Origin of the sequence: Paenarthrobacter sp. TA1.8, from assembly GCF_048595705.1 — a bacterium.
Classification (GTDB): domain Bacteria; phylum Actinomycetota; class Actinomycetes; order Actinomycetales; family Micrococcaceae; genus Arthrobacter; species Arthrobacter nitroguajacolicus.
The window spans coordinates 4563462-4619450 of sequence record NZ_CP184287.1 but is presented as its reverse complement, the minus strand read 5'-3'; the positions used below and the strand labels follow the sequence as shown (position 1 = coordinate 4619450).

Below are 55989 nucleotides of genomic sequence, written 5' to 3'. Positions count from 1 at the left end.
GCTTCCGCCCGCGTTGTGGAGGAGGCGGGTGCGACGGCGATTGCCACCTCAAGCTCGGCTGTCTCCTGGAGCCTGGGGTTCCGGGATGGCGACCACGTGCCGTGGGGCCTGGCAATGGCTGCACTGGGCCGGGTTGCCGGGGCAACCCGGTTGCCGGTTTCGGCAGACATCGAGACGGGCTACGGGCGCACCGACGACGAACTTCGTGCCACTGTCCACGCCGTCCTGGACGAGGGAGCCGTGGGCATCAACATTGAGGATTCCGCCACTGAGCCGCTCACGGACATCAACGAACAGTCGCGCCGGATTGCCTTGATCCGCGCAGTTGCTGACGATCGTGGAATACCCCTGTTCATCAATGCCCGCACCGACACCTACCTGTCGGGCCAGTTCGCGGACACTGCCTATGACGAAACCCTGCGCCGTGCCGAGGCCTACCTCACTGCGGGTGCGGACGGAATCTTCGTGCCCGGCGTCGTGGATCTACACGTTCTCCATGAGCTGTCCAGCAGGATTCCTGCACCGCTCAACGCGTTGGCGGGCGTCGGGGCGCCGTCGCCCCTTGAGCTCCACGATGCAGGGGTCCGTCGCGTCAGCATTGGCGGCAATACGGCCAAAGCAGCGTATGCCAAGGTGGCGCGGGTGGCGAAGGAAATCCTTGGTGACGGCAATTGGGCGGGGCTGGCTGGCACGCGCAGCCACGACGAAATGGACTCCCTGTTCGCGCCAGGGCCCAAATACAGCCTTTGAACGCGGTCCTTGCCAGCGGGCTGAAGGCACGACGCCGGCACCCGGCTTTAATGTCAGACCTCGCCGTTAGCGTGGGTCATGGAAAACGAGGGGAGGATCCATGCCACGGCGCAGTGTACAGTTCTGGCGGATCGAGCAGCTGAACGGGGACGAGCTCAGCCGGCCATTTCCAGCGCGCCGTCTGGCCGAGGTGCTGAGGAAGGCCCAGGACTCAGGGGTGAACCGGCACTTCACAAGTGCGGACGGGACTGTGCTGCTTGCCCAGGCTGTGGCATCGTCGCCCTTTCCCGTGCTGCTTTTGGACCGGGTGCGGGACACTAATCTTCCCAGCGTCGGCGATGCCCTCGGGCGGCGCAAGCCCCTGCCGTTGGCTCCGGGTGACCATTTGCTGGAGACCACCTACTTCGCCTTCCTGAAGAGGAATGTCATAGCGGTGCTGACCAGTGGCAATGGACCCCGGGCATCCAGGATGGGCGAGTACCTCGAAGGAATGCTGGGGCTTGAGCCAAGCCTGGTGCCGGTTGTGCGCGAGGACATCGAGGAAATCCTTACCCGGCTGGAGGTGAGCCGTTTCGAGTTCGCGCTTCCTGCCGAACGTCTGTCCGGGAAGCTTATGGAGGGGGAGTGGGCTGACGTTCTGGACAGCGCCTCGCGGCTCATGAATGAGGGTACGTTCAGGATTTCCCTGAGCGTTGGCAGAGCGGGCAAGGCCGAGGATAAACAGCGGATTCGGGACCGGATCCAGCAACTGATCGATCTCTTCCGCAGGGCCGGGTCCGTGGAGCATTTCGATTATGTGGTGGCTGAGGGCAAGGACTCCCTGACGGGCGACCGTGAGGTGGTGGACCTGCTGAAGGAGCGGTTCATCTCGCATATCGAGGTGGATCCGGATGTCTTCAACGACCCCCAAAAGTCCACCACCGAGGCGATCGCCATCCTCAATAGACAGGCCAGGGACAACGAGGCGTTTTTTGCCAAGACCCTGCCGGACATCAAGGGTTCGGCTGATTCCGCGTTGGTTCCGGACATCGTTGCGGGCGGAATGGCCACTGTTCGGGCAGCTATGGCGGCGGCCGTGGAGAGCGCTGACAAGGCCGGTCAAGCATCCGAGGAGAACCAAGGCGGTGCAGATCATGAGCTTGTACGGGGTTGACGTTGAGCGAACCGGGCGCCGCAGGACTCTGTGGCGTTGGTTTCTGTTGCATCCCAGTGCAGACTTCGGATGGGCTGCGCTTGTCGTCCTGATCTGGCTGGGAATCGGGCTGCTTTCGCGTCACCCGCTGATGCTGGAAAGCGTGGACCCTGGTGCACGGCGAACCCTGTTCCAGACTCTCGCCACGCTGGCCGGCGCCACGGCTGGCCTGACGCTGACCAGTGTGTCCATGCTGATCAACGTGCTGGGAAAGAAGGCTGCGCCGGGTCAACGGGAACTTCCCTTGGAGAGACTTTCCGCCACTCATCGGCGCCAAATCGGCGAAGTCTTCCTTTTTGCCATCCCCGGGCTGGGCCTTTTGGTGGTTGCCGCCTTGGCCACGGTGGTCCTGGAAGGAGATGCCGTCACGGGCCTGTGGATTCCTGAAGCACTGGCCTTCGTGCTGACCTTCGCCTCAGTCCTTGCCCTGTTGCGTGTGGCTTGGGCACTCCGGAGGGTGCTGGCGATCGCAACGGCATGAACAGGCAAAGCCGATACCCCGTGCCTGGTAACGCGCGCAGCAGGCCCCGCAGTCACCGTACGCTCAGGGCCTCCGTAAGTGTCCGGCCGTTCACATAGATTTCGGCTCTCGATGCACCACTGGCGGACACGATTGTCTGCGTCAGTTGCGCCTGGATCCGTGGGATGTCGCACACGCCCCCGGGCCGCAGGGAGCCACTGAGGTTAACCACCACCGTCGCACCGCTCATGTAGCCCGAGAGGTAGCGCAGCGACGAATCAGCCAGGGAGTCGTAGAGGGCTGCATCACTGTCCACTGGCATTCCGGCCTCCAGCAGGCGGCCGAGTGCCACGGACAGCGGGTCGCCGGGCACGGCAACGCCCCTGATAGGTACCAGGCTGTCGTTGCAGCCGAACCGCACGCCGCGGGCGCCGCCGTCGTCGATTGCCACGTAGTAGACCGCGGGTCCGGAGTTTTCCGAATCCACGGGAATGACTGTTGCGGTGGCTGTTGGTTCCGGCGCGCTGGTGCCAGGTTGGGGTGAAGGCTCGACGACGGCAGCCGGTGGGGTGGGCGAGGTCACGGAGGAAGCGGGAGTGCTCTCGGACGGTGCTGGAGCTGGTGTTGCTGCCGCGGGCGACGCGGCGGGGACGGCAACGGACGGAGTACCCGGGCTCGAAGGCGCAGGAGTTGAGGCGGCGGGTATGGGAGCAATGGGCGAAGCTGTTGGCACAGGCGAAGTCATGGAAACTATAGGCAAGGGGCCCGCGGCCCCTGATTCGGAGGGTTCGGCAGGGACAGCAGTGCAGCCAGCCATCCACAGGCCGAAGATGAGGCAGGCAGCCGTGATCGCCGTCGTACTTTGTGGTCCCCGTCCGGCATGCATGACAGCCCAGCGCTCCTGTCCGTCCACCTGTATCTCCAACGTTAGGACGGGACGGCGGAACACAACATGCCGTTACGGTGACGGTTCGGACAAGAGTTGGTCACGCCCCGTCCGCAGCGGCAGGAATGCGAATGCCCCCGCCCGCGGAATGCGGAACGGGGGCATCGAAAAAGCGAGGAGGCTAGGCTGCTGCTTCTTCGTCCTGAACGGCCGTCAGGGGCTCGAAGATGCCCTTGATCTGCTCAACAACCTCGGCGTCGTCCTTCGGGTGCAGTTCAGCGAAACGGATCATGGAGCCCGGGACGGCCAGCTTTACGTCTTCAAGTACCTTGGCGCCGGCGATGCCGGCAGCTTTGCGGGCTTCGTCCTGGGCCCATACTCCACCGAACTGGCCAAAAGCGGTTCCGACGACGGCGGTCGGCTTGCCGGAGAGGGCGCCGGCGCCGAACGGGCGGGACAGCCAATCGATGGCGTTCTTCAGGGAGGCGGGCATGGTTCCGTTGTGCTCGGGCGTGACGAGCAGGATGGTGTCGGCGTCGGCAGCTGCAGCGCGGAGGGCGGCGGCTTCGGCGGGAACCTGGCCTTCGACGTCGATGTCTTCGTTGTAGAAGGGGATGGTGCCCAGTGAGCCGTGGATCTGCACATCAACGTTGTCGGGAGCGTTCAGCTGGATGGCTTCGGCCAGCTTCTTGTTGTGGGAATCGGCGCGCAGGCTGCCGACGAGGGTAAGAACGGTGCTCTTTGACATGGTGTCTCCTTTTGTCTGGCCGGGTGAGGTGCCGGCCGTTCGATGTCTGGGCTTGGAGCCTTCATCGATACTAAACGGACTATGGTCCGCTTTCTATTCCCGGGGTCTAGAATATTTCTGTGAGCTCGATCCCCATTCGGCCGGACGTGCCCCTAGGTGCGCCCCACGAGCGCAGTGACGCAGCGAGGAATCGCGAGCGATTGCTCAACGCTGCCCGGGATCTGGTGGCCGAGCTCGGCGCCGAAGCGCTGACCATGGACGCGCTCGCCTGCAAGGCCAAGGTTGGCAAGGGGACAGTCTTCCGCCGCTTCGGTAGCCGCGCCGGGCTCATGATGACCCTGTTGAGCGACTCGGAGTCCGAATTCCAGCATGGATTTATGTTCGGGCCGCCTCCGCTTGGTCCAGGAGCCGCGCCAAAGGATCGATTGGTGGCCTTCGGTGAGGGGCGAATCTACTTCGTCCTTGAAAACGGCGAACTCCTGAAAGCGGCGGGAGCCGCTACCCGTAACCGGTTCGATGTTCCCGCGACTAAGCTTTCGCATCGACATATGGAAGTCCTGCTGAGGGAGGCGGGAATCGCTGATCCGTGGGTGATGGCGATGTCACTGACCTACGCCCTGGACCCCGAGCGAATAGTGGACGATGTTCGCGTTCGAGGTATTTCACCCACGCGGCTTGCGGACTCCTGGCGTGAGCTGGTCACCCGTCTCCTGGGCGCCGACTAAGTCGCGCCGCTACATCAGCCGCAACCAGCGCAGCCAAGGCAGGAAGCCTCTGTTAGCGCCACCAATCCTGACGTAGTAAGCGCAACAGTGCTGCCGAATTCGTAAACAGGACGCAGCCTGCACATAACAATCTGGCTGCAGGCGCGAAACCGGACGCCTTGAAGCAAAACGTGAAGCAGTTATTGTGGTAGTTTCCTCTTGAATGTGACGCATGCCATACAGGGCTGGTGATCACTGAAGGGGTGCGGGGGGCCCAAGAACCCGCTGCGCCAATTCGTAGCTGACGCCGGCCACAGCCGGGAACCGCGGAAGGACGAGCATTGAGTTTTGCCACGATTCGGGGCAGCCGCCCGACATGCTGAAATATCTGATGAAGCGGTCGGGCATCTACCTGATCATGATCTTCCTGACGACGAGTGCGGGTTACTTCCTGGCGGTCTCGTCATTGAAACCCGCAGTGCTCGAGCAGGAAAAAATCCCCCGGCCGACCCCTGAACAAGTAGCTGCTTCTTTCCGGGGACTCGGGCTGGACCCGGATTTGAACCCTTGGGAACGGTACATTCAGTGGCTCTGGGGCATCGTCACCCGCTGGGACTGGGGCCGCAGCCCGAACGGCGCGTTCGTCAACGCCGAATTCGCGGACCGCGTGATGGTCTCCACCCGGCTGTTCATCGCCTCGATCATCCTCACCCTGGTCATCGGCGTAGCCCTCGGTGTCTACTCCGCCGCCCGCCAGTACAAGTTCCAGGACCGCGCCATCACGTCCTACAGCTATCTGGTGCACATCCTCCCTGCACCCATCGCGTACTTCCTGGTGCAGCTCGGTGCCATCAGCATCAACGAGGCGGTCGGTGAGCGCATCTTCTTCGTCACGGGAATTTCGACGCCGGGAATTGAGCCGGGCTGGCCGGCTTTCGTTGACCTGGTGGCCCACTACGCCGTGCCAACTTTCGCGATGACCATCTTTGGCTGGGCGGGTTACCAGATCGCCCAGCGGCAGTACCTCTTGGACAACGTGAATGCCGACTTCGTCCGCACTGCCCGCGCCAAGGGACTGACGCGAAACCAGGCCATCAGGAAGCATGCCCTGCGCGTCTCCTTCATTCCGGTGGCGCAGAGTATCGCCTTCACCATCCCGGCCATCTTCACGGGTGGCTTCTTCGCGGAGGCCATCTTCGCCTGGCCGGGCATCGGTCTCTGGAGCATCCAGGCCATCAGCCTCCAGGACGTCAACGTCGCCACCGCCACGCTGGCCTATGGCTCAGTGATCTTCGCGATCGGCGCCATCCTTGCCGACTTCGCCACCACGCTGGTCGATCCACGAGTGAGGGTCCAGTAATGACCAACATCATTGATTCCATTGCGGAAATCGACGAGGCCCGGGTAGCTGACCAGGACGTCGTCATCGGGAAGTCGCGGATCATCTTCCGTCGCTTCATGCGGAACCGGACCGCCGTCGCCGGCTTGTTCATCTTCCTTGCGCTGTTCCTCTTCTCGATCTTTGGCGGGTTCCTGACTTCGTGGGACAAAGACACCCTTGATCCGTTGAACATCGGCATGCCACCGTCGCCAGACCACTTACTGGGGACCACCCAGGCCGGCATCGACCTCATGGCGCTCATTGTGGACGGCACCCGGACGTCCATTCTTATCGGCCTGATCGTGGGCGGCGTTTCCGTCCTGATTTCGGCGGTATACGGCTGCACCATGGCGTTCTTCGGGGGCAAGGTGGACGCCACCATGCTGTTCATCCTTGAAGCGCTCATCATGATGCCCGCCATCCTGGTGGTCGCCGTCGCCACCAGCGGAAGCGGCGGCCTGAAAGATCTCCCCAGCTGGCTCCTGCTGATCGTCGTGTTGCTCTTCTTCAGCTGGATGGGCACCGCCCGCCTGGTGCGCTCACTGTCCATGTCCCTGATGCAGCGTGATTACGTCAAAGCCGCCAAGTACATGGGTGTCCCGTCCCGGCGCATCGTGTGGCGGCACCTCGTCCCGAATATCGGCTCGCTGCTGGTCCTCGACTTCACCCGTGGCATCACCGGTGCGATCCTCGCCGAAGTCGCGTTCTCCTTCATCGGAATCGGCATCAAGCTCCCGGACGTCAGCCTCGGTGTGCTGATCGGCCAAGCGACGGGCCAGGTGTCCTCCTTCCCTTGGATGTTCTGGGTCCCGCTGACCGTCATGTTCCTGTTGACCGGTTCGCTGGCCATGATGAACGACGGACTCCGTGACGCTTTCGACCCCAGCTCCAGCTCCATCGGACGGGCCAAGACCAAGACCGCAAAGGCTGGCAAATGAGCACCAACATCACTCCCGCTGAGCGGCTCCGCGACGCTGGACTCTACGCTCCCGGCGACGCCGTCCTCAGCATTCGCGACCTCAACGTCCGCTTCAACTCCGAAAACGGTGTGGTCCATGCTGTCCGCGGCGTCGACTTCGACCTCATGCCTGGCAAGACCTTAGGCATTGTGGGTGAGTCCGGTTCCGGCAAGTCCGTCACGTCCATGGCCATCATGGGACTCCTCCCGGAAACCGCGGACATCACCGGCTCCGTGCGCTTCAAGGGCAAGGAACTCCTTGGCCTCAGCGACAAAGCCATGTGCAAGCACCGCGGCAGTGACATCGCCATGGTGTTCCAGGACCCGCTGTCCTCGCTCACCCCCGTCTACACGGTGGGCACCCAGATCATCGAGGCGCTGACGGTCCACAACCCCACCATGAGCAAGCAGGCCAAAGAAGCCCGCGCCGTCGACCTTTTGCGCATGGTGGGCATCCCGAGCCCCAAGGACCGCCTGAAAGCGTTCCCGCACGAGTTCTCCGGCGGCATGCGCCAGCGCGTCATGATCGCCATCGCCATCGCCAACGATCCGCGGGTACTCATCGCGGATGAACCCACGACTGCGCTGGACGTCACCATCCAGGCGCAGGTCCTGGAAGTCCTGCACACCGCGCAGGAGGAGACCGGCGCCGCCGTCGTCATGATCACGCACGACCTCGGCGTCGTAGCCGGCATGGCAGACGACATCATGGTCATGTACGCCGGTAAGCCGGTGGAAACCGGAACTGTGGAGGACATCTACTACAACCCGCGGATGCCGTACACGCTGGGCTTGCTCGGCGCGGTTCCGCGCGTGGACACCGCCACCCGGCAGTCGCTGGTTCCCATCGAGGGAACACCCCCCAACCTGGCGTTGCCGGTGACTGGATGTTCGTTCGCGGCCCGCTGCCCGCTGGTCAGCGACGCCTGCCTGCACGGCGAGCCGGAACTCATCACCGTCCCCGGTGTTGAGGGCCAGACGCTGGGGCACAAGGCCGCCTGCATCAAAGCTAATGAACTGTCCGGCAACGCTGACGCCCACAAGATTTTCCACGCACCGCCCAAGCCGATTTCAAAGTTCGACGGCGTCGCTCGCGTCGAGCGCGAAAAGGTCCTGGAACTCAAAGACGTGAAAAAGCACTTCCCGCTGCTCAAGGGTGCCTTGATCAAGCGACGGATCGGCACGGTGAAGGCCGTGGATGGCCTGAGCTTCGATATCCGCGAAGGCGAGTGCGTTTCGATCGTGGGGGAGTCCGGCTGCGGCAAGACCACCACACTCCTGGAAATCATGGAGTTCCACCCGGACCAGGTGGGCGAAGTGGTCATTGGCGGCGTCAGCAACAAAGTCGCCACGGACCACAAGACCAAGATGGCCATGCGCAAGGAAATGCAGATGGTGTTCCAAGACCCCACGGGTGCCCTGGATCCGCGTTTCACTGTGTACGAGGTCCTTGCTGAGCCGCTGGAAAACCTCGGGATGCCCAAGGCTGCCATCAGGAAACGCATCATGGAACTCATGAAGCTTGTGGGCCTGCAGCCTGACCACGTCAACCGCTTCCCCAACCAGTTCTCCGGCGGGCAGCGGCAGCGCATCGGTATCGCCCGGGCACTCGCGGTCAATCCGAAGCTCGTGGTGCTGGACGAACCGGTCTCTGCGCTGGACGTATCCGTGCAGGCCGGAGTCATCAACCTGCTGGACAAGCTCCGCGCTGAGTTGGGCTTGAGCTACCTGATGGTGGCCCACGACCTCTCCGTTGTCCGCCACATCTCAGACCGTGTCGCCGTGATGTACCTCGGCAAAATCGTGGAAACCGGCGATGTGGACGACGTCTTCGACAACCCGCGCCACCCTTACACGCGGGCCTTGCTGTCAGCGATCCCGGTTCCGGACCCCAACCTGGAACGGACCCGCGAACGCATCATCCTGCAGGGCGACCTACCCAGCCCGCTTGATGCTCTCAAGGGATGTAATTTTGCGACCCGTTGTCCCGTGTTTGCCGCATTACCTGCCGCAAAGCAGGAGAAGTGCCTTACTCTGGAGCCGCCACTGGCTTCGGAGAAGGGGGACACACAGGACTTCGCATGCTTCTTCCCGGACGGTGAGATAGATGCCGACATGCTGGTGGTGCATGCCTGACGACATATGACACATCGATTGAAACCCTGTTATTCAACTCGCAAAGATTTCCAGTCGTAAACATGAAGGGCAAACCATGAAGAAATACACGACGATCGGTGGCGTAGCGCTCGCAGCAGCGCTTACGCTGACCGCTTGCGGCGGGGGAACGCCGTCGGGTCCGGCCTCGCAGAAGGCCGAAGAGAGCGGCGGTGACATCAGCAAGCTGATCAGCGTCAACGCCAAGGAAGTGAAAGATCTGGACCAGGGCGGCACCGTCACGCTGGCGGTGGGCAGCATCGGACCGGATTTTAATGGCTTCTCCAACGTGGGTAACAGCGCGGATACCTCAGCGCTGATGACGCCTGTTAACCCCGCCTCCATCAACAGCGGTGGCATCGGTGGTTGCTGGAAGCTGGACTTCAACGGCAAGGCGGAGCCCAACAAGGACTTCTGTGAAGAGGTCAAGAGCGAAGTCAAGGACGGCAAGCAGACCATCACCATTAAGGTCAATGAGAAGGCGACTTGGAACGATGGGACGCCCATCGATGTTAAGACCTTCGAAAACACCTGGAACATGCTCAAGGGTGAAGACAAGTCCATCGACATCGTCACCGCCGGCGCCTACGCCTTCGTGGATTCGGTCAAGGCCGGTGCCAACGACAAAGAAGTCATTGTCACCACCACACAGCCGGTCTTTCCGTTGGAAGGCCTCTTCCTCGGCCTGATTCACCCGGCCATCAATACCCCCGAAATCTTCAACACGGGGTTTGCCGGCAACATGCACCCGGAATGGATGGCCGGCCCGTTCAAGGTGGAGAACTACGACACGACCGCCAAGACTGTAACTATGGTTCCTAACGAGAAGTGGTGGGGCCAGAAGCCGGTCCTCGAAAAGGTCATTTGGCGCCAGATGGAGCCGAGCGCGACGATCGCTGCTTTCAAAAATGGCGAGATCGACGCCGCCAATGGCCGCACCCTGGGCCGTTACAAGCAGCTCGAAGGAACTACCAACTCGGAGGTCCGCCGCGGTCAGCGCCTGTTTGCCGGCGGTCTCAACATCAACGCAAAGCGCCCGGCCCTGACCGACGTCGCCGTTCGCAAGGCGATCTTCACCGCCGTCGACCGCAAGGCTATCCGCGACGTCCGCTTCAACGGCCTGAACTGGTCCGAAGAGAGCTCAGGCTCCATGATGCTCATGCCGTTCTCGGAGTATTACCAGGACAACTACCCCGTGAAGGACACCGGCGCTGAGGCTGCGAAGAAGGTCCTGACCGACGCCGGTTACACAGCCAATGACAAGGGCATCATGGAGAAGGACGGCGTCCCCATCTCCTTTAAGATCACCAACTTCGGTGACGATCCAACCACGGGTGCCACTTCGCAGACCCTGCAGAACCAGCTCAAGGCTGCCGGAATGGATGTCACTATCGACCAGCGCGGTGATGCTGACTTCGGTAAGGTCATCGGCGGACGCGAGTTCGATGTGACCATCTCCGGTTATACCGTGGGCCCGGATGCCACTGATGCCGTCAAGCAGTACTACGACTCTGCTACCAACGAAAACGGCCTGGGCGATGCTGAGCTCGACGCCGAAATCAAGCGATTGGCAACCATTGCCGATGACGCCGAGCGCAACAAGGCCGCCATGGAGGTAGAGAAGAAGCACATGGAGAAGTACTACTCCATGGGCACCGTGCTGAACGGCCCGGAGATCCAGTTCGTGCGCACGGGCTTGGCCAACTACGGCCCGTCCCTGTTCAAGAGCCTCTCGAACGTTCCTGACTGGACCACCATCGGCTGGGAAAAGGGCGCCAAGAAGTAGCCCCTCAGCAGTAGTTTCCGAAAGTGTAGTTTCCTGAAGGCCGGGGATCTCCCTGAACCTATTCATCGGTTCGCGAGGTTCCCGGCCTTCGCCGTCCCCAACGCTCGCTCACATCCCGCGCCCTTCAGCCCGATGCTCGCTCACCTCTCGCGCCCCATCTGTACTTTATGTACATAGAGTACAGATGCGGCTATGGTGGACTCATGGGTACCGCCGACTATGTCGTGAGTGTCGCTGACCTCCGAGTTCATCTTTCAGACACCATCAATCGTGCTGCTTACGGCCATGAACGGATCAGCATCACCCGGAGGGGCAAGGTCGCCGCGGTGCTCATCAGTGCTGAGGACCTCGAGAGGCTTGAACGTCTCGAAGATGAGGCGGACCTTAAGGCGCTTCGGACCGCTAAAGCGGAAGATGATGGTGCCAGGGTCAGTCTCAATGATCTTCTGGAGGAAAACGGCATCACCCGGTGAGCCGATACCGCGCGGAGTTCAGTACCGCGGCTGCCAAGCAGATTCGAAAGCTAGACGCTCCAGTACGCCGGAAGATACTGCTGGCCATCGCCGAGTTGGAACTGAACCCACGTCCGGTCGGAGTCAGGGAGCTTTCCGCAGAGTCGAATGCATGGCGAATTCGTGTTGGTGACTTCAGGGTCCTCTACGAGATCCATGATGGTGAACTCGTCATCATCATCTTCCGCGCCGCCCACCGACGCGAGGTCTACTGATCTAGCCTAGGGTCATGACTTCCCAGCCGATCCGTACCGCCGTCGCAGGTTTTGGCCTCTCGGGCAGCGTCTTCCACGCGCCCTTCATCGCCAGCAACCCCGCGTACGAGCTCGCCGTCATCGCAACTTCGGACGAGGCGCGCCAGACGAAGGCGAAAGAGCGCTACCCGGCAACGCAGATCGTCAACACCCCTCAAGACATCCTGGCACTGGCCGACCAACTGGACCTCGTCGTCCTGGGCACCCCGCCCGCAACCCACTTCCCCCTAGCGAAAGCTGCGCTGGAAGCCGGGCTGGACGTCGTCGTCGATAAACCGTTCACGGTCCGCAGCGCCGAGGGCGAGGAGCTGATTCAGCTGGCTGCGAGGCTGGGCCGCGTCCTCACCGTGTACCAAAACCGGCGCTGGGACGGTGACTCGCTCACCGTGAAAAAACTGATCGACGCCGGAACGCTGGGTACCGTGACCAGGTTTGAGGTGGGCATGGAGCGCTGGGCGCCGGAGATCGCCAAGGCCTGGAAAGCCAGTGCCACGGCGGAAGACGGCGGTGGTGTCCTGTTCGATCTCGGCACCCATGTCCTTGATCTCACTCTCCGGTTCTTTGGGCCGGCCACTGTCACCTTCGCAGAAATCACGGCCCGCCGCCCCCAGGAAAGCGCCGACGACGACGTTTTCCTGGCACTCCAGCATGAGTCGGGCGTGGTCAGCCACGTCACCATCAACCTCAACAGCCACCTTCATGGCCCCCGCTTCCGCATCCTCGGCACGGAAGGTGGCTTCGTGAAGTTCGGCACCGACCCGCAGGAGCCCTACGTGCTGGGCGGTGGGTTGCCTAAGGACGCGGAGTACGGCGTCGAGCCTCCAGAAAACCACGGCACGCTGGAACGGAACGGGCACCGCACCACCATCCCCACGGAGCGCGGCGCCTACCCCGAGTTCTACCGCATGCTGGCGGAAAAGCTCGACGGCGGCGGCACCGCCTCCGCACTTCCGGTACCGGTGGATCCGGCCGACTCCGTTGCGGTGCTGAAGCTGATTGAGCAGGCTAGGGCGCTGGCGTAACGTCCGCACTGGCAACCAGCGAATAGATGGCCTTGAGGTCGTGGTTGCCTTCAATGGGTTGGCAGCTGCCGGTCAACTGGACGACATCCGCTGCGGCGTCTTGGTGGACCACCGTGACGGCTGTGAACTGCGCCAGCGAACCTGCCTGTGGGTGCGTGTAGCGTGCCTCGCGCACGTGCCAATCCCGGCTATTGATAACCACTGGCTCTGTGGCGAGCAGTACGGCGTCCGGCAGGGCGTCCAGGAACGAGTCCACGGATGCAGCGATATCCCGCAGCTGGTAACCAGGCAAGCGGCGGGACACGGAAATCACCACATTTGCCGTGTAGCGACCTTCGGCGGCCGGGGCCATCAGGGCACCCAAAGCATCGGGGACCACTTGATGTGTCCAACCGGATGGTGGATTGAGTTTGATGGTGGGGTAGGCGGGGAAAGATGCGGACGGGAAAACCTGTTGCGACATTGGAGCCTTTCCGGCGGTGGTGTGGTGGCGAAGGTCAGTTATTCAGGAAGTCGACGAATCCGGTCACGGAATCCACTAGTCCTTTGGGGCTGAGGGTGATCTGGCCACCCGCACCCAGTCCCAGTTCGGCGGTGAGCTTGGCTCCCGCGCCCAGAGTGAGCCCGTCTTCGTCCACGGAAGCCGTAAAGAAGTGCCCCTCACCCGCTCCGGCGGCCACCGTCGCGTTGAACGTCAGTGTTTGGCCCAGGACTTCGACATACCGGCTCCCTGTCAGCTCCGCACCCGCTCCTGCGCTGAACGCAGTGCCTGAGACATCGCGGCCCTTGACGCTGATTTCGCCTTCACCGGCGCTGGCCCAGGCCCCGGCGCGGAATTCTCCACCTTGCCCCAAGGCGAACAGCCCGCCAGCGAACTCGGTCTTGTTGTCCACGGTGAGTTTTTGACCCGCGAAGCCCTCGCCACCAGCCGAAAACAGAAAGGGGCTGCTCGCGTTGGCGTGCGCGCTCGCCTCGACTCCAGTCATTGCACGCGTCGTGGAAGTGTTGCTGACCCAGCCGTCAAAGAAGTCGGATCGTATGGTGGTGACGTTTTCCGCGCCAGCGAATGCTTCACCGTTAACGTGGGCATTGGGAAGTCCGAGTCCGAATGGCACACTGGCCTCGAACTCGCCATCCGCGCGGGCGCCGACGAACGTTTCGTTGGTGATAGTTGTCGTGCCGGGCCCGAACCCGGTCTCTGCCTTCCAGGTCATTTCACCTCCGGTGGACGCCTTGCCGGATCCTCCGAATGCGATGCCGCCGGGACCAACGGAGCCGTGCGTTTCGCCCGTTGCTTGACTGTCGATTGAACCGCTGCCTTCCACGGTGACGGGGCCGTAGCTGGCGGGATCAAAAGTAAACCCGGGTGCCCCAGGGGTGCTCTTTCCCTGCCCTGTGGAAGGTCCCCCCTTGAGCCCTCCTCCGGGGCTGCCCGCAGAGGCTTGTTCCTGCTGCTCTGCGTTGAGTTTCAGGGCGCGGGCGTTGGTGCGCAGGCAAGCAGCTGCTGCTCCCAATCGTCCCTGCAGGTCGCTCTGCCACCGGCTTCTGAACTGGTCGGCGTCATTCCCCCGCCAGAAGTTGCCGTTCTGAATCAGCGCATTGAGCTGTTGTTGAAGCTTGGTGATCTTCTCCGCCTCGGAGTCCATCACGGCCGAAAGTCGTCGGAGATCTCCGACGTCCGCGCCCACCAATCCCTGTCCCACTAGGTACCCAACCCCATTACGTATCCCCTGACGTAGTGATATGTCGATCGCCGGGCATCCAACGGGCCAGGCGTTTCCTGAGCATAGTTGGCTACGTCGGACGCGGCCATGGGGACCTCTCACCAGTGTGGATAAAGAGCAGCACGCCAAAGCCCTGAAAAGAGAACTTTTGGACAACGCGTAACCTCACCGACACCGCGAACGATGTAAGGGGAGTGCGGGCCACGTCCGCACGCTGATCATCCGGTCGCGACCCAACCGCGGCCGGGGCAATCCCAAAATCGTTTGTCGGAGGGTTTCATGTCCTTGTTCACTATCCTTGCCACCAGCAAAGTCGCCGCGGGCGTCCTGGCTGCCGGAGCTGTAGCTGCCGGTGGAACCGGCGTCGCTGCCTTCAATGGCGCGCTTCCCACCGGAATCCAGCAATCCGCGCATGACCTCGTTGGCGCACCGGCCCCTGTTGCTGAGAAGGCCGCTGAAGCAGCCGATGCAGCCGAAACCGCCAAGACCAAGGCAACTGACGCCGTCGAGACCGCGCAGGCAACTGCAACCGAGGCCGCTGAAGCCGGCCAGGCCAAGGCCGCCGACGCCGTGTCCGATGCCAAAGCAACGGTGGAAGACGCCACTTCCCCGGAGGCTTTTGGCCTCTGCACCGCACTCCTCAATGGCGGCCTGAAGTCTGACGCCAAGGTCCCCGGCTTCGAGTCCTTGACCATTGCTGCCGGTGGCGAAGCCAAGGTGGAGGCGCACTGCGAGGCTGTGGTGGAGGCGGGTAAAGCTGCCGGCCTGAAGGCTGACGGTTCGGCGACGGCAGAGGCCGACGTCGATGCTGCCGTGACGTCCGAACTGCCGGCAACGCCTGCTGTTCCTGCAGTGCCCGCTGTGCCGGGAGTTCCTGCCGTTCCCGCGACGCCCGCTGTCCCCGCAGTGCCTGCCGTCCCCGCGACGCCTGAGCTGCCGACACAGGTACCCACCGACGTTCCGGCTGCACCCCTCGATTCTGTCCGCTAAGCAAGCAGCGGTTACGGTTTAAGGGCGGGGCTCCTTGGCTTAGGACAAGGAGCCCCGCTACGTAGTGTGTGGGACGGAGGCATCCACGGGTGCTTGACCCTTTGGCTGATGAATATGTGCAGGCGGATCAGGACGATCCCGCCCTGCTCTTCACGGCTGCCTACAATAACTTCGCCGGACCGGTGTTTGGCTACCTCCGGGCACGGGGTGTGGACGACCCGGAGGCCGTGACGCAGGACGTCTTCCTCGCCCTGTATCCGAAGCTGGAAACGCTCCACGGCGGGCTGCAAGGGGCAAAAACCCTGTTGTTCTCCATCGCGCATGCGCGGATGGTGGACCACTATCGCAAACGCGAACGAACGCCCGACGCGACGCCGTACGAACCGGACCTGGACGCGCGGCGGTCGCCGTCGGCCGAAGACCAGGCCTTCGGACGGGTTGCCGGCCTGGGCGTCACTGAAATTTTGGACGACCTCCCCGACGATTATCGGGAGGTTCTGGCCCTCCGGGTCGTCGCCGACGTGTCGGTGGAAGATACGGCGGCGATCATGGGCAAGTCCCAGGGGGCCGTCAAGCAGCTACAGCGCAGGGCATTGAGTGCACTGAAGAAGCGTGCACTACTAAGGAACGGCACATCATGAGCGAACAACATACGCCTCGCGGACGTCATGACCAGCAGGCAATCGACTTCCTGTTGGCCGACGCCGGCCTCACAGGCGACGCCGACCTCCGCACTGAACTCCTCGAGCTCCGTTCCTTGGCGAACACTGCCCCTTTGCCGTCCGCAGCAGTCCGCGCGCTCATGGTCAGCAGCCCGGCCGCAGCCACCCAGCAGATCACTGCCACCCAGAGGATCACGACGGCGGACGGTCCGGCGGCATCGGCGGGTGCACCAACGGCGGTACTCGCCACAGTTGCTGCGGAGTCCGCTCTTGCGAACGACCTGCCTGCGAACGACGTGCCTGTTGACGAACTTGCCGCCCGGCGTCGGAAGAAGCGTCGGACGGTCATCGCAGGCCTCGCCGTAGCCGTGTCCTTGGCTGGCGGCGCGACCGCTGCCGTCGCTTCCGAGGGCGGCCTGCCGGGTGCATTCCAGCACCTCGGGGCAGCCATCGGTTCGGTGGTCTCACAACTAAATCCCGGTTCCGGCAGTGCTCCCCAGCCCGATACCCCAGCCGGTACCAGCCCAGAGCCCTTGCCTGTCCGGGAAGAGCCGCAGCAAGCTCCTGCGACGGTCGTACCCCAGCCGACGCCGGCCGCGCCGGGCATCCCGGTGGTTCCCGCTCCTGAGCCGCAGCCCGGTGGAGCGTCGCCGCATACACCTAAGGCTCCGTCGCACAGGGAGCCCGGCAACGGCGTCATCCCCACACCGCCAGGGTTGCCTGTCACCCCACCGGAGATCGATCCCTCCAAGATTGATCCCTCAAAGCTCGGCCCTTCGGGCGTCCCCGTCCCGGTTCCCTCGGAGCTAATCCCGTCGCTCCCCGGAAAGCCCTAGTCTCCAGGCCCCAAACCTCCCCGCGAGATGGCACTTAATGCCAATGTTCTTCGGGAACATTGGCATTAAGTGCCATCTCGGCGCGCGTTAAACCACGACGGCGGGGTGCGGCTTCGCGTGGAAGCCGCACCCCGCCGTCGAGCTTGAAGCTATGCGGAGACCAGCGTGTGCCAGTCGTTGACGAGGGGCAGGTTGTGCGCCTCGGAAACGGAGTGGTGCGCCACGTGGCCGGCGGCGATGTTGAGGCCGGCAGCCAGGGCGGGGTCGCGGTCGAAGGCCGCCTTGACGCCCAGGTTGGCCAGTGCCACGGCGTAGCGCAGGGTGACGTTGGTCAGTGCGTACGTGGAGGTATTCGGAACAGCGCCAGGCATGTTGGCAACGCAGTAGAAGATCGATTTGTGGACCTTGTACGTCGGTTCCTGGTGGGTGGTGGGGTGCGTGTCCTCGAAGCAGCCGCCCTGGTCAACAGCGATGTCCACCAGAACCGAGCCGGGCTTCATGCGGGCAACCAGTTCGTTGGTGACCAGCTTGGGAGCCTTGGCGCCCGGGATCAGGACGGAGCCGATCACCAGATCTGCGTCGATAACTGACTTCTCGATCTCGTAGGCGTTGGAGGCAACGGTCTTCAGGCGGCCCTGGTAGAGGGCGTCCAGTTCGCGCAGCCGGTTGATGTTGATGTCCATGATGGTGACATCAGCACCGAGGCCCAGCGCCATGGCGGCAGCGTTGGTTCCCGCAACGCCTGCGCCGAGGACAACAACCTTCGCCGGGCGCACGCCCGGTACGCCGCCAAGGAGGACGCCCTTGCCGCCGGCCGGAGCCATCAGTGAGGAAGCGCCAACCACGACGGACAGGCGGCCTGCGACCTCGGACATCGGGGCGAGCAGCGGAAGGGTGCGGCCTTCCTGCACGGTTTCGTAAGCGATGGCCGTGACGCCGGAGTTGATGAGCTCGGCGGTGAGCTCAGGCTCTGCGGCAAGGTGCAGGTAGGTGAAGAGGATGAGGCCCTTGCGGAAGCGGTGGTACTCGGCCGCGATGGGTTCCTTGACCTTCATGACCATGTCCGCGCGGGCCCAGACGTCATCTGCTTCGTTGACGATTTCGGCGCCGGCAATCGAGTATTCCTCGTCGGTGATGCCCGAGCCAAGGCCTGCGCCGCGTTCAACCAGAACGGTGTGTCCGTGGGTGCGGAACTCGTGGACACCGGCGGCCGTGATGGCTACGCGGAACTCGTTGTTCTTGATTTCTTTGGGGACACCGATGATCATCTGTGGGCTCCATCGTTAGCGGCCTCTTCGGCCGAAAAATGTGTTGCGGGCTGTGATTCCAGAATAGATCCGGCTGTGAGGCAGGCGACATGGACCCGGGGCCGCCCTCGCGCGGAAAGTCCGGAAATCAAGGGATCTTATGCCAGCCAGCTCGACATTTGTCGAGCACTAGAGCGTCAAGTGTCGCCTGCTGTTGGTACGCTTTCCAGATGCTGCAGGACGTGGAACAGATCGTTGAACGCGTTGCCTTGAAGCTGGGCCGCGGACTGTCCTTGGAAGATCTCGACGGCGTTCTTCTCGCCTATAGCTCCAACCAGTCCCACGCCGACCGCGTTCGCGTGAACTTCCTCCTCAGCAAGCGGGTCCCCGGCGACGTCAGCGCCTGGCAACTCGCTCATGGCATCGCCACGGCCGTGCGACCCGTCGTAGTTCCTGCCAACGACGAACTCGGCATGCTGGGCCGCGTCTGCGTGCCACTTTTGGTCCGCGGTTTCCGCGTGGGGTACTTGTGGGTGCAGCTGGACCTTGAAGAACAGAGTGCGACGGCGATACTCGCCGAACTGCCCGGCGTGCGGGACGAGCTGGACCTGTTGGCGGGCTTGCTCCTTGATTCCAATACGGCCGAATCGGAGTTCCGGCGAAGGCGTGAGCAGGAGTTTCTGTCAGCCTGCGGCGGCGAATCGAACGCGGTGGCCGCCGTCGCGGGTTGGAAGGAAATCCAAGGGCGCGGTCCGTGGCAGTTGGTCACCATACTCGACCCGGATGGTGCGAGGTCCGACGTCGATCCTATTGCCGCTACCCTGACGCATCGATCAGCGGCGCTGCAGTCCACTATCGGCGTCAACGCCGCCTTGTTCAGCGCCGGAACGGAGACGCATTCGGTGGTCCTGTTCCGCGAGTCGGGCGGCCGGGCAGACCATGCCCAGGTGCTGGTGCATTATCAACTGGAGCTTGCGAAGCGCGCTGGCCGCAAGGTGGAAAGGGTGATCCTGGGCATCAGTGAACCCTTCCAAGTCATCCGGCAGCTATCGGGCGCTTACCGTCAGTCGAAGGTTGCTGCGCAGGCGGCCGCCGTGGATCTCCCGCTAGGTGAGCTCGTGGACAGCCGGACCGTTGGTGTCTATCAACTTTTCGATCGTCTGGTGGCACCCGGCGGCTGGGATGACACAGGATCGGTGCATTTTGAGGCCCTTGAGGACCAGGACAAAAACGGCGAACTCCTGCCTGTCCTGGAACTGCTCTATGACAATGACGGCTCGGTGCAGGACGTCGCCGCCAAACTTCACCTCCACCGGAGCAGCATCTATAACCGGCTCGGCCGGATCCGCCAACTCATCGGTGCTGATCCGTTGAGTGGCGCGATCCGGCTCGAGTTACATGCGGCCCTGAAGGCGCGGCGCTGGGCCGGGCGGCCGCGGATCTGAGCCTACGAGCGCCGCAAACGCTGGCAGCTCCAACGTCCCATCCGGCGACGGAAAGCGGCAGTCCGGCTGCTGCTGCAGTACCGGCTATGCCACCCCGCGTGAGTGGAGGTACGGGGCAGGCGGGTGCTCAACCGAGGACCTTCTGGGCTGCGTCCAGGATGTCTTGAAGCGCAGATTCGCTGGGCTGGGGGGCCGAGGCGGCCTGCGGCTTGCTCGGCCGGGGCTTAGAGGTCGAGGTTGCAGTTTCCGTTGGTGTGGGCGTCGGCGTCGGTGTTGGTGTGACCGTCGGGGTCGGTGAGGTTGTGGGCGTCGGAGTAGTGGGCGGTGTGGTGACCGTGTCCGACGGCACCTCGCTCGGCGCGGGAGCTGGCTGGGTGGGGGCTGGGCTTGTCACCCCAGGGACGGCCGGGACTGAGGAGGGGACAGTCGATGGAACCCAAACCGGGTTGGCAAGGGACACCTTCGGGGTCGGAGCCGGCGACGACGACCCGGCCGCGGGTGCCTCGGCTAATGTCGCGGGCTGGCCGGCTTCCGAGGACGCTGTGGCAAGTGACGAGGCTGCTGGCGACGACGCTGATGGTGCGGAAGCCGTGGAATACGAGGCACTGGGCGCAGGGGCCGCGGAGCCCGAATTCCTGTCGGCACCGCTGGCTTCATGCGTAGGAGTTTCCTGGCCGAAGAACGGAAGCTCAAGGGCTTGCCCCAAGGTCCCGGCCGTCAGCACTAGTCCAAGCGCACCTGCAACCACGGCCATGCGCTGGCTCATGTGCTTGACCGACGCTGCTTTCCGAAGGGCGGCGTGGGGTTCGCGGCCGAAGGAGGAGGTGGACCCCAGGCTGGGCCTGGCCGCAGAGGGTGCGTCAGAGGGTGCGGCAGCCTGCCGGCGAACATCCTTGCGGCTTGCCAGTGCTGCCGACGCCGTTGCCGCGGCAGCAAGCTGCGCCGGAGACTTACCCCGAGGTGACTCGGTTTGCAGGGACTCGGTGCGGGGCGAGTCGTTGCTCGGTGACCCGGCGGCTTCGGGGGTGCTCGCGGATTCTTCGCGGGCAGGCACTACTGGAATGGCCGTCGTGGCAGGTTCCGGCGTTGAAGCCTGAACCACTGGAATTGCTGCGGTTGCGGGCTCCTGGGCGCTCAGCTCCTGAGGATCCGGCTCCACGCCAGCAGGGGGTGCGCTGGCCGGGGTCACAATAGGGATCGCCGCGGTAGGGGGTCCCGGTGTGGTCGACCTCCGAGCCGCTGGCTGCACCGTAGGTATCGCGGCAGTCATGGGTTCCGCCTGCTCGGACGGTTCGGGCGACGGCTGTGGGGCCGAGGCCTCAGGGGAAATCACGGCAAGGGCTGCACGCTCCCGCTCGGCTGCACGAATTTCCGCACGAGTGGCAGGCGCCACCGTGGTGGGCATGGCCGCAGTGGCGGGTTCCGGCGTCGTGCCTGTGTTAACCGTGCCTGTTACAGCAGCGTCAGTGTTAGTCGCGCCAGTGTCATCTGGGTTTCCGGTGGGGAATCCGCTGGGTTGGGCCCGACGGCGTCCGGTTGGCTTGGTGCGCTCGCCTTCAGTGTTGGCGCGGCGCGGCTGATCCATGGTTGGGGACATGGTGGTTGCCTCTCAACGCCTTCGAGGTTAGCTGTCGGGTTCGGACGAGGCCGTCCGGCCGCCTAAGCGGCTTCACCCCGAGGACTTGGATACCAAGCCCGGGAACTGTGGGTCCCCCGCCTCTGCCGCGGGTCTGGCGGATCCCGGATTGCGGCAGAGCTCGGCGTCAATCCGGAAGCGGCCCAGCGGAGATACGGGTCGCCCTACGACGGTACATGAGCCGGAAAGTAAAGTCACATTAATGTAACGGGCGGTAGGCCTGCCCAACCGAGGGGTTTCTATGACTTAGGCTTCGGTGCCGGTGCGGGAGCCGGCAACTCATGCTGGATCTTCTGGATCTGCACGGCTTGATGAGTTTCCGGGCGGAAGACTTCGTCCACGACTCCAAGGATCCCGCCGGTGGCTCCACGCCGGACTTTGCCCTGGCTGCTCCGGCGCGATGACCAGGACCAAACGCCGGCCAGCAGGGCCGGGAATCCGAGCACTGCCGCCAACACGAGCAAGATATCCATGGCCTAACACTAGCTTCGTGGTGCACCGACAGGTAGACATTGTCTATGGACCTGCCTGTGATGCCACCCGTCTCGCCCATGCTCGCCAAATCCGTTCCGACCATCCCCGATGTTGGGCACTACGAACCCAAATGGGACGGATTCCGGACCATCGTCTTCAAGGATGGTGACGAGATCATCCTGGGCAGCCGCAACGAGAAGCCAATGACCCGCTACTTCCCCGAAGTGGTGGAGGCTCTCAGGAAGAACCTGCCGGACAAGTGCGTCATCGACGGCGAGATCGTCCTGATCGAGGGCAAGAGGCTCGAATTCGAGGTACTCCAGCAAAGGATCCATCCCGCCGACAGCCGCGTGAGGATGCTCGCCGAGAAGACTCCGGCTTCCATGATTGCGTTCGACATCCTGGCGCTGGGCGACGAGAACCTCATGGACAAGCCGTTCTCCGAGCGCCGCGCCATCCTGGAGCGTGCGCTCGCCAAGGCCGAGCCGCCTGTCCATGTGACCCCGGCAGTGACGGATCTCGAGCGGGCGCAGGAATGGTTCGTGCAGTTGGAAGGCGCGGGACTGGACGGGGTGCTCTCCAAGCCGTTGACCGGGGCCTATCAACCCAACAAGCGCGTGATGTTCAAAACCAAACACGAGCGCACGGCGGATTGTGTGGTGGCCGGTTTCCGCTGGCACAAGACCGCGAAGGTTGTTGGCTCGATGCTGCTGGGCCTCCACGATGACACTGGCCGCCTGCATCACGTGGGAGTGGTGGCATCGTTCCCCATGGCCCGGAGGGAGGCCCTGGTGGCCGAGCTTGAGCCGTATCAAGTCGAACTCAGCGAGCACCCCTGGGGTGAGTGGGCCAACCAGGACGAAGCGGCCGGGGGTTCACGCATGCCCGGCGCCCAGAGTCGGTGGAGCGGGGGCAAGGATTTCTCGTTCGTGCCCCTGCGCCCCGAACTCGTGATCGAAGTGAAGTACGACTACATGGAAGGCGGCAGGTTCCGGCACACCACGCAGTTCCGTAGGTGGCGGCCGGACAGGACCCCCGTGAGCTGCACGTACTCGCAACTGGAGGAGCCCGCTGAATACGATCTCGGGGAGATCCTGCAGCTGCCGCACAGCTAGGACGTTGCCAACCCGCTGCTATGTCGCTGGGTACCAACGGAGCCGCGGGTTGGCGACTGTGTTACTCCTCGTGGCCTTGATCGCTGCTCATGCTGCCCTCGGCCGGCGGGGTTTCTCCCGGAGGGACTCCGCCGCCAGGCTCCAAGCCGGTGACGTTGCCGTCGAGGGGGTCGGGGTTGGCGGATGCGGCGGGATCCTCGTCCTCATCCTGGCGCATGTCGGGATCCTCGTGGATGCTGTCGGCATCGGACGTAGTGTCAAGCGGCCCTGTGGCGCCGGTGGCGCCGAAGCCCTGGGTTTCCTCATTCGAGTCTTTGTCGGTCACGATCAGCCCTTTCGTAAGCAAACTTACTAATGTGCTTGCTCCGCCAGCCTAACCGCGACCAGCTAAGCCAACAAGGTGAGCCGACAAACCGAGCCCGTTACCAACCCAACACGGGACGCTCAACTCGTGCGCCGGCGTCGTGCGTCAGGGGTCAACGGTGAGGCGTCGTGGCGGTGACAAAGCTCCGGATGGCATCCGCCACAGCCTTGGGGCGCATGTGCTGCGCCACGTGCCCGACCCCCGGAATTTCCACCAAACGCCCCTGCGCGACCGTCCTTGATAGCCGCAACGCCCAGTCCGGTCCTGCCACATGGTCGCGGCTTCCCCTCAGAATCAGTACCGGCACGTGGACGCCGGCGAGCCGTTTCTCCGTGGGGTAACTCATCATGACGGGAAGCTCAGTGAGGTACCAGCGCGGGCCGCAGCGGAAGTAGTCCGAGATGACGATCCAGTTGGATGACGGGCTCTCACGGAGCAGTCCGTCCATGAAGAGTGCCAGGGACTGGCGGCGAACGTTCTTGTGCCGGGAATCCACCACCGGCCCCATCAGCACCAACTGCCTGATCTGATCCGGGGCATGCAAGGCCGCCTCGATGGCAAACTGCACGCCCATCGAGTGGCCCACCAACACATAGGAATCGATGCCGCAGCTTTTGAGCGCCTCAGCAATGAAAGCGCCGTAATCCTCCACGGACAGCTGGCGGCCGGGCTTGGGTGTGCCGCCAAAACCAGGCAGGTCCAACGCATAGGCAGGCGCGTTCGCGGCCAGGACCCCATGCAGCCGTGCCAAATACCGATGCGACACGCCAATGCCGTGAATCAAGATGTATGCCGGCTCATTCCGGGGCTCTGCGCCCAGCTCCGGCCGCGGCGTGCCCTCGGTCCAGAGAATCCGCCCGGTCAGGCCCATCACCTCGACGTCGGCGGACAGAAGTGTTGCCGCCTTGGAGCGCGCCTTGCCCAGCGCGTTCACGCGTTTTCCAAGCGCTGCAGGAACACGGGAGCCCCTGGCCCGCTCACTTCGTGGGCTCCGATGGGCCGACCGGAGACGGCCAACAGCAGGGCCAGGGCGGAGCCTTCAACCGCCGGACCGTTGCCATGGCGGAATGACGTGTCAGTGGCTACCAAGCGCCAGCCCTCAGCGATTTCCTTGCCGCCACCCATTTTGGTGGTGGTCTTCACTTGGTAGCTAAGGGCGGTGGCCACGTGCTCGGCGGGGTAGTCGCGATGGATCCCCAAAGGGCGCCGGATATCCTCTCCGTGGACGAACGCCTCAACCAATCGGGTAGCCAAGCTCGCCGGCGGGCCCGAGGTCCGCGAAAGCACCGCGCGCAGCCCGTTCAACGTCTGCGCAGGTTCTCGTGTCTTTTCGCGCTCCACACCCACGGCGTTATCACGGTCAAAGTCCATTCGGGAGGCAACCAGCCGGCGGATGAAGCTCAACCTCGTCGTCTTGGCGCTGTCGATTACATGAGCAAGGACGTCGTGCACGTTCCAACCGGCACACAGCGACGGCGTCTGCCATTGAGCTGCCGGAAGCGGCTCCAAATCCTGCAACAGGGCACGGCGTTCATGGTGCACCACAGGCCAGACGGTGGAAGGTTTACTTGAAGCCATACCGCTATTGAACAGCATGCTGGCGACTCGTGGTGGCTAGCCGTGGGAATCGGTGGACTCGTCAGCCCCTGCGCTCGCCTCGGCCTGCTGCCTCTTCTTCTGCGTTTCCAGCCAGGCCATGATGGCAGCCTGCCGGATCCGACGATGCGTTCCCCGGTACTCCACCGGGATCTCGCCTCGGTCGGTCATGTTGCGCAGATAGGTGTGAGAGATGCCCGCGAGCTCTGCGGCCTGCGATGTGGTGAGCATTTCCTCGACGCTGCCCACCGTCACTGTTTCGCCGCGGCTCAGTCTCGCGAGGAGATCGACGACGGCGTCCCTCGCCTGGGTCGGTAGGCGGTGGACCGTGCCATCCACGAACACGGTGATGTCGTTGCTGTCCTCAAGGGAGCGCGCCAGATTCCGGGCGTCATCGGCGGGGAGGCCAGCCGTGACGCGGGGAGCTATCAATGCCATGGCAGAAGCCTAGCCCTACAACGACGCTCGGAGCTCCGCGGCGTTGGCCAACTCTGCAGCCAACCCTTCACGTTCCACGGGGTTCAGGGCCAGGGAGTCCACGGAATCCAGGGCTTGCGCCGCGAACTCGAGGTTCCCGATGCGTAGCTGCAACTCAGCGAGATACACCAGCAGCGGTAGCTTTTCCACGTCCGGGGCATCCGCATGACGTGACAACCCGGCCTCAAGCACCGATATCGCTATGGCGTCATCCCCGCGGGCATCTCCTTGCCGCGTAGCGTTCATCAGTACTCTTTCCAGGCGGCTCTCCGAGCCCTGCCATCTTCCTCCGTTGCCCCCAGAGCGTAGATTCGTAGCCAATTCCCTCCCGGGTCCACAACGGTGAACCCGGCCGCTGTCCCCTGTTTCCTGCGGGGCCGAGTGATCCGGGGGATTCCGGAGATCGGCAACTTCCCGAAGGCAGCACGAAGTCCGGCGGCGAACTCGTCGTAAAGCACACCCGTATCCGGGACCAGCAGGATCGCGCTGCCCATGGAATTCTCCGGCGCGAAGGCTTCCAAGCCGAAAAAGTGGAGGTCGATCCCGCCCCTGTTGAAGCACACATACGGGTTCGGCCGGGCCTGCCGAAAGGTCAGTGTGAAGCCCAGCGCCTCGTAGAACGGCACGACGTCGTCCACGTTTTGGCACGGCAGGATAGGGATCACGTGCTCGTTCATAACCCGAACCTACCCCCAGCCGGCCCAGCGAGCTACCCGATTCGGGGGTTCCCTGCCGGCCATGCCGTGCGCACGGCATGGTGTGCAGGGAACCATCGAAACGGCCGCCCGGCAAGAACTACTCCGCGTCCAGGTCCGTCTCCAGCACCTTCACCAGTGCGTCCAGCGCAGCGTCTGCTCCGTCGCCCTCGGCCCGCAGCACCACAACGTCTCCCTTGGCGGCGCCGAGGGTCATGAGCGAAAGGATGCTGGCGGCGTCGAGCGCGTCATCGGCAGGTTCGCCTTGCATGGCAATGGTGACCTCCACCGGCTGCTCGCCGGCCGCCTCGGCGAACAAAGCGGCGGGGCGGGCGTGCAGGCCGGAGCGGCTGGCGATGGTGGCTGTGCGTTCGGGCATGGTTTCTCCTTCGACGGAAACAAACAGAGGTTAGAGGCCGAGTTCTTCGAGGACGGGCAGCTTGGCGCGAACCCAGTCGCGGGCTTCAAGGGCACTCGGCGCAGACAAAGCGAGCTGCGCGAGTTCCTGCGCCTGCTCAAGGGTGACGGTTTTCAGCACAGTCCCGACGGCGGCCAAGGAGCGCGCGGTCATGGACAGTGTGGTGACGCCCAGGCCGGTCAGTACGACGGCAAGCGCAGGGTCAGCTGCTGCCTCACCACAGACACCCACGGGCTTGGCAGTACCTTCGCGACCAGAGCTTTCCTGCTCCGCACCTTCGACGGTGAGCTGCACGAGCCGAAGCACGGCAGGCTGCCACGGAGTGTTGAGTTCGGCGAGGGGTCCAAGCTGGCGGTCGGCGGCCATGGCGTACTGGGTGAGGTCGTTGGTGCCCAAAGAGGCAAATCCGACTTCGCGCAGCACGGTGGCAGCGGTCAACGCAGCAGAGGGAACTTCCACCATGACACCCGGCGTCTGGATTCCGGCGGCGGCACACAGTGAGGCGAACCGTCCGGCTTCGGCGGCCGTGGAGATCATGGGGGCCATGACCCAAACGTCTGCCTCGGACTCCGAAGCTGCCCGGGCGATGGCCTCGAGCTGGCGCTCCAGGACGCCTGGTGTGGTGAAATCGGTGCGGTAACCGCGGACACCCAGTGCAGGGTTGGGCTCGGTGGCATCCGTGAGGAAGGGGAGCGGCTTGTCGGCGCCCGCGTCAAGGGTGCGGAGGACCACCTTCTTGCCCGGGAACGCGTCGAAGACGGCTTTGTAGGCTGCGGCTTGCTCATCCACGGAGGGTTCGGTGTCCCGCTCCAGGAAGCAGAACTCCGTGCGGAACAGGCCCACTCCCTGGGCACCCAAAGCGGCAGCTGCCACGGCGTCCTTGGCTCCACCGACGTTGGCGAGGAGCGGCACCAAGTGGCCGTCCGCCGTCGTGCCGTTTCCGTCGAATTCGGCGAGGGTGGCGGAGGTTTCCGCCCAGGCCGTAGCGGCCGCACGGTGCTCGTCGGTGGGCGAAACGGCAATGAAGCCAGCCGCGCCGTCCACGTACACTTCGGTTCCATCCGCGATGTCGTCAACACCATGGGCTGCAACCACGGCGGGCAGGCCGAGCGAACGCGCAATGATGGCAGTGTGGGACTGCGGGCCGCCGCCTGAGGTCACCAGCGCCTGCACCACCGCGGGATTCAGTGTTGCGGTGTCGGCGGGAGCGAGGTCCTCGGCCACCAGGATGAAGGGCGTGTCGGAGGCAGGAATGCCGGGAGCGGGGACGCCGCGAAGTTCGGCCACGATGCGGGCGCGGACATCCAGGACGTCGGTGGCACGCTCGGCCATGTAGCCGCCCAGGTTGTGCAGCATTTCGGAGACGGACGCACCGGCTTCCCAGATGGCCCTCTCTGCAGAGGAGCCGGCGTTGATGAGCTTGCTCGCGGATTTCAGGAGCATGGTGTCTTTGGCCATGAGGGCTGTGGCTTCGAGGACGGCCTTGCCGTCGCCGGAAGCGCTGTCCGCACGTCCCTTGAGTTCGTCATGGACGGCTTGCGCAGCCGCTTTCAAGCCCGCGACGGCGTCTTCCGGGCTCACGTCCGCAGCCAATCGATCTCCCGACGGCGGCTCACTCACCGGCTTGGGCATCTGGCGGACGGAACCAATGATGCGGCCAGGGCTTACCCCTACTCCTTGGAAATTCTGCACTGAATCCTCTGTTCCTGCTTGTTGGTTCAGGCCCTCCGGCGACGGCACCGGGAGCCTCGAAAACTAGCCTACAAAATTCCTTTGTGAGCCACTTCATATAGCAACGCTATAGGTGCTAGGGTAGCGGTTATGAGTTTCGATGACCAGCTTCCGCCTAAAATTCGGTTGCTTCGCGCAGCTGCCGAATTGCTGGCGAATTCGGAGGGGTCAGCAGTCTCGACGCGCCAGATCACCAAGCTTGCCGGGGTTACGGCGCCAACGCTCTACCACCACTTTGGCGACAAAGAAGGCCTGTTCGACGCCGTCGTATCAGCCGGATTTGAAGAGTATGTGGCGGGGGAGCGGGATTTTGCACCGTCCGGGGAGCCCTTGGAAGACGTCCGGCGAATGTGGGATAACCACGTTCAGTTCGGGCTGAGCCAACCCCATCTTTACCTGGTCATGTTCGGCAACATCAGGCCGGAGAGTCGCCCGGCAATCGTGGCCGATGCTGAAGCGCTTCTGGAGGAGATGCTGAACAAGGCCGCCATCGCCGGCCAGATCAACGTGCCGCCCCGGGAAGCAGCGCGGAGCATCCTTGCGGCCAACGTGGGCGTCACGCTCATGCTGATCGCTGAACCGGTGGAGGAACGTAATCTCGAGCTCTCAACCATGACCCGGGATTCCATGATTTTTGCCGTCTCCACGGACACCGCCCGTGGCGCCGCAGCGGAGGACTCCGGTAAGTCCTCGGTAGTTGTTGCGGCAATCGCCCTGAATGCGGCACTGCAGGCCTCGCATTCGGACCAACTTTCCAGCTCTGAACTGAAGCTCTTCCTTGAATGGCTTCACCGCATTTCCAGCAGCTCCTAAGGCTGCGCTCTCTCGATCTATATCGACTGACCCCGCGCCGCCGCGGGACACACGTTAGGAATTCACATGGCAACAGAGACAGTTGCGAAGCCCCGCACCAGCGTGCGCGTTGGTGTCCAAAAGTTCGGAACATTCCTGTCCGGCATGATCATGCCCAACATCGGCGCCTTCATCGCCTGGGGCCTTATCACGGCCCTGTTCATCGAGAAGGGCTGGATTCCAGTTGCGGAACTGGGTGGTTTCGGCACGAACGCCGAGGGTGATCCCAACGTGGGCATTGTCGGTCCAATGGTCACGTACCTCCTTCCGATCCTGATCGCCTACACAGGCGGCCGGATGGTTTACGACGTCCGGGGCGGCGTGGTCGGTGCTATCGCGACCATGGGCGTCATCGCGGGTACTGACGCGCCGATGTTCATCGGGGCAATGATCATGGGCCCGCTGGGTGCCTGGACCATGAAGAAGATCGATGCCCTGTGGGACGGCAAGATCCGCCCCGGTTTCGAGATGCTGGTCAACAACTTCTCCGCAGGCATCTGGGGCGCGTTGTTGGCTTTGGGCGGTTTCTACGGCCTTTCCTGGGTAGTCCAGCGCTTCACTGATGGCGCCGGTGCCGTTGTGGGGTTCCTGGTCAACAACGGACTGCTCCCGCTGACCAGCATTTTCATCGAGCCGGCCAAGGTCCTCTTCCTCAACAACGCCATCAACCACGGCGTGCTCACTCCACTTGGCATCCAGCAGTCGCTGGAACAGGGCAAGTCCATCCTGTTCCTGCTCGAAGCCAACCCCGGTCCCGGTATGGGCATCCTGCTGGCCTACATGTTCTTCGGCCGCGGCGCCGCGAAGGCTTCGGCTCCCGGTGCTGCGATCATCCACTTCCTCGGTGGTATCCACGAGATCTACTTCCCGTATGTCCTGATGAAGCCCATCCTGATCCTCGCTGCCATTGGTGGTGGCATGACGGGCATCGCGACCCTGGCCATCACCAATTCCGGCCTGGTTGCTCCTGCCGCGCCGGGTTCCATCATCGCGGTGCTGGCCCAGACGTCACGTGACAGCTACGTTGGTGTGATTCTTGCCGTCATCCTGGCCACGGCCGTGTCCTTCCTCATTGCCGCAGTCATCCTTCGCACGTCCAAGAACAAGGGTGAGGACGACCTCTCCGCAGCCACATCCCGCATGGAGGCCATGAAGGGCAAGAAGAGCTCCTTCTCCTCGGCACTGACCGGTAACAACGCTGGCGCCCAGGCCGGTACCGTCCTCACTCGCCCCGTCCAGAACATCGTGTTCGCTTGCGACGCCGGGATGGGTTCCAGTGCCATGGGTGCCTCGGTCCTGCGCAATAAGATCAAGGCCGCCGGCTTCCCGGAGGTCAAGGTCACTAACTCGGCCGTCGCCAACCTCAACGACAGCTACGACGTTGTGGTCACGCACCAGGACCTGACCGAACGCGCCCAGCCGCGGACGGCCAGCGCAGTTCACTACTCGGTGGACAACTTCATGAACAGCCCCAAGTACGACGACATTGTTGAACTGGTTCGGAGCAGCAACAGTGAAGGCGCTGCAGCTGAAACAGGCACGACGGCGGAATCCACCGCCGGAGCCCAGCCCACCGCCGCCGCCACTTCAGTAGCCGCCGGCCACGGTGCGCATGTCGCCGAGCCGGTTGCCGCCGTCGACGGTCAAGCCGCCGAAGGTAAAGGTGTCCTGCTCCGCGAAAGCGTGGTCCTGAACGGAACGGCAACGGACCGTGACGCAGCGATCGACGAAGCGGGCAAGCTCCTGCTGGATCGCGGCGCCGTTGATGTCAGCTACGTCCATGCCATGCACGAGCGCGAGGAATCCGTGTCCACGTACATGGGCAGCTTCCTGGCCATCCCGCACGGCACCAACGATGCCAAGGAACACATCAACCACTCGGCGGTGTCCATCATCCGTTACCCGGAGGGCATCGACTGGGGCGGCAAGCAAGTGAAGTTCGTGGTCGGCGTGGCTGGCCTCAACAATGAGCACCTCCACATCCTGTCCTCGATTGCGAAGATCTTCACCAGCAAGGCGCAGGTGGCCCAGCTGGAGGAAGCGACCACGGTTGATGAAGTTTTGGAGCTGTTCGGAAAGGTCAACGCATAGTGAAGGCAGTTCATTTTGGGGCAGGCAACATCGGACGTGGCTTCGTGGGGCTGCTGCTTCACGAGGCCGGCTATGAGGTGGTGTTCGCGGATGTTGCGGACGCGCTGATCAGCCAGCTCGCCTCGGCAAGCAGCTACGACGTCCACGAGGTGGGCGAGAACCCGGCGGTCAAGACCGTTAGCGGCTTCCGTGCCTTCAATTCCGCTTCGCAGGAAGCCGCTGTTGTGGAGGAAATCTCGACGGCGGATGTGCTCACCACTGCTGTGGGGCCGCACATCCTGAAGTTCGTGGCACCGGTGATCGCCCGCGGGCTGGCCGCCCGGCCCGCGGACTTGCCACCCCTTCAGGTCATGGCCTGCGAGAACGCCATCAACGCCACGGATCTCCTCCACACGGAGATCCGGGCGGCTTGGGACGACTCCGCCGGCGACCTGGACACCGTCGCGGTTTTTGCCAACACCGCAGTGGACCGCATTGTCCCTAACCAAGCACCGGGCCAGGGCCTGGACGTCACGGTGGAGACGTTCTACGAGTGGGTCATCGACCGTACGCCATTCGGCGGCAACGCGCCGAACATCCCCGGAGCCACCTTCGTGGATGAGCTGGGACCGTACATCGAACGCAAGCTGTTCACGGTAAACACCGGTCACGCGTCGGCGGCGTATTTCGGTTACCAGGCCGGGCTGGCGAAGATCTCCGATGCCATGGCGGATCCGTCTGTTGCCGCGAAGGTCCGGGCGGTGCTGGAGGAAACCAAGGAACTGCTGGTGGCCAAGCACGGGTTCGTTGAGGCCGAGCAGGAGGCCTATGTGCAGAAGATCCTGTCCCGTTTCACCAACCCGCACCTGTCGGACACCGTGAATCGAGTGGGCCGCGCGCCCTTGCGGAAGCTCAGCCGACACGAGCGGTTCATCGGTCCTGCCGCGGAGTTGGCCGAGCGTGGCGTGACGCCGGTGGCCCTGCTCGAGGCGATGTCCGCGGCCCTCCGTTTCGACGACGGCAACGACGATGAAGCCGTGGAGCTCGCCAACATGCTGACCGACTTGGACCCGGCTGCCGCCGTCGAGCGCATCACGGAACTTACGCCGTCGCACCCGCTGTTCCCGGCCGTCCAAAAGCTCGTGGAGGATCGTCAGGCCGAAGCGTAAGCGCCACCCGAAAGTAACAAAGGCTCTCCGGCGGGAGAAAAACAAGTGAGTTCCGTCACTTTTGACCGCTGGAGAGCCTTTCGGTTTTGAAGTTAGCCTCACCTTACTAATAGAGTCAAAAAGCAATTAGGCAACACATCTATGACTTATTAGTGAGTGGAGTACTGGCGTGAAAAAGAGGCTGTCGAGCTACATTGGGGCACTGGCTGCAGGCGCAGCCTTGCTGACCGTTACGGCGTGTGGCGGCGGGGCCACCGCATCCTCGCAGACCGAGGAAGCCGGCACCATCACCATCGAGCACGCCCAAGGCTCCACGGCCAACGTTCCTGTGAACCCGGCCAAGGTTGTCACGTTCGACCTCGGCGTCCTGGACACCATGAACGCGCTCGGGGTCGAGCCCACCGGTGTTCCCGAAGCAAGCTACCCGGAAGCGCTCAAGAAGTTCTCCGAGGCCAAGTACACCAAAGTGGGCTCGCTCAAGGAGCCGGACTTCGAGGCCGTCAGCTCCGCCGCGCCGGATCTCATCATCGTCTCCGGCCGCACCGCCGGCGCCTATGAGGAATTGAGCAAGATCGCACCTACCATCGACCTCTCAGTGGATGCCGCCAAGCCCATGGAAAGCTTCAAGGCACAGACGGAGAAGCTCGGCAAGATCTTCAAGAGAGAAGACGAGGTCGCCTCCAAGCTCGCAGAGGTGGACAAGACCGTTGCGGACACCAAGACCAAGGCGGCCTCGGCTGGCAAGGGCCTGATCGTCCTCACCTCCGGCGGCGAAGTTACCGCATACGGCGCTGGCTCCCGCTTCGGCATCATCCACGACGTCCTGGGCGTCCCCACCGCTGCCGACGTCAAGTCGGAGGGCTCTCACGGCGAGGCTGTTTCCTTTGAATACATCAAGGAGACCAACCCGGACATCCTCTACGTCATCAACCGCGACACCGCGATCGGCGCCGCAGGCTCCACCGCCAACCCGATCCTGGACAACGAGCTCGTGAAGTCCACCAACGCGGCCAAGAACAACAAGATCGTCAACCTGGATCCCGCCGGCTGGTACATCGTTGGCTACGGCTTGAACAACGTTCAGGCCATGGTCACGGCAGTGGCCGATTCTGTCGCTTGATACTGCCTCACCTGAAATCCTGACGTGACAACTACAGCCGTGCGCCCCACGGCGCCAGCAAGCCGCAACCGGACTGGCGAGACCGCCCGCCTGGTTGCGGCTGCTGCCGTTGTGCTGGTGATCGCGGTCGGAAGTATCTTCGTTGGGGTCAGTGATGTCTCGCTGACCGCGTTGTTGGCTAACGACGCCGGTGCTTGGGAAATCTTCTGGGTATCCCGGGTGCCGCGCACCTTGGCCGTGGTCCTGGCCGGGATGGCCGTCGCCGTTGCCGGGCTGATCATGCAGCTCATGGCCCGGAACCGCTTTGTCGAGCCGTCCACCGTGGGCACCGTTGAGTCAGCGACGCTCGGGATCCTGGTGGTCACAGTGCTTGCTCCGGACTCTCCGATTCTCACCAAGATGCTGGTGGCTTCTGTGTTCGCCGTGCTGGGCACGGCGCTCTTCCTGGCCATTCTCCGTAGACTGCCCGCCCGTAACACCCTGCTGATTCCGCTGGTCGGCATCATGCTGGGCGGCATCATTGCTGCCGTCACCACGTTCTTTGCCTACCGCTTCGATCTCCTCCAGACCCTAAGTAACTGGATGATCGGCGACTTCTCCGGCGTGCTCCGTGGACGGTATGAACTGCTGTGGATCGTGGCTGTGCTGGTACTGGTGGGCCTGTTTGCTGCCGACCGGTTCACCGTGGCCGGCATGGGGCAGGATTTCACCACCAACCTTGGCCTGAACTACGCCCGGACCATGCGGCTCGGCCTGGTGATCGTCTCGTTGATTTCGGCTGTTGTGGTCACCACCGTGGGGGCCGTGCCCTTCCTCGGCCTGGTGGTTCCCAACATCGTTTCCCTGCTGTTCGGAGACAACCTCCGCCGTGCGGTTCCTTGGACAGCCCTTTTTGGAGCGGCGTTCGTGCTGGTCTGCGACATTATCGGCCGGACCATCCGCTTCCCTTACGAGGTTCCCGTGGGCATGGTCATGTCCGTCTTGGGCGCCATCCTCTTCCTCTTCCTGCTTTTGAGGAAACGCAATGCCTGAAACACTCCTGGTCACACCCCGCCTCTCCGCCCGCACCCGCATGCGCGACGCCATCCGAAGTACCCCGCCGGGACTGGTGATCGCCGTTTTGGCGATTGCCGCCGTCGTGCTCGTTGCCGTTTTCCTGACGATCGACCTCAAAGGCAACATCGCCTACATCCTGCCGCGGCGGGCCATCAAGGTGTCAGCGATGCTGCTGGTGGCTGTGGCGGTGGGTGTTTCCACGCTGCTCTTCCAGACCGTGACGGCCAACCGGATCCTGACGCCTTCCATCATGGGCTTCGATTCCCTGTACATCCTGGTGCAGACCGCCCTGGCGTTCGTTGCCGGTGCCGCGACGCTGGCGACCGCTCCTTCCACGCTCAAGTTCGGGCTGGAGATCCTGCTGATGTTGGGGTTCAGCGCATTCCTGTACCGGTGGATGTTCACCGGTGACACGCGATCGCTGCACCTGCTGTTGCTCGTGGGAATCGTGCTCGGTACCTTGTTCCGTGGTTTCTCCTCGCTCCTGCAGCGGCTGATGGAACCGAGCGAATTCATCATCCTGCAGGACCTGTTCTTTGCCAGTTTCAACAACGTGGATCCAGGGTTGCTGGGGGTTTCCGCTGTGCTGATTGCCCTTGTGTGCATTGGTGTGTGGCGCATGCGGCACACTTTGGACGTGCTGGCGCTGGGCCGTGAAGTGGCCATCAACGTGGGCGTCGATCACAAACGCGTGGTGATGGGGGTGCTGCTCGCGTGCTCGCTGCTGGTGGCGATTTCCACTGCTCTTGTGGGGCCGGTGACGTTCTTCGGGCTCTTGGTTGTCAGCCTCGGTTACCAGCTCTGCCGTGGATTCCGGCATGCGTGGCTGCTGCCGATCGTGGTCCTTATTGGTGCGATCGCACTGGTGGGCGGCCAGTTGTTACTGGAACGGGTGTTCGGTTTCGCCACTGCCTTGAGCGTCATCATCGAGTTCACGGGCGGCATCCTCTTCCTTTACCTGTTGTTGAAAGGCTCGCTGAAATGACCACTGTTATGACCGGGGTCCGTCCATGATTACCGTCCGCAACGTGACCAAGCGCTACGGCGGCACCACCGTGCTGGATGACGTGTCCTGCGATATTCCACGCGGCGGCATCACGTCCATCATCGGTCCCAACGGGGCCGGCAAGTCCACGCTGCTCTCACTGATTAGCCGACTGCAGCCCATGGACGCCGGGGGAGTGTCCGTTGCCGGCTTGGACGTCACCGCGACGCCCAGCAAGGAACTCGCCAAGACCATGGCCATCCTCCGGCAGGAAAACCACCTCACGATGCGGCTCACGGTCCGTGACCTCGTGGCATTCGGGCGCTTTCCGCACAGCGGCGGGCGGCCAACGGTTGAGGATCTTGAGCACGTTGACGAGGCCATCCGCCAGCTGGACCTCACCTCCATGGCTGACAAGTTCGTAGACGAGCTCTCCGGCGGACAGCGTCAGCGTGCCTACATCGCCATGGTCCTGGCCCAGGACACGGAATACCTGTTGCTGGACGAGCCGCTTAACAACCTGGACATGAAGCACTCCGTGGAAATGATGCGGCTGCTGCGGCGTTTGTCCGATGAGCTCGGAAAGACCATCGTGCTGGTGGTGCACGACATCAACTTTGCATCCTGCTACTCGGACACCATCCTGGCCATGAAAAATGGCCGCCTCATCCATCAGGGCACACCCGCGGACATCATGCGTGCGGGGATGTTGCACGACGTCTACGACATCGATATCCGCATAGAGGAGATCGACGGCAACCGCATTGGCGTGTACTTCGCCTGACGCTCCTGCCGACAGAAGAAAGCGCGACGTCGGCACCCAAGCCCGGGTGCCGACGTCGTAATTTCTGCTTGCTTCAGCGTTAGCGCGCTGCCGCGGCTTCAGCTTCGGACATTGCTTTCCACTCGGCCACGCGGGCCTGATGCAGGGGCGACTTGCGGACCACAGCGTAGGCAACGCCGAGGATGGCGAACCAGATGGGCGTCACCAGCAGCGCGGTGAGCGTATCCGGCTGCGTGGTCAGGGCCCACACGAGGAACGCGAAGAACGCGAACACCACCCACACCATGGGGATGCCGCCTGGCATCTTGAACGGCGAGGCCGCGTGCTGCTCGGGGCGGCGTTTACGGTAAACGAGGTAGCTGGCCAGGATGATCGACCAGACGAACATGAAGCAGACGGCGGACACGGTAGTCACCATGTCGAATGCCACGCCAACGTCCTTGCCCGCGTACAGAAGTGCGACGCCGGCCAGCAGCAGGACGCAGGAGAGGAACAGTGCGTTCTGGGGTACTTTGCGGCTGGAGAGGCGGCCGAAGAGCTTGGGTGCGTCGCCGTCGTGGGCCAGGCCGTAGACCATGCGGGACGTGGAGTAGATGCCTGAGTTGGCCGAGGACATGGCCGAGGTGAGCACCACCAGGTTGACTACTGTGGCGGCCATTCCAAGGCCGGCGAGCGAGAACATGGCGATGAACGGGCTCTGGCCTGCCTTGAATTCGGTCCACGGGGTGACGGACATGAGGATGATGAGGGCGCCTACGTAGAAGAGCATGACGCGCAGGGGAATGGCGTTGATGGCGCGGGGGAGGTTGTGCTCCGGGTTCTTCGTTTCAGCGGCGGCGGTGCCCACCAGTTCGATGCCCACGAACGCGAAGACGGCAATCTGGAAGCCGGCCACGAAGCCCATGAATTCCTTGGGGAAGAAGCCGCCGTGGCTCCAGAGGTTGGTGAAGCTCGCGGTGCCTGCGTTGGACTGGAAGCCGGTGAAGATCATCACCAGGCCCACCACTATCAGCGCCACAATGGCCACGATCTTGATGAGGGCGAACCAGAATTCGGTCTCGCCGAAGGCCTTCACGGTGGGCAGGTTCAGGAGCAGCAGGATGATGATGGTGGCGATACCCGGGATCCAGAGTTGGATTCCCGGCCACAGTTCGTTGGCGTAGCCCGCAATCGCAATGACGTCTGCCACGCCGGTGACTACCCAGCAGAACCAGTAGGTCCACCCGGTGAAGAAGCCTGCCCAGGGGCCCAGGAGATCGCCTGCGAAGTCGCTGAAGGACTTGTAGTTCAAGTTGGACAGCAGCAGCTGGCCCATGGCCCGCATGACGAAGAACAGCATGAATCCGATGATCATGTACACAAAGATCACGGAGGGGCCGGCGACGGAGATGGTTTTGCCGGAGCCCATGAAGAGGCCGGTTCCGATGGCGCCGCCGATGGCAAGGAGCTGGATGTGGCGGTTGCTGAGCGAGCGTGACAGGTGGGGCTCGCTGTCCCTGCTGGAGACGTGGAGCTTCCCCTGTGTTGTCTGATCGGACATCAGTTCAAGAACCCTTCGAAGGACCCGTCAAAATGGTGACGGCCGTTACAAATCTGTTCGATAAAGCTATAGCCAATGCCTGGCTCATGGCGAATCGGTCTGCATGGCGAAAGCTCCCGCCCTGGTTGGAGGGGGAGCTTAGGCCGTGATTAGCGCCGTAATTTGGCTGCGGCGGCTAGGCGATCTGGCGCTTGTAGGCAGCTGTGGCAAAGGCGTAAGAGACGATGAGGATCCCCAGGCACCAAGCCAGGGCCACCCAAATGTCGCCACCCACCGGGCGTTGGGCGAACAGGTCCTGGATGGTGTTCACGATTGACGTTACCGGCTGGTTTTCGGCGAACCAGCGGACCGGGCCGGGCATGGTCTCCGTCGGAACGAAGGCCGAGCTGACAAAGGGCAGGAAGATCAGCGGATAGGAGAACCCGCCGGCGCCATCCACCGATTTCGCTGAGAGGCCCGCGATGATCGCAATCCACGTGAGCGCCAAGGTGAAGAGTGCCAGGATGCCTGCGACGGCCAGCCAGTCCAGCACGTTGGCCGAAGTGCGGAAGCCCATGAGGAGTGCCACCAGGACGATGATCACCAGCGAGAGTCCGTTGGCCACCAGCGACGTCAGCACGTGCGCCCAGAGAACCGAAGAGCGTGCGATCGGCATCGACTGGAACCGCTCGAAGATGCCGCTCTGCATGTCCGTGAACAGCCGGACTGCCGTGTAAGCGATGCCGGAGGCGATCGCGATCAACATAATGCCCGGGAGCAGGTAGTTTACGTAGTTCTCGGTGTCGGTCCTGATGGCTCCGCCGAACACGTAGACGAACAGCAGCATCAGGGCGATCGGGGTGATCGCAGTGGTGATGATGGTGTCAACGCTCCGGAAGATGTGCCGCATGGAACGGCCCAGCAGGACGGAGGTGTCTGCGAAGAAATGGGTGTTCATGACCTGTCCTTTACTGACTCGTTGGTACCTGTTCCCACCAGGGCCAGGAAGATGTCCTCCAGGCTCGGCTGCTTCTCCACGTACTCCACCTTGGCCGGTGGCAGCAGCTGCTTGAGCTCGGAGAGGGTGCCATTGGCAATGATGCGTCCGGCGTGCAGGATGGCAATCCGGTCCGCGAGCTGCTCGGCTTCGTCCAGGTACTGCGTGGTGAGCAGGACCGTGGTTCCTTGCTTGGCGAGATTCTTGACAATCTGCCATACCTCCAGCCGGGCCTCCGGGTCGAGGCCGGTAGTGGGTTCGTCCAGGAAGATCACCTTCGGATTGCCGATCAGGCTCATGGCAATGTCCAGGCGCCGACGCATACCGCCGGAGTACGTCGCCACCTTTCGGGACCCTGCATCGGTGAGGCTGAACTGCGCCAGCAGCTCGTCCGCGATTCCGCCCGGGTTCTTTAAGTGACGCAGCTTGGCCACCAGGACCAGGTTCTCCTTGCCGGTCAGGACTTCATCCACGGCCGCGAACTGCCCGGTGAGGCTGATGGACTGTCTCACCCCAAGCGACTCGGAGGCGACGTCAAAGCCCTCGACGGCGGCATAGCCGGCATCCGCTTTGAGCAGTGTGGACAGGATCTTTACCATGGTGGTCTTGCCCGCTCCATTGGAGCCCAGCAAGGCAAAGATACTGCCGGAGGCTACCTCAAAGTCCACACCCCGGAGCACGTGGAGATCCTTGTAGGACTTCTCAATGCCCTCTACGCGGATTGATGCAGCGGTCATGATTCCGCCTCCTTCGCTTTATCGATTGCCTGGGTAAGGCGCTCGCGTTCCTTGTCGATCCAGCGCTTACCGCCGTAGGCCTGGGCGAAGCTCTCGGCGAATTCGATGGGATCTCCGCCCACGATTTCGCCCACGGGCGTACCGTCGATTGCGGCCCGTTCCCATAGGTCAGCCAGGTCGGTAAACATCTGCACCATGGTGTCGCCCTCAGTGACGCCGCCGTAGTACATCAGGTACCGGTTGAAGGCGGTGGCCACGGTCAGGTAGGGCTCAGGCAGGGCATTCATCCTTGCCTTGGCTTGCTTGTACTGCTTCTTCTGTTCGAGTGATCCGGTGACCAGTTCGATCCATTTCGCTGCCATGCTATTTTCCTTCCTTGCGGAGCTCTTCAATCCGTCCGGACAAGAAGCTCCATGTGTTCCAGAATTCGTTCAGTTCCTTTTCGCCCTGTGCATTGAGCGTGTACACCTTGCGAGGCGGCCCTTTTTCGGACGGACGCTTCTCAACGTCCACCAGTCCCTTTTGCTCGATCCTGACCAGCAGCGCATACACGGTGCCTTCAGCGATCTCAGTAAATCCCTGCTCCCGGAGCAGCGTGGTGATCTCGTATCCGTACGCTGCCTTCCCGGTCAGGAGGGCCAGAACGATGCCCTCCAATGTGCCTTTGAGCATCTCCGTCATTTGCTTGCCCATCGGACACCTCCCTCGCTACTCAGTATTACTAGCTACCACTACATAGTAGAACTAGGTACCGGTACTTAGCAATACTGAGTTCTGGGTTTGTTCTGTCGGATGGCAGGCTGGGGTGGTGACTACTCAATCCGGTGCCGTGCCCGCTTTCTTTACCGCCGCCGTCGAACGTGGAACCTTCACCCTCAGGCGTGCACGGAAAGACGACCTGCCGCGGATCCTCGCGTTACTGGCCGACGATCAGCTGGGCGCTACCCGCGAAAGTGCCGGCGATTTAGTGCCGTACGAGCGGGCTTTTGACGCGATCGACGCCGACCCCGCACACCTTCTGGTGGTGGGCGAACTCGACGGCGATGTTGTGGCTACCTTCCAGCTCAGCTACATCCCGGGCCTCTCGCGCAAGGGGTCCTGGCGGGCGCAGATCGAGGCGGTTAGGGTTTCTGAGGTGTTGCGGGGGCAGGGTGTGGGTGCGCTCATGATCCAGTGGGCTATTGACCAGGCCCGGGAGCGTGGCTGCTCGCTGGTGCAGCTCACCACGGATAAGTCCCGCGTTTCGGCTCATCGTTTCTATGAGCGGCTTGGCTTTGTCGCGAGCCACGAGGGCATGAAACTCACGCTGTAGGAGAGTGCCTTGTCCCTGTTTTCCACATAGGGAAATTCCCGCCTTACCGTGCCCCTGACCCCGCTGGAAGAGTTGGGCCATGGAGAAGATTCGGGAGAGGCAAGGCATTGACGCCGGTTCATTTGCCTCCGGGGTTGGGGAAAAAGCCGGAGAGCCCGCGCTCGGTGTCCCAGCCCTTATCAAACTGCTGAGGGACGTTAGCCTTGGTTCTTCCAGCGTTCAGCTGATTGATCAGCTGCGTGGGCTCGAAGACTTGAAGTGGGCCGTTACCGGCCTGCAGGCCCGTGCTGCGGTGGCGTTGGATCTTGCGCAACGGCGTGAGCAGACAGTTGCTGGTGTTCCCGCTTCGGAGCAGGGGCAAGGTGTCGCCGCTCAGCTTGCGTTGGCCCGGCGTGAATCGCCGAACCGCGGCTCCCGCCTCCTTGGACTCGCGAAGGCGTTGGTCACCGAGATGCCACGCACCCTGGCCGCGTTGGAATCGGGCCAGCTCAGTGAATGGCGGGCAAACTTACTCGTAAGAGAGACGGCTGGCCTTACCGCGGAAGATCGGTGCGCCGTGGACGAGGAACTTGCACCTGATGCGGGCACCTTCGAGGGCGCCGGTGACAAAGCAATCATCGCCGCCGCGAAAGCCGCCGCCTACCGGCGCGATCCCCGTTCCATTGCCCAGCGTGCCAGTCATGCCGCCACGGAGCGAACAGTCACCCTGCGCCCGGCGCCGGACGCTATGACTTACCTGACTGCACTGCTTCCTGTAGCCCAAGGAGTTGCCGTCTATGCCGCGCTGACCCGCAAGGCAGACTCTGCACGTTCCGTTGGGGACTCCCGGACCCGCGGACAAGTCATGGCAGATACCCTCGTCGAACGTATCACCGGCAGGCGTGGCGGGATCAGCGGTGTCGACCTGGAGGTCGTCATGACGGACCGCACGCTATTGCAGGGAGACGGCGAGCCGGCCCGGATCAAGGGCTACGGGATAGTCCCGGCGGCGTGGGCAAGAGGCCTTGTTGGCGCTGGAGGGGCTGCTGCGACGGGCGGTGGTCCGGCGCCAAAGCAGGACGAGGAGTTCGCCGTGTGGCTTCGCCGACTCTATACAGCGCCGTCCACGGGGGAACTCATCACCATGGACTCCAAGGCGCGACTCTTCCCGCCGAGGTTGAGGCGTTTTATCGAAGTCCGAGACGACACCTGCCGCACGCCCTACTGCGACGCGCCCATCAGGCATATCGATCACGTCGTCCCGTGGCGTTCAGGTGGCACCACAACCGTTGACAACAGCGCAGGACTCTGCGAAGTCTGCAATCAGACCAAGGAAAGCCCTGGCTGGACGGCGAAGCAGGTGGTCGAAGATGTCCACACGCTGGAAGTCGGCACGCCAACAGGGCATAGCTACCGATCGTCCGCACCGCCCCTGCCCGGGCATGTGCGCAGACCACCTTCACCAGTCGGGACTTGACTATTAGGTACCCTAACTATTAGGGTACCTAAATATGAGCTCTTTTGATCCGCGGCTACTTGATCTCGCACAGGAATTTCGTGAGTCACTGCGACTCGGCGTGTACATGTTCCGTCGTCTTGATCCTGAAGGTGACCTTACCGCCGCGCAACTCAGCCTGCTGTCCATGATTTCCGCCGGCGGTCTCCGCGTGGGCGATATCGCCAAGAACCTGGGCATTAAAGTCCCCAGCGCTACGGAGCAAATCATCAAGCTTGAGCGTGCAGGCCTGGTCACCCGCGAGCAGGATCCCGACGATTCGCGAGCTGTCCAAGTGGTCATCACCGAAGCCGGGACGGCCGCCGTCGCCTCTGCCAACCAGCGGCGCAACGCCATGGTGGCTGAGCTGCTGCAGGACCTCAGCCAAGACGAAATTGAACACCTCGCAGCGGCCTTGCCCGTGATCGCCAAGCTCAACAGCTCGTTCCAGAACTAAGAAAACCAGCACGACTAAGAAAAACCCGCACCGACAAGGAGCCATTGAATGTCACGCCAGTTGGCTGACGCTTCAGCAAGCGCCGAAACTGTCTTGGAAGCTGAGAAAGCTTCCTTCCTCAAACAGCCCAAGGCGGTGTGGGCCACTGCGCTCGCGGCCGTTTTCGCCTTCATGGGCATCGGGCTCGTCGATCCGATTCTTCCGGCTATCGCTAAGAACCTTGAGGCATCCACAAGTGAAGTCTCGCTGCTTTTCACCAGCTACTTCCTGGTGACGGCGATTGCCATGTTGATCAGTGGATTCGTGTCCTCAAGGATCGGTGGAAAGAAGACCCTGTTGATCGGGTTGGCGATCATCGTGGTGTTCGCGTCGTTGTCGGGCCTTTCCGGCAGCGTTGAACAACTGGTGGGGTTCCGGGCAGGCTGGGGTCTTGGTAACGCGTTGTTCGTTGCAACTGCCTTGGCCGTGATCGTGGGGGTGGCCAGTGGCGGCACCGGGACGGCCATCATCCTTTACGAGGCAGCACTGGGTTTGGGCATCTCGCTCGGCCCGCTGCTAGGGGCCCTCTTGGGTGGCTGGCAGTGGCGCGCACCCTTCTTCGGCACCGCAGTGCTGATGGCTGCGGCCTTCATTGCACTTCTCGCATTGTTGCCTAAGACAGCCGCTCCCGCCAAGAAGTCCCGCCTCAGGGATCCGCTGCTGGCGCTCGGGCATAGGGGCCTCCGCACTACTGCCGCCAGCGCGTTGTTCTACAACTACGGCTTCTTCACCATCCTCGCCTTTACTCCCTTCATCCTCGGCATGGATGCCTATGGCATCGGGGCTGTCTTCTTCGGTTGGGGTGTTGCCGTGGCCGTGTTCTCGGTGTTCGTGGCGCCGGTGCTCCAGAAGCGGTTCGGGGCCGTCAAAGTCCTGACCGGAACACTAGCGGCGCTGATGCTCGACCTGATCGGCTTGGGATTGGCCGCTGGGCACTCGGTGACAGCCGTCGTCGTGCTTGTCATTGCGGCAGGTGCCCTTCTGGGCATCAACAACACGGTTTACACGGAACTGGCCATGGGTGTCTCTGATTCACCGCGCCCCGTTGCATCCGCCGGCTACAACTTTGTGCGCTGGATGGGTGGCGCGCTTGCACCATTCGCAGCAGCCCAGCTGGGTGAGCACTTTGGCCCGCAGGTGCCGTTCTTCGCCGGTGCCGCTGCCATGGTTATAGCTATTCTGGTCGCTTTCGGAGGACGCGGCTACCTAATATCCCACGAACCACACTTGGTGTGATCCTCCCGTGAACCACAAAAAGCCCGGCGAATTGGACCAGTTCCAATCCGCCGGGCTTTTCCTGCGCTACTTTGCTTCGTCGGAGGTCACGGGCAGCGGTGCTACGGGTGCGCCTTTCGGAACGAACAGCGTTTCGGCCTGCTCCAGGGACATGCCGTTCGTTTCGGGCACCTTGAACATGACAAAGAAGAACGACGCCGCAGCGAAGGCTGCGTACATGGCGTACGTCAGCGGCAGCGAGCCTGCCGCCATGATGGGGAAGCTAAGCGTGATGGCAAAGTTAGCGATCCATTGCGCTGCGGCCGCGAGGCCAAGGGCCCGGGCGCGGATGCGGGACGGGAAGATCTCGCCCAGCAGCACCCACACGAGCGGACCCCATGAGGCACCAAAGCTGATGACGAAGACGTTGGCAGCCACAAGGGCCACGGGACCCCAAGCGCCTGGAAGACTGATTTCGGAGCCGGTACCAACAGCGGAGGAGAAGGCCAGCGCCATAACGCCGAGGGACGCGGCCATGCCGATGGAGCCGGTCAGAAGGATGGGGCGGCGGCCGATCCGGTCCACCAAAGCGATGGCCACCAGGGTCACCAGGATGTTTGTGACGGACGTGGCGACGGAGATCGTCAGGGAGTCCTTTTCCTGGAACCCGACTGCCTTCCACAGCGTGGTGGAGTAGTAGAAGATCACGTTGATGCCAACAAACTGCTGCAGCACAGACAGGATGATGCCGATCCAGACCACTGGCAGCAGGCCAAACCTGTTACCACGCAGCGAGCCCTTCTTGGTGGAGAGCTTTTCCTGTTGGATGGATTCCTGGATCTCGCGGATGTGGCGTTCGATGTCATCGCCGGGGATCAGTTTGTTGAAGATGGTGCGGGCTTGGTCTTCCTTGCCGTTGAGCACGAGGAAGTGTGGGGACTCCGGCAGGCGGAAAGCGATCCAGCCGTACACCGCGGCGGGCAAGGCACAAGCGATGAACATCCAGCGCCAGGCTTCAATGCCCAGCCACAACGTGCCGTCCGCACCACCAGCCGAATTAGCGAGCACCGCGTCGGAAAGCAGGGCTGCGAAGATACCCGTGGTGATGGCGAGCTGCTGAAGCGATGCCAAGCGGCCGCGTACGTGCCGTGGTGAAATTTCCGAGATGTAAGCCGGGGCAATAACCGAGGCAAGCCCAATGCCCAGGCCGCCCACCAGCCGCCAGAAAATGAGGTCCCAAACTCCGAACGCAAGCCCGGTTCCCACTGCGCTCACCAGGAAGAGCAGTGCGCCGATTTTCATGGCGGGAATGCGGCCGTACCTGTCCGCGATCTTGCCGGCGAAGTAGGCGCCGGCGGCGCAGCCCAACAGGGCAACGGCCACGGCGAAGCCTGTTAGTGCCTCGCTCATGACGAACTCGTCCGCCATCGCATCCACGGCACCGTTGACCACGGACGAATCGAAGCCGAAGAGGAACCCGCCCACGGCACCGGCGACGGCCAGGCCGATCACCTTCCGTGAAACAGGGGGCGCGCCTTCGGGGCTGGAACTGGACATGGGTCTCCCTTGGGGAATGGGGTTTGGTAAGCGAAGTGCGGGTCGTCGTCGGCTGTCCGACGGGGACGCCGGTGCACTCGCGCTACACAGTGTGGCACGTCATATCCGCCAAGTTCCAGTCAAGTGACGGACGTGACATGCATTCATATCATTAACGCAGTACCGCCTGTCTGGTGGCTGGGAGTTCGCTGTAAGCGTCCGTAACGCGCTCTGAGTGCGGTATGCAGGTGCTTGAGTCCAACAATTGAACACAAGGCACGACGACGGTTGGTAACTCATGTAGCCAATTGGGATGCCGCTGTCGTCAGGCTGCGGGCGCTGAAGGCGCGGCTAGGAGAACTCCTTGAGTGCTGCAGTCAGAAGGTCTCCAGGTGCGCCGAGGCGCGTGTGCACCCCGTAGGAAGCAATCAATTCACCGGCGATGACTACCTGCGTTACATCGCTGGCCGTCGCACTGAAAGCCAATTGCAGGGGACGGGAACCGGCAGTCCGGGTGGACGCGGGATCGACAACCATGAGGTCGCAGATCGCGCCGACCCTTAGTGCGGACGAGGCAACCGGTGTAGCCATGGAGCGCGCTGCTCCTTCCGTTGCGGCCAGCAGCAGTTCCCGCGGTGAGAACCTTCCGCGCTGACCGCTGCCTAGCCGCTCTCCGTGTTCCAAGGTGCGCATTTCAATCCAAGGATCGATCACCGCGTGCTGGTCGCTGCCCAAGGCGATAGCGGCTCCGGCGTCGGAAAGTTCACGGGCGGGTCCGATCCCGTCCGCAAGGTCGGCTTCCGTGCTGGGACACATCACAACGGTGGTTGATGCTGCGCCCAGCCTGGAAATATCCTGCTGAGTCAGATGCGTGGAATGGACTGCTGAAAGCCTGGGAGACAGGAGGCCGTGGCGTTCCAAAAGGCCCGCGGGAGTGGTGCCGTAGGCCTCCAAACAGGCTTCGTTTTCGGCAGGCTGTTCGCTCAGGTGAATGTGAAGGGGAATGTCGCGAGGTAGCTGCTTGGCAACAACCTTTAGGGCCTCTTCGGGCACAGCGCGGACGGAATGCAGGGCGGCTCCTACGGCCACCTTCTCGGGCGAAAACTCTTGTGCTATTGCGGTTCGGAGGGAACGCAACCGGTCCAGCCACGCTTCCACATCCGTGTCCCCGAACCTTGCCTGCCCGGGACTGAGCGAGGTGCCTATTCCGCCGGACAAATACAGGGTGTCCAGAAGTGTCAGGCGGATCCCTGCCGACATTGCTGCGCGGGCAAGGGCCAACTCCATGGCGTGCGGCTCTGGGTACGCCGCACCACCGGGTTGGTGGTGGACGTAGTGGAACTCGGCCACGCTGCTGAAACCTGTCACCACCATCTCAGCGAACACTGCAGCGGCGAGTTTCTCGTACTTTTCAGGAGTCAGCTCCGACGCGCTCCGGTACATCTGCTCCCGCCACACCCAAAAATCTCCGCGCCCGTCATGCGTTCTTCCGCGGAGGATCCTGTGGAAGGCGTGCGAGTGTGCGTTGGCAGCCGCAGGAAAGACGACGCCCATCAGTTTCGTGTCGCCGGGTTGGGGCCGCGCGCCGCTTTCCATGGCGGAGATTCGGCCATCGATAGTTTCCACGCGCACGCCCGTAGCTACCTCCGAAAGGCCGGTGTCGTCGTCGCCGTCGCCACCGCCCACGATAACGGCGGTCTCGCACCAGAACGTGCTCATAGGAGTCCCTCCAGAACATCTGCCAACGCAACAGCACCCGCGGAGGCGTCCTCATCGGCTACGTACTCCTCGGGAGAGTGTGAGATGCCGCTCGGGTTGCGGACAAAGAGCATCGCGGAGGGGACGTGGCCGGCCAGTACGCCGGCATCATGCCCTGCGCCGGTTGCCAGCACGGGAGCTCCCGGCAGAAGGTTGGTCAGGCGACGGCTGAGGTTGGCATCAAAGTGCACAGTGTCGCTGTAGGACTCTTCAGTGAGGGTCGCGGTGCAACCTTCCGCCGCGGCGACGTCCTGGGCTGCACGGTAGATCGCTTCGATGAGTTGGGCGGTCACGGCGTCGTCGGGGTGGCGGGCGTCCAACCAAAGGTCCACGCGCGAGGCGATCACATTGGTCCCGCCCGGAACGGGCGTCAAGCGCCCCACTGTTGCACGGGCGTCGGGTTGCTTGGCAGCTGTTTCCCGAACGGCCAAGACGATCTGTGCGGCTGCAACCATCGGATCGGCGCGGTCTGCCATGAGCGTGGTGCCCGCGTGGTTGCCTTGGCCGTTGACGCTGATCTTCCAGCGGCCGTGGCCCAGGATTGAACTTCCTACGGCGATGGCAGGACCGTCCTGCCCCAGGCCCTTTCCCTGCTCGACGTGCAGTTCAACGAAGTCGCCGATGCGCGCCATGGCTTCCGGATCCGGGCCTAGATGGCGGGGATCCAGCCCATTGGAGCTGGCGACGTCGGCGAAGGAGTCGCCGTTGATATCGCGCAAGTTCAGGGCCTTTCCGACGTCGATCGCGCCGGTGAGGAGCCGCGAACCCAGGCACGCCACGCCAAAGCGCGACCCTTCTTCCTCCGGAAAGACGGTGACTGCCAGCGACCGGGGCGGCTGGACTCCGCGGGCCTTAAGGATGTCGACGGCGGCCAGCGCGGAAGCGACGCCGAGCGGACCGTCGAAGGCACCCCCGCCGGGCACCGAATCGAGGTGGCTCCCGGTGACGAGGGCGCCGTCATGGGGCTTGCCCCACCATGCCCAGATAATGCCGTTCCTGTCCGTTTGGACATCGAGGCCGCGTTGCTGGGCTTGCTCGACGAACCACTCCCTGAGATCGAGTTCGGGTGTTGTATAGACGGCCCTGGAGTAGCCTCCGCGCACCGCGTCGCGGCCCACGTCCTGGATTGAGGCAAGGAGCTGATTGACGGTTTCCACGTTTTCCTCCGATTGAAGACTGCCACCAAGTAAAAACCAGATGCCACCACATGACAAGGGCTTCGGCGACTATTTACGTGGTGGAAACATGCCCGGCCCCATTTGAGGAACCACAGCGTCTTATAACTGGAACTTCCCGCAAATTTCAGAAATCTCTTGCCATTTGGTGAAAAGTGATTTTTACTAAGTGGCAAGACACGGTGATGTAGACCACTTGAAAGCAGGTCAGGCAGTGGCAGCTGATTCTTCCACCCGAACAGTCGAGAGGGCGCTGGCCCTCCTCAGTGCGGTCTGTACTGACGGCTCCATCAGCCTCAGTGACGCAGCGCGGGTGGTAGACCTGTCGGCCAGTACCGCGCTCCGCCTCCTCCGCACCTTGGAAGGCAGCGGCTTTGTGACGCGGGATCCCGGGGGCAACTTCCGCCCGGGCGCAAGTGTCATTCAGCTGGGAGCGCTGGCATTAGGCCAGGAATCCTTGGTGTCGCTTTGCACGCCCCACATGAAGCGGCTTGTGGCTGAGACTGGCGAGTCCTGCTACTTGAGTATTCCCGGTCCTGGGGAAACCGGAATCTACATAGCCATCGTCGAAGGTACCCGCTCTGTCCGGCACACCAGTTGGGTCGGCAGGAGCATCCCGCTGGAAGGGTCCGCCGCTGGCAAGGTGCTGACAGGCGGACAGAACGGCCGCGGTTACGCCATCGTGCGGAGTGGCGTTGAAGACGACATAACGGCCGTCGCCGCACCCATTGTGATCGGCGGCCGAACAGTGGCAGCCCTCAGCATCGTGGTGCCCAGCTACCGCTTGGACGAGGCGAAGGCCCACACATTTGGTGAGGAACTGGTGAAGGTAGCCGACACCATCCTCGTGGAACCCGACGAAAACCATGAAGTGCCCCAGGAAAGCATGGAAAAGTAAATGATCAAATTTGAAAATGTCACCAAGGCCTACCCTGACGGGACGGTGGCAGTCGATGGCCTCAACCTGGAAGCTCCCACCGGAAAGCTGACCATCCTTGTTGGTCCTTCCGGCTGCGGCAAGACCACCTCCCTGAGGATGATCAACCGCCTCATCGAACCCACCAGCGGCACCATCTACCTGGATGATCAGCCCACCTCCGGCATGGACGCAGCGTTGCTCCGCCGCAGGATCGGATACGTCATCCAGCACGCAGGGCTCTTCCCGCACAAGACCATCGTGGACAACGTCTCCACCATGCCGCTACTGCTCGGGGAAAGCCGGCAGAAGGCCCGGACCAAGGCGCTCGAACTGATGGAACGCGTTGGGCTGCCCGCGAGCTTCGCCAAACGTTATCCCTGGCAGCTTTCCGGTGGCCAGCAGCAGCGCGTGGGTGTTGCCCGTGCTTTGGCATCTGACCCGGCGTTCATGCTGATGGATGAGCCTTTCAGTGCCGTGGATCCTGTAGTACGCGCCCAGCTTCAGGAGGAGTTCCTGCGCCTGCAGCGCGAAATCGGCAAAACCATCATCATGGTTACCCACGACATCGACGAAGCCCTCAAGCTCGGGGACCAGGTGGCCGTGATGCGCGTGGGCGGCAAGCTTGCGCAGATGGCGTCCCCCTCAGAGCTGCTCACTGCGCCCGCAGACGAGTTCGTGGCCGATTTCGTGGGCCGTGACCGCGGTTACCGCTCGCTCGGCTTTACGAAAACAGCCGGTGCCGTGGCTATCGGCGAAGAAGCCGTGGTTCACCTCGGTGCTTCCGCGGATGAGGCTCGCGCCAAGGCGCTGGGTGCTTGGGTGTTGGTGGTCGACGGCGGCCGGAAGCCTCTCGGTTGGGCTCAGACTCAGCTTCTCAATGGTGAAGTGAAGCGGGAGAACCTGAATCTCAGCGGGATCCCGGCAGCAGCATCAGGAACCATGCGGCAGCTGCTCGACGCTGCCCTCTCCTCACCCAGCCGCCGCGGCGTGGTTGTCAATGAGCATGGCGAATTGATTGGGACCGTGTCTGCAACGGACGTTGTCAAGGCTATCGAGGCCGAACCACACCTGGAGACGATCTGATGAACTTCGAGTGGCTGGGCCGCCAGTTCGACAACATTGTGTTCCTGCTGGGCTGGCACGTTCTGCTGGCCGTCACCCCGCTGATCCTGGGGCTGCTCATCGCACTGCCCCTTGGCTGGTGGGCGCACCGCAGCCGGCGGATCTACCCGCTCTTGGTGGGTGTTGCCGGGCTGCTCTACACAGTCCCCTCCCTGGCGCTCTTCGTGCTCCTTCCCCTGGTCCTGGGTACCAAGATCCTGGACCCTCTCAACATTGTGGCCGCACTGACCATCTACACCGTGGCCCTGCTGGTCCGTGTGGTGGCAGATGCCCTCGATTCCGTTCCGGAGGATACCGTCCAAGCCGCCAAGGCCATGGGTTATCGCGGATACCAGAGCCTTCTGAAAGTTGAACTTCCCGTGGGTGTCCCGGTGATTTGCGCAGGCTTGCGCGTCGCCGCCGTCTCCAACGTCAGCCTCGTATCTGTCGCCGCCCTGCTGGGGATACCGCAGCTCGGCTCACTCTTCACACAGGGCTTCCAGCTCCGTTTCTACACTCCGATCATCGCCGGCATTGTGCTTTGCGTGGTCCTCGCCATGATCCTTGACGGGCTGATTATCCTCATCAACCGGTGGCTGACACCGTGGACCCCCAAGGTGGTGGCATCGTGAATTACTTGTTCGACCCCGCACACTGGAGCGGCGCAGACGGCATTCCAACGTTGATCGCTGAGCATCTCCTGTACTCCCTCATTGCCCTCGCAATTGCCGCCATCATCGCCGTGCCGCTGGGTATCTACATTGGTGTGACCGGCAAGGGCGTGTTCATGATCGCCGGCCTTGCCAACGCCCTCCGGGCACTCCCCAGCGTTGGCTTGTTGATCTTGCTGGTCCTGCTCATCTCGCCAGCTTTCCCATCCCGCATGGGCTACATACTTCCAAGTCTCATCGTGCTGGTTCTTCTGGCAGTTCCGCCCATCCTGACCAACACTTACGCCGGCGTGCGCGCTGTGGATGCTGCCGCCGTCGACGCCGCAAAAGGCATGGGCTTCCGCACCATGAAGATCCTCACGGACGTCCAGCTGCCCTGCTCTCTTCCGCTGGTTTTGTCCGGTGTCCGCAGCGCACTGTTGCAAATCATCTCGACCGCGACCATCGCCGCATACATTTCGCTTGGCGGCCTGGGCCGCCTCCTGATCGACGGCAAGGCCCAGAACGACTACGGACAAATGGTCGCCGGCGCCGTTCTGGTCGCCCTGCTGGCACTGTTCTTCGACCAGCTCCTCGCTTTCATCACCCGCCGCGTAGTCTCACCCGGATTGACCCGGCGCACCATCAAGTCGGCCACTGTGGCCGAACCCGTGAAGACCCCCGTCACGGTCTAACCGATCCCGGCGCCGGGGGTTCGGCGCGCAAGATTCACCTCCACCCACCCCAACCTGGCCGCTGCATGCCTTGCAGCACCCATTTCAGGAGAGTTGACATGAAGAAGTACCTCACTGGATTCACCCTGGCAGCCGTCGCCGCCATCACCCTGAGCGCCTGTGGCGGCGGGGACCCCATGAGCTCGTCCAACACAGCCGCAGCAGGGGGTTCGGGCGACAGCATCATCGTAGGTTCCGCGGACTTTCCCGAGAGCCAGCTGATCGCCAAGATCTACGCCGAAGCCTTGAAGGCCAAGGGCGTCGAGGTAACTGACAAGCCGAGCATCGGCAGCCGTGAAGTCACCATCCCTGCGCTCAAGGACGGTTCCATCGACCTCATGCCGGAATACGGCGGCGCGCTCCTGCAGTACCTCGACTCCGCCACCAAGGCAGTGTCGTCCGAGGACGTTGCCAAGGAATTGACCACAAAGATCCCGGCCGGCCTGACTGCATTGACTCCTTCCGAAGCAGAGGACAAGGACGTCCTCACCGTCAAGAAGGAAATCGCCGATCAGTACAAGCTGAAGACCATCGAAGACCTCCAGCCCGTTGCCAAGGAACTGGTGTTGGGTGGCCCGCCGGAGTGGAAGACCCGCCTCAACGGCGTTGCCGGCCTGAAGTCCGTCTACAACCTTGAGTTCAAGGAATTTTCAGCGCTCGACGCCGGTGGGCCGCTCACGCTGAACGCCCTCCTTTCCGGTCAGGTACAGGTAGCCGACCTCTTCAGTACCGATCCCGCGTTGGCTGAGAACAACCTCGTGGCGCTTGAGGACAACAAGAACCTCTTCCTTTCCGAGAACATCGTGCCGGTCATCAATGAGAAGAAGTCCACGGACACCGTCAAGGAGACACTGGACAAGGTCTCTGCTGCGCTCACCACTGAGGACCTGATCAAGATGAACGGTCGTGTGGCCAAGTTCGAGGACATCGGCGAAATCGCCAAGGAATGGCTCAAGACCAAGAACCTGGGCTAAATCCCCCTGCTGGTCCATTTAGCTGGCTGCTTTAGAGGAGTAAAGAATGACTGCCGATTTCACTACTGGTGCCCGTCCGGTTAAGGCCGCGCGGGGTACTGAGCTTACTGCCAAGTCGTGGCAGACCGAGGCGCCGTTGCGCATGTTGATGAATAACCTGGATCCGGAGGTTGCTGAGCGTCCGGATGATCTGGTGGTTTACGGCGGCACGGGTCGTGCGGTCCGTTCGTGGGCTGCGTTTGATGCGATTACCCGGACGTTGGAGACGATGGAGAAGGACGAAACGCTCCTGGTGCAGTCGGGCAAGCCGGTGGGTGTGTTCCGTACTCATGAGTGGGCTCCGCGGGTGTTGTTGGCGAACTCGAACCTGGTGGGGGATTGGGCGACGTGGCCTGAGTTCCGCCGTCTCGAGGCCGAGGGCCTGATGATGTATGGGCAGATGACGGCAGGGTCCTGGATTTACATCGGCACGCAGGGCATCCTGCAGGGCACGTATGAGACGTTCGCCGCGGTGGGGAACAAGCTCGCCGCGGAGGGCCGTCACCCGGCCCCGGCAGTTGAGGGTTCCACCGAGGGCCCGTTGGCCGGGACGCTGACGTTGACTGGTGGTTGTGGTGGCATGGGCGGTGCCCAGCCGCTCGCGGTGACCCTGAACGACGGCGCGTGCCTGATCGTGGACGTGGATGAAACCCGCCTGCGTCGCCGGGCCGGGAAGCGGTACCTGGACGAGGTCGAAACGGACCTGGATGCTGCGATCAAGAAGGTCCAAGCCGCGAAGGACGAGCGCCGCGGCTGGTCGGTGGGGTATGTGGGCAACGCCGCCGAGGTGTTCCCGGAACTCCTGCGTCGGCATAAGGCCGGGGAGGTGACCTTTGATGTGGTCACGGACCAGACCAGTGCCCATGATCCTCTGTCCTACCTTCCGGAGGGCATCACCGTGGCGGAGTGGCATGTTGAGGCCGAGGCGGATCCGGAAGGGTTCACCAAGAAGGCCCAGGCCTCCATGGCCCGCCAGGTCCAGGCGATGGTGGAGTTCCAGGACGCCGGTGCTGAGGTGTTCGATTACGGCAACTCGATCCGTGACGAGGCACGCACGGGCGGGTACGAGCGGGCGTTTGAGTTCCCCGGCTTCGTCCCGGCCTATATTCGGCCGTTGTTCTGCGAGGGCCTGGGCCCGTTCCGCTGGGTCGCGCTGTCGGGGGACCCGGAAGACATCGCCGTCACGGACAAAGCCATCAAGGAGTTGTTCCCGGAGAACAAGCACTTGCACAAGTGGCTGGATGCTGCCGCAGACCGCGTGGAATTCGAAGGGTTGCCGGCACGTATTTGCTGGCTTGGGTACGGCGAACGCGCCAAGGCCGGCCTGCTGTTCAACCAGCTCGTGAAGGAGGGCAAGGTCAAGGCCCCGATCGTGATCGGCCGTGATCACCTGGACTCGGGCTCGGTGGCGTCCCCGTACCGGGAGACCGAGTCCATGGCCGATGGATCCGACGCGGTTGCTGACTGGCCGTTGCTGAACGCCCTGATCAACACCTCGTCGGGTGCTACCTGGGTGTCCATCCATCACGGCGGCGGTGTCGGCATTGGCCGGTCCCTGCACGCCGGACAGGTCTCCGTTGCTGACGGCACGGACCTGGCCGCGGAAAAGCTCGAACGGCTCCTGACCAACGACCCCGGCATGGGCGTCATCCGCCACGTCGACGCCGGCTACGACCGCGCCGTCGAGGTCGCCAACGAACGCGGCGTCCGCATCCCCATGAACGAGACCGCAAGCACGCGCTAACTGCATCTCGAAGGACATCCCGGGACGGCTATGCAACACATTCTTGCCTGGCCGTCCTGGGGCAACCTAGGCATCAGTTCGAATAACAAACGATCAGCACACGCATCGGAGAGCGAGGAAACGCACCATGGACAGGGAAAGCCCGGGAACGTGGGCATCAGTCGCTATCGGAACACGGGTGACAATGACAAAAGGCGGCCACAATCCGTTTCGGGGGACTGTGGCCGATAGAACCGCGGATGGCACAATTCTCTGGATCCTTTCCAGGACAGGGATTCGGAAGCTCTTTCACACTGAGGACGGGTTTCAGTTGACCGCTGGTGAACGATGACGGCACAACTCTCCCCACTGGCCTTCCTGCCTGACATCCGAGATAGTGCAGGTGTCGAACAAAACCAGTTGTCTTGTCCGGAGGACTGCTTCTACTGCGCTGCCCCGGAAACGGATTAGTGCCGGAAACTGACTGGAAAGGACCGGTTTATGGTCACGATTGATGGCTTGACGCTGGACTTGGCCGATGTCGTCGCAGTAGCCGACGGCGAAGACGTCGTGCTGGCTCCGGAAGCTTTGGTCCGAATGGACGAATCACGGAAGTCTGCTGAAGCTACGGCACTGAGGCGTCCGGTCTACGGCCGATCGACCGGCGTTGGAGCGAACCGCACCGTGTCGCTGACGGCAGCCGAGGGCCAGGATACTCACGGGCTGAAGCTTCTGCGCAGCCATGCTGTGGATGCGGGCAGAGCACTGGATCGCAGGACCGTTCGTGCGATGTTGGTTGTCAGGCTCAGCCAATTGGCGGCCGGCGGATCTGGGATCAACCCCTCCGTTGCCGAACAATTGGTGGAACTCATCAATAGCGATGTCGTTCCGGAAATCCGGGAGTTCGGTGGCATCGGAACTGCGGACCTGCAGGCATTGGCCGGTACGGCGCTCACTTTGCTGGGCGAACGCCAGCCATTGGGTGGCGGTAACGTTCCCGTTCGCCTAACGGCGTGGGCAACTGCCGATGCCCTTCCGTTCATCAGCTCCAGTGCGCTGACTATTGGTCAAGCAATCCTGGCTCAGCAAAAACTGTCGAGTCTCTTGGACAACGCAGCGTCATCGGCTGCACTGTCCTTCATTGCGATGTCCGGCAACTCAGAAGCCCTGAGCCCCGCGGTAGCGGCGGCTGCGGATACCCCAGAGGTGGCCTCGGCCGCAACGATGTTCCATGGCATGGTTCACGGCAGCGGCGAGCCTGCCCGCATTCAGGATCCATACTGCTTGCGGACCTTGCCGCAGATTTTTGGTTCCCAAGCCGAGGAACTCGCGGGCTTGCATGCTCTGCTGACCCGTCTTGTCACAGTGGGCAATGAG

57 protein-coding genes and 1 riboswitch (2 of these 58 running past the window's edge) are annotated in these 55989 nt (G+C 62.8%); of the genes, 34 read left to right on the top strand and 23 right to left on the bottom strand.

Going from position 1 to position 55989, the window contains the following annotated elements:
• From ACNAOT_RS21500 to ACNAOT_RS21490, 3 genes are all read left to right on the top strand, one after another.
• Positions 1-750, top strand: partial view of an isocitrate lyase/PEP mutase family protein gene (locus ACNAOT_RS21500; protein ID WP_420179329.1) — the 3' portion only. It extends 78 nt beyond the left edge of the window; 750 of the gene's 828 nt are visible here — the last part of the coding sequence; its start codon lies beyond the left edge, outside the window; the stop codon is at positions 748-750.
• Positions 751-850: 100 nt separating this feature from the next.
• Positions 851-1903 carry a hypothetical protein gene (locus ACNAOT_RS21495; RefSeq protein WP_420179328.1) on the top strand — a complete coding sequence of 351 codons (1053 nt, stop codon included), beginning with the start codon at positions 851-853 and terminating at the stop codon, positions 1901-1903.
• Positions 1884-2423 (top strand): hypothetical protein, encoded by a 540-nt coding sequence (locus ACNAOT_RS21490; RefSeq protein ID WP_420179327.1) that lies wholly within the window; start codon positions 1884-1886, stop codon positions 2421-2423. Before ACNAOT_RS21495 ends, ACNAOT_RS21490 begins: the two co-directional genes overlap by 20 nt.
• 52 nt (positions 2424-2475) lie before the next feature.
• Here ACNAOT_RS21490 and ACNAOT_RS21485 read toward each other — a convergent pair whose 3' ends face one another.
• A complete protein-coding gene (locus ACNAOT_RS21485) occupies positions 2476-3315 on the bottom strand; it encodes a hypothetical protein (protein ID WP_420179326.1) in 840 nt (279 codons plus the stop codon).
• A gap of 154 nt (positions 3316-3469) precedes the next feature.
• Entirely contained in the window at positions 3470-4036 is a 567-nt protein-coding gene (locus ACNAOT_RS21480) for an NAD(P)H-dependent oxidoreductase (RefSeq protein WP_017198806.1), read from the bottom strand.
• Between the two features lie 119 nt (positions 4037-4155).
• On the opposite strand from ACNAOT_RS21480, the gene ACNAOT_RS21475 reads away from it, so the two are divergent.
• The 8 genes from ACNAOT_RS21475 (at position 4156) to ACNAOT_RS21440 (ending at position 12807) form a co-directional block, all read left to right on the top strand.
• Positions 4156-4761, top strand: coding sequence for a TetR/AcrR family transcriptional regulator (locus tag ACNAOT_RS21475; RefSeq protein ID WP_420179325.1), 606 nt, complete (start codon positions 4156-4158; stop codon positions 4759-4761).
• A gap of 355 nt (positions 4762-5116) precedes the next feature.
• Positions 5117-6100, top strand: coding sequence for an ABC transporter permease (locus ACNAOT_RS21470; RefSeq protein ID WP_091463741.1), 984 nt, complete (start codon positions 5117-5119; stop codon positions 6098-6100).
• On the top strand, positions 6100-7059 hold the full coding sequence (locus ACNAOT_RS21465) for an ABC transporter permease (protein WP_420179324.1): 960 nt from the start codon (positions 6100-6102) through the stop codon (positions 7057-7059). Before ACNAOT_RS21470 ends, ACNAOT_RS21465 begins: the two co-directional genes overlap by 1 nt.
• On the top strand, positions 7056-9215 hold the full coding sequence (locus ACNAOT_RS21460) for a dipeptide ABC transporter ATP-binding protein (protein WP_420179323.1): 2160 nt from the start codon (positions 7056-7058) through the stop codon (positions 9213-9215). The genes ACNAOT_RS21465 and ACNAOT_RS21460 overlap by 4 nt, the downstream gene beginning before the upstream one ends.
• Positions 9216-9291: 76 nt before the next feature.
• On the top strand, positions 9292-11019 hold the full coding sequence (locus ACNAOT_RS21455) for an ABC transporter family substrate-binding protein (protein ID WP_420179322.1): 1728 nt from the start codon (positions 9292-9294) through the stop codon (positions 11017-11019).
• A gap of 203 nt (positions 11020-11222) precedes the next feature.
• Positions 11223-11492, top strand: coding sequence for a type II toxin-antitoxin system Phd/YefM family antitoxin (locus ACNAOT_RS21450; protein WP_309075110.1), 270 nt, complete (start codon positions 11223-11225; stop codon positions 11490-11492).
• Entirely contained in the window at positions 11489-11746 is a 258-nt protein-coding gene (locus tag ACNAOT_RS21445; protein WP_420179321.1) for a type II toxin-antitoxin system RelE family toxin, read from the top strand. Before ACNAOT_RS21450 ends, ACNAOT_RS21445 begins: the two co-directional genes overlap by 4 nt.
• A 14-nt stretch (positions 11747-11760) precedes the next feature.
• Positions 11761-12807: a Gfo/Idh/MocA family protein gene (locus ACNAOT_RS21440; protein WP_420179320.1), complete on the top strand. Its 1047-nt coding sequence runs from the start codon at positions 11761-11763 to the stop codon at positions 12805-12807.
• Here ACNAOT_RS21440 and ACNAOT_RS21435 read toward each other — a convergent pair.
• Both ACNAOT_RS21435 and ACNAOT_RS21430 read right to left on the bottom strand, forming a co-directional pair.
• Positions 12791-13270, bottom strand: a complete 480-nt coding sequence (locus ACNAOT_RS21435; RefSeq protein WP_420179319.1) for a hypothetical protein — start codon at positions 13268-13270, stop codon at positions 12791-12793. The two genes, ACNAOT_RS21440 and ACNAOT_RS21435, sit on opposite strands and share 17 nt — an antisense overlap.
• A gap of 34 nt (positions 13271-13304) precedes the next feature.
• On the bottom strand, positions 13305-14510 hold the full coding sequence (locus tag ACNAOT_RS21430; protein ID WP_420179318.1) for a WXG100 family type VII secretion target: 1206 nt from the start codon (positions 14508-14510) through the stop codon (positions 13305-13307).
• A gap of 300 nt (positions 14511-14810) precedes the next feature.
• Between ACNAOT_RS21430 and ACNAOT_RS21425 the strand changes: the two genes are divergently transcribed.
• The 3 genes from ACNAOT_RS21425 (at position 14811) to ACNAOT_RS21415 (ending at position 17019) form a co-directional block, all read left to right on the top strand.
• A complete protein-coding gene (locus ACNAOT_RS21425; RefSeq protein WP_420179317.1) occupies positions 14811-15521 on the top strand; it encodes a hypothetical protein in 711 nt (236 codons plus the stop codon).
• Between the two features lie 89 nt (positions 15522-15610).
• On the top strand, positions 15611-16162 hold the full coding sequence (locus tag ACNAOT_RS21420) for an RNA polymerase sigma factor (protein WP_420179316.1): 552 nt from the start codon (positions 15611-15613) through the stop codon (positions 16160-16162).
• Positions 16159-17019 carry a hypothetical protein gene (locus ACNAOT_RS21415; protein ID WP_420179315.1) on the top strand — a complete coding sequence of 287 codons (861 nt, stop codon included), beginning with the start codon at positions 16159-16161 and terminating at the stop codon, positions 17017-17019. Before ACNAOT_RS21420 ends, ACNAOT_RS21415 begins: the two co-directional genes overlap by 4 nt.
• A 149-nt stretch (positions 17020-17168) precedes the next feature.
• Here the strand turns inward: ACNAOT_RS21415 and ald are convergent, their stop codons facing one another.
• On the bottom strand, positions 17169-18287 hold the full coding sequence (gene ald, locus ACNAOT_RS21410; protein WP_420179314.1) for an alanine dehydrogenase: 1119 nt from the start codon (positions 18285-18287) through the stop codon (positions 17169-17171).
• 209 nt (positions 18288-18496) lie between these two features.
• Here ald and ACNAOT_RS21405 point away from each other — a divergent pair, with 209 nt between their 5' ends.
• The gene (locus ACNAOT_RS21405) at positions 18497-19711 is read left to right on the top strand and encodes a PucR family transcriptional regulator (protein ID WP_420179313.1); all 1215 of its coding nucleotides are present in this window, start codon (positions 18497-18499) and stop codon (positions 19709-19711) included.
• 127 nt (positions 19712-19838) lie between these two features.
• Here the strand turns inward: ACNAOT_RS21405 and ACNAOT_RS21400 are convergent, their stop codons facing one another.
• Together ACNAOT_RS21400 and ACNAOT_RS21395 are read right to left on the bottom strand one after the other, a co-directional pair.
• Positions 19839-21308: a hypothetical protein gene (locus ACNAOT_RS21400; protein ID WP_420179312.1), complete on the bottom strand. Its 1470-nt coding sequence runs from the start codon at positions 21306-21308 to the stop codon at positions 19839-19841.
• 2 nt (positions 21309-21310) lie between these two features.
• Positions 21311-21457, bottom strand: a riboswitch (cyclic di-AMP (ydaO/yuaA leader).
• 129 nt (positions 21458-21586) lie between these two features.
• On the bottom strand, positions 21587-21820 hold the full coding sequence (locus ACNAOT_RS21395; protein ID WP_420179311.1) for a hypothetical protein: 234 nt from the start codon (positions 21818-21820) through the stop codon (positions 21587-21589).
• 45 nt (positions 21821-21865) lie between these two features.
• On the opposite strand from ACNAOT_RS21395, the gene ACNAOT_RS21390 reads away from it, so the two are divergent.
• Positions 21866-22936 (top strand): ATP-dependent DNA ligase, encoded by a 1071-nt coding sequence (locus ACNAOT_RS21390; protein ID WP_420179310.1) that lies wholly within the window; start codon positions 21866-21868, stop codon positions 22934-22936.
• Positions 22937-22997: 61 nt separating this feature from the next.
• Here ACNAOT_RS21390 and ACNAOT_RS21385 read toward each other — a convergent pair whose 3' ends face one another.
• The 8 genes from ACNAOT_RS21385 to ptsP all read right to left on the bottom strand — a co-directional run bounded on the left by ACNAOT_RS21385 (position 22998) and on the right by ptsP (position 28178).
• Positions 22998-23261, bottom strand: a complete 264-nt coding sequence (locus tag ACNAOT_RS21385; protein WP_420179309.1) for a DUF6480 family protein — start codon at positions 23259-23261, stop codon at positions 22998-23000.
• A gap of 151 nt (positions 23262-23412) precedes the next feature.
• Positions 23413-24171 (bottom strand): alpha/beta fold hydrolase, encoded by a 759-nt coding sequence (locus ACNAOT_RS21380; RefSeq protein ID WP_420181207.1) that lies wholly within the window; start codon positions 24169-24171, stop codon positions 23413-23415.
• Between the two features lie 59 nt (positions 24172-24230).
• Positions 24231-24896, bottom strand: a complete 666-nt coding sequence (locus ACNAOT_RS21375; protein WP_420179308.1) for a maleylpyruvate isomerase family mycothiol-dependent enzyme — start codon at positions 24894-24896, stop codon at positions 24231-24233.
• Between the two features lie 18 nt (positions 24897-24914).
• On the bottom strand, positions 24915-25334 hold the full coding sequence (locus ACNAOT_RS21370; protein WP_091463703.1) for a helix-turn-helix domain-containing protein: 420 nt from the start codon (positions 25332-25334) through the stop codon (positions 24915-24917).
• 15 nt (positions 25335-25349) lie between these two features.
• Positions 25350-25619 carry a hypothetical protein gene (locus ACNAOT_RS21365; protein ID WP_420179307.1) on the bottom strand — a complete coding sequence of 90 codons (270 nt, stop codon included), beginning with the start codon at positions 25617-25619 and terminating at the stop codon, positions 25350-25352.
• Complete coding sequence (locus tag ACNAOT_RS21360; RefSeq protein ID WP_420179306.1) at positions 25619-26050, bottom strand: hypothetical protein; 432 nt, start codon at positions 26048-26050, stop codon at positions 25619-25621. Before ACNAOT_RS21360 ends, ACNAOT_RS21365 begins: the two co-directional genes overlap by 1 nt.
• A gap of 118 nt (positions 26051-26168) precedes the next feature.
• Positions 26169-26447, bottom strand: a complete 279-nt coding sequence (locus ACNAOT_RS21355; protein ID WP_420179305.1) for an HPr family phosphocarrier protein — start codon at positions 26445-26447, stop codon at positions 26169-26171.
• A gap of 30 nt (positions 26448-26477) precedes the next feature.
• Positions 26478-28178 (bottom strand): phosphoenolpyruvate--protein phosphotransferase, encoded by a 1701-nt coding sequence (gene ptsP, locus ACNAOT_RS21350; RefSeq protein ID WP_364308405.1) that lies wholly within the window; start codon positions 28176-28178, stop codon positions 26478-26480.
• 129 nt (positions 28179-28307) lie between these two features.
• Between ptsP and ACNAOT_RS21345 the strand changes: the two genes are divergently transcribed.
• The 7 genes from ACNAOT_RS21345 to ACNAOT_RS21315 all read left to right on the top strand — a co-directional run bounded on the left by ACNAOT_RS21345 (position 28308) and on the right by ACNAOT_RS21315 (position 36253).
• On the top strand, positions 28308-29030 hold the full coding sequence (locus tag ACNAOT_RS21345; RefSeq protein ID WP_017198635.1) for a TetR/AcrR family transcriptional regulator: 723 nt from the start codon (positions 28308-28310) through the stop codon (positions 29028-29030).
• A 66-nt stretch (positions 29031-29096) separates the two neighbouring features.
• Positions 29097-31160: a PTS mannitol transporter subunit IICBA gene (locus ACNAOT_RS21340; protein ID WP_420179303.1), complete on the top strand. Its 2064-nt coding sequence runs from the start codon at positions 29097-29099 to the stop codon at positions 31158-31160.
• Positions 31160-32308, top strand: a complete 1149-nt coding sequence (locus ACNAOT_RS21335; protein WP_420179302.1) for a mannitol-1-phosphate 5-dehydrogenase — start codon at positions 31160-31162, stop codon at positions 32306-32308. Before ACNAOT_RS21340 ends, ACNAOT_RS21335 begins: the two co-directional genes overlap by 1 nt.
• A gap of 169 nt (positions 32309-32477) precedes the next feature.
• The gene (locus ACNAOT_RS21330; protein ID WP_420179301.1) at positions 32478-33428 is read left to right on the top strand and encodes a siderophore ABC transporter substrate-binding protein; all 951 of its coding nucleotides are present in this window, start codon (positions 32478-32480) and stop codon (positions 33426-33428) included.
• Between the two features lie 24 nt (positions 33429-33452).
• The gene (locus ACNAOT_RS21325) at positions 33453-34460 is read left to right on the top strand and encodes an ABC transporter permease (protein ID WP_420179300.1); all 1008 of its coding nucleotides are present in this window, start codon (positions 33453-33455) and stop codon (positions 34458-34460) included.
• Positions 34453-35469, top strand: a complete 1017-nt coding sequence (locus ACNAOT_RS21320; protein ID WP_420179298.1) for an iron chelate uptake ABC transporter family permease subunit — start codon at positions 34453-34455, stop codon at positions 35467-35469. Before ACNAOT_RS21325 ends, ACNAOT_RS21320 begins: the two co-directional genes overlap by 8 nt.
• A gap of 25 nt (positions 35470-35494) precedes the next feature.
• Positions 35495-36253 (top strand): ABC transporter ATP-binding protein, encoded by a 759-nt coding sequence (locus ACNAOT_RS21315; protein ID WP_420179297.1) that lies wholly within the window; start codon positions 35495-35497, stop codon positions 36251-36253.
• Positions 36254-36332: 79 nt separating this feature from the next.
• On the opposite strand, the gene cycA is transcribed toward ACNAOT_RS21315, so the two are convergent.
• The 5 genes from cycA to ACNAOT_RS21290 all read right to left on the bottom strand — a co-directional run bounded on the left by cycA (position 36333) and on the right by ACNAOT_RS21290 (position 40199).
• On the bottom strand, positions 36333-37793 hold the full coding sequence (gene cycA / locus ACNAOT_RS21310) for a D-serine/D-alanine/glycine transporter (protein WP_420179296.1): 1461 nt from the start codon (positions 37791-37793) through the stop codon (positions 36333-36335).
• A 175-nt stretch (positions 37794-37968) separates the two neighbouring features.
• A complete protein-coding gene (locus tag ACNAOT_RS21305; protein ID WP_420179295.1) occupies positions 37969-38730 on the bottom strand; it encodes an ABC transporter permease in 762 nt (253 codons plus the stop codon).
• A complete protein-coding gene (locus ACNAOT_RS21300; protein WP_420179294.1) occupies positions 38727-39506 on the bottom strand; it encodes an ABC transporter ATP-binding protein in 780 nt (259 codons plus the stop codon). Before ACNAOT_RS21300 ends, ACNAOT_RS21305 begins: the two co-directional genes overlap by 4 nt.
• Positions 39503-39868 (bottom strand): DUF1048 domain-containing protein, encoded by a 366-nt coding sequence (locus tag ACNAOT_RS21295; protein WP_420179293.1) that lies wholly within the window; start codon positions 39866-39868, stop codon positions 39503-39505. Before ACNAOT_RS21295 ends, ACNAOT_RS21300 begins: the two co-directional genes overlap by 4 nt.
• A gap of 1 nt (position 39869) precedes the next feature.
• Entirely contained in the window at positions 39870-40199 is a 330-nt protein-coding gene (locus ACNAOT_RS21290) for a PadR family transcriptional regulator (RefSeq protein WP_091463688.1), read from the bottom strand.
• Between the two features lie 112 nt (positions 40200-40311).
• Here ACNAOT_RS21290 and ACNAOT_RS21285 point away from each other — a divergent pair, with 112 nt between their 5' ends.
• The 4 genes from ACNAOT_RS21285 (at position 40312) to ACNAOT_RS21270 (ending at position 44024) form a co-directional block, all read left to right on the top strand.
• On the top strand, positions 40312-40818 hold the full coding sequence (locus tag ACNAOT_RS21285) for a GNAT family N-acetyltransferase (RefSeq protein ID WP_420179292.1): 507 nt from the start codon (positions 40312-40314) through the stop codon (positions 40816-40818).
• A gap of 79 nt (positions 40819-40897) precedes the next feature.
• Complete coding sequence (locus ACNAOT_RS21280) at positions 40898-42274, top strand: HNH endonuclease (protein ID WP_420179291.1); 1377 nt, start codon at positions 40898-40900, stop codon at positions 42272-42274.
• Between the two features lie 34 nt (positions 42275-42308).
• The gene (locus ACNAOT_RS21275; protein WP_420179290.1) at positions 42309-42749 is read left to right on the top strand and encodes a MarR family winged helix-turn-helix transcriptional regulator; all 441 of its coding nucleotides are present in this window, start codon (positions 42309-42311) and stop codon (positions 42747-42749) included.
• 48 nt (positions 42750-42797) lie between these two features.
• Positions 42798-44024 (top strand): MFS transporter, encoded by a 1227-nt coding sequence (locus ACNAOT_RS21270; RefSeq protein ID WP_420179289.1) that lies wholly within the window; start codon positions 42798-42800, stop codon positions 44022-44024.
• Between the two features lie 66 nt (positions 44025-44090).
• Here ACNAOT_RS21270 and ACNAOT_RS21265 read toward each other — a convergent pair whose 3' ends face one another.
• The 3 genes from ACNAOT_RS21265 to ACNAOT_RS21255 all read right to left on the bottom strand — a co-directional run bounded on the left by ACNAOT_RS21265 (position 44091) and on the right by ACNAOT_RS21255 (position 48454).
• A complete protein-coding gene (locus ACNAOT_RS21265; RefSeq protein WP_091463674.1) occupies positions 44091-45560 on the bottom strand; it encodes a sugar porter family MFS transporter in 1470 nt (489 codons plus the stop codon).
• Between the two features lie 330 nt (positions 45561-45890).
• Complete coding sequence (locus tag ACNAOT_RS21260; RefSeq protein ID WP_420179288.1) at positions 45891-47258, bottom strand: formimidoylglutamate deiminase; 1368 nt, start codon at positions 47256-47258, stop codon at positions 45891-45893.
• A complete protein-coding gene (locus tag ACNAOT_RS21255) occupies positions 47255-48454 on the bottom strand; it encodes an allantoate amidohydrolase (protein WP_420179287.1) in 1200 nt (399 codons plus the stop codon). The genes ACNAOT_RS21260 and ACNAOT_RS21255 overlap by 4 nt, the downstream gene beginning before the upstream one ends.
• Before the next feature lie 187 nt (positions 48455-48641).
• Between ACNAOT_RS21255 and ACNAOT_RS21250 the strand changes: the two genes are divergently transcribed.
• From ACNAOT_RS21250 to ACNAOT_RS21220, 7 genes are all read left to right on the top strand, one after another.
• Positions 48642-49370 carry an IclR family transcriptional regulator gene (locus tag ACNAOT_RS21250; protein ID WP_091463666.1) on the top strand — a complete coding sequence of 243 codons (729 nt, stop codon included), beginning with the start codon at positions 48642-48644 and terminating at the stop codon, positions 49368-49370.
• Positions 49371-50474: an ATP-binding cassette domain-containing protein gene (locus ACNAOT_RS21245; protein WP_091463662.1), complete on the top strand. Its 1104-nt coding sequence runs from the start codon at positions 49371-49373 to the stop codon at positions 50472-50474.
• Positions 50474-51124, top strand: a complete 651-nt coding sequence (locus ACNAOT_RS21240) for an ABC transporter permease (protein WP_014923069.1) — start codon at positions 50474-50476, stop codon at positions 51122-51124. Before ACNAOT_RS21245 ends, ACNAOT_RS21240 begins: the two co-directional genes overlap by 1 nt.
• On the top strand, positions 51085-51837 hold the full coding sequence (locus ACNAOT_RS21235) for an ABC transporter permease (RefSeq protein WP_420179286.1): 753 nt from the start codon (positions 51085-51087) through the stop codon (positions 51835-51837). The genes ACNAOT_RS21240 and ACNAOT_RS21235 overlap by 40 nt, the downstream gene beginning before the upstream one ends.
• Positions 51838-51935: 98 nt before the next feature.
• Positions 51936-52850 (top strand): ABC transporter substrate-binding protein, encoded by a 915-nt coding sequence (locus ACNAOT_RS21230; RefSeq protein ID WP_420179285.1) that lies wholly within the window; start codon positions 51936-51938, stop codon positions 52848-52850.
• 46 nt (positions 52851-52896) lie between these two features.
• Positions 52897-54633: a urocanate hydratase gene (locus ACNAOT_RS21225; RefSeq protein WP_420179284.1), complete on the top strand. Its 1737-nt coding sequence runs from the start codon at positions 52897-52899 to the stop codon at positions 54631-54633.
• A 480-nt stretch (positions 54634-55113) separates the two neighbouring features.
• Positions 55114-55989: the 5' portion of an aromatic amino acid ammonia-lyase gene (locus ACNAOT_RS21220; protein WP_420179283.1), read on the top strand. 579 nt of this gene lie beyond the right edge of the window; 876 of the gene's 1455 nt are visible here — the first part of the coding sequence; it begins with the start codon at positions 55114-55116; its stop codon lies beyond the right edge, outside the window.

Excerpts from the sequence above, each read along its gene's own strand:
- ACNAOT_RS21495 (WP_420179328.1), top strand. The coding sequence starts at position 851 with ATGCCACGGCGCAGTGTACAGTTCTGGCGGATCGAGCAGCTGAACGGG.
- ACNAOT_RS21490 (WP_420179327.1), top strand. The coding sequence starts at position 1,884 with ATGAGCTTGTACGGGGTTGACGTTGAGCGAACCGGGCGCCGCAGGACT.
- ACNAOT_RS21480 (WP_017198806.1), bottom strand. The coding sequence starts at position 4,036 with ATGTCAAAGAGCACCGTTCTTACCCTCGTCGGCAGCCTGCGCGCCGAT.
- ACNAOT_RS21470 (WP_091463741.1), top strand. The coding sequence starts at position 5,117 with ATGCTGAAATATCTGATGAAGCGGTCGGGCATCTACCTGATCATGATC.
- ACNAOT_RS21465 (WP_420179324.1), top strand. The coding sequence starts at position 6,100 with ATGACCAACATCATTGATTCCATTGCGGAAATCGACGAGGCCCGGGTA.
- ACNAOT_RS21460 (WP_420179323.1), top strand. The coding sequence starts at position 7,056 with ATGAGCACCAACATCACTCCCGCTGAGCGGCTCCGCGACGCTGGACTC.
- ACNAOT_RS21455 (WP_420179322.1), top strand. The coding sequence starts at position 9,292 with ATGAAGAAATACACGACGATCGGTGGCGTAGCGCTCGCAGCAGCGCTT.
- ACNAOT_RS21450 (WP_309075110.1), top strand. The coding sequence starts at position 11,223 with ATGGGTACCGCCGACTATGTCGTGAGTGTCGCTGACCTCCGAGTTCAT.
- ACNAOT_RS21440 (WP_420179320.1), top strand. The coding sequence starts at position 11,761 with ATGACTTCCCAGCCGATCCGTACCGCCGTCGCAGGTTTTGGCCTCTCG.
- ACNAOT_RS21435 (WP_420179319.1), bottom strand. The coding sequence starts at position 13,270 with ATGTCGCAACAGGTTTTCCCGTCCGCATCTTTCCCCGCCTACCCCACC.
- ACNAOT_RS21425 (WP_420179317.1), top strand. The coding sequence starts at position 14,811 with ATGTCCTTGTTCACTATCCTTGCCACCAGCAAAGTCGCCGCGGGCGTC.
- ACNAOT_RS21415 (WP_420179315.1), top strand. The coding sequence starts at position 16,159 with ATGAGCGAACAACATACGCCTCGCGGACGTCATGACCAGCAGGCAATC.
- ald (WP_420179314.1), bottom strand. The coding sequence starts at position 18,287 with ATGATCATCGGTGTCCCCAAAGAAATCAAGAACAACGAGTTCCGCGTA.
- ACNAOT_RS21405 (WP_420179313.1), top strand. The coding sequence starts at position 18,497 with ATGCTGCAGGACGTGGAACAGATCGTTGAACGCGTTGCCTTGAAGCTG.
- ACNAOT_RS21400 (WP_420179312.1), bottom strand. The coding sequence starts at position 21,308 with ATGTCCCCAACCATGGATCAGCCGCGCCGCGCCAACACTGAAGGCGAG.
- ACNAOT_RS21395 (WP_420179311.1), bottom strand. The coding sequence starts at position 21,820 with ATGGATATCTTGCTCGTGTTGGCGGCAGTGCTCGGATTCCCGGCCCTG.
- ACNAOT_RS21390 (WP_420179310.1), top strand. The coding sequence starts at position 21,866 with ATGGACCTGCCTGTGATGCCACCCGTCTCGCCCATGCTCGCCAAATCC.
- ACNAOT_RS21380 (WP_420181207.1), bottom strand. The coding sequence starts at position 24,171 with ATGGGCCTGACCGGGCGGATTCTCTGGACCGAGGGCACGCCGCGGCCG.
- ACNAOT_RS21375 (WP_420179308.1), bottom strand. The coding sequence starts at position 24,896 with ATGCTGTTCAATAGCGGTATGGCTTCAAGTAAACCTTCCACCGTCTGG.
- ACNAOT_RS21370 (WP_091463703.1), bottom strand. The coding sequence starts at position 25,334 with ATGGCATTGATAGCTCCCCGCGTCACGGCTGGCCTCCCCGCCGATGAC.
- ACNAOT_RS21365 (WP_420179307.1), bottom strand. The coding sequence starts at position 25,619 with ATGAACGCTACGCGGCAAGGAGATGCCCGCGGGGATGACGCCATAGCG.
- ACNAOT_RS21360 (WP_420179306.1), bottom strand. The coding sequence starts at position 26,050 with ATGAACGAGCACGTGATCCCTATCCTGCCGTGCCAAAACGTGGACGAC.
- ACNAOT_RS21355 (WP_420179305.1), bottom strand. The coding sequence starts at position 26,447 with ATGCCCGAACGCACAGCCACCATCGCCAGCCGCTCCGGCCTGCACGCC.
- ACNAOT_RS21345 (WP_017198635.1), top strand. The coding sequence starts at position 28,308 with ATGAGTTTCGATGACCAGCTTCCGCCTAAAATTCGGTTGCTTCGCGCA.
- ACNAOT_RS21340 (WP_420179303.1), top strand. The coding sequence starts at position 29,097 with ATGGCAACAGAGACAGTTGCGAAGCCCCGCACCAGCGTGCGCGTTGGT.
- ACNAOT_RS21320 (WP_420179298.1), top strand. The coding sequence starts at position 34,453 with ATGCCTGAAACACTCCTGGTCACACCCCGCCTCTCCGCCCGCACCCGC.
- ACNAOT_RS21315 (WP_420179297.1), top strand. The coding sequence starts at position 35,495 with ATGATTACCGTCCGCAACGTGACCAAGCGCTACGGCGGCACCACCGTG.
- cycA (WP_420179296.1), bottom strand. The coding sequence starts at position 37,793 with ATGTCCGATCAGACAACACAGGGGAAGCTCCACGTCTCCAGCAGGGAC.
- ACNAOT_RS21305 (WP_420179295.1), bottom strand. The coding sequence starts at position 38,730 with ATGAACACCCATTTCTTCGCAGACACCTCCGTCCTGCTGGGCCGTTCC.
- ACNAOT_RS21300 (WP_420179294.1), bottom strand. The coding sequence starts at position 39,506 with ATGACCGCTGCATCAATCCGCGTAGAGGGCATTGAGAAGTCCTACAAG.
- ACNAOT_RS21295 (WP_420179293.1), bottom strand. The coding sequence starts at position 39,868 with ATGGCAGCGAAATGGATCGAACTGGTCACCGGATCACTCGAACAGAAG.
- ACNAOT_RS21290 (WP_091463688.1), bottom strand. The coding sequence starts at position 40,199 with ATGGGCAAGCAAATGACGGAGATGCTCAAAGGCACATTGGAGGGCATC.
- ACNAOT_RS21280 (WP_420179291.1), top strand. The coding sequence starts at position 40,898 with ATGGAGAAGATTCGGGAGAGGCAAGGCATTGACGCCGGTTCATTTGCC.
- ACNAOT_RS21275 (WP_420179290.1), top strand. The coding sequence starts at position 42,309 with ATGAGCTCTTTTGATCCGCGGCTACTTGATCTCGCACAGGAATTTCGT.
- ACNAOT_RS21270 (WP_420179289.1), top strand. The coding sequence starts at position 42,798 with ATGTCACGCCAGTTGGCTGACGCTTCAGCAAGCGCCGAAACTGTCTTG.
- ACNAOT_RS21265 (WP_091463674.1), bottom strand. The coding sequence starts at position 45,560 with ATGTCCAGTTCCAGCCCCGAAGGCGCGCCCCCTGTTTCACGGAAGGTG.
- ACNAOT_RS21260 (WP_420179288.1), bottom strand. The coding sequence starts at position 47,258 with ATGAGCACGTTCTGGTGCGAGACCGCCGTTATCGTGGGCGGTGGCGAC.
- ACNAOT_RS21245 (WP_091463662.1), top strand. The coding sequence starts at position 49,371 with ATGATCAAATTTGAAAATGTCACCAAGGCCTACCCTGACGGGACGGTG.
- ACNAOT_RS21240 (WP_014923069.1), top strand. The coding sequence starts at position 50,474 with ATGAACTTCGAGTGGCTGGGCCGCCAGTTCGACAACATTGTGTTCCTG.
- ACNAOT_RS21230 (WP_420179285.1), top strand. The coding sequence starts at position 51,936 with ATGAAGAAGTACCTCACTGGATTCACCCTGGCAGCCGTCGCCGCCATC.
- ACNAOT_RS21225 (WP_420179284.1), top strand. The coding sequence starts at position 52,897 with ATGACTGCCGATTTCACTACTGGTGCCCGTCCGGTTAAGGCCGCGCGG.